General features: G+C 63.7%; 51 protein-coding genes and 2 tRNA genes (2 of these 53 only partly in view). 19 read left to right on the forward strand and 34 right to left on the reverse strand.

Annotation, left to right across the window (positions count from 1 at the left end; genetic code table 11):
- The 8 genes from ACRYLT_RS15110 to ACRYLT_RS15145 form a co-directional block, all read left to right on the forward strand.
- Window positions 1-144, forward strand: partial view of a response regulator transcription factor gene (locus ACRYLT_RS15110; RefSeq protein ID WP_482664907.1) — the 3' end only. It extends 564 nt beyond the left edge of the window; only the last 144 of its 708 coding nucleotides appear in the window; its start codon lies beyond the left edge, outside the window; the stop codon is at window positions 142-144.
- Window positions 131-1,681 carry a sensor histidine kinase gene (locus ACRYLT_RS15115; protein ID WP_482664908.1) on the forward strand — a complete coding sequence of 517 codons (1,551 nt, stop codon included), beginning with the start codon at window positions 131-133 and terminating at the stop codon, window positions 1,679-1,681. Before ACRYLT_RS15110 ends, ACRYLT_RS15115 begins: the two co-directional genes overlap by 14 nt.
- The gene (locus ACRYLT_RS15120) at window positions 1,681-2,121 is read left to right on the forward strand and encodes an HPr kinase/phosphorylase (protein ID WP_482664909.1); all 441 of its coding nucleotides are present in this window, start codon (window positions 1,681-1,683) and stop codon (window positions 2,119-2,121) included. The genes ACRYLT_RS15115 and ACRYLT_RS15120 overlap by 1 nt, the downstream gene beginning before the upstream one ends.
- A gap of 8 nt (window positions 2,122-2,129) precedes the next feature.
- Entirely contained in the window at window positions 2,130-3,077 is a 948-nt protein-coding gene (rapZ, locus tag ACRYLT_RS15125) for an RNase adapter RapZ (protein ID WP_482665462.1), read from the forward strand.
- 4 nt (window positions 3,078-3,081) lie between these two features.
- Window positions 3,082-3,489 carry a PTS sugar transporter subunit IIA gene (locus ACRYLT_RS15130; protein WP_482664910.1) on the forward strand — a complete coding sequence of 136 codons (408 nt, stop codon included), beginning with the start codon at window positions 3,082-3,084 and terminating at the stop codon, window positions 3,487-3,489.
- Window position 3,490: 1 nt separating this feature from the next.
- Entirely contained in the window at window positions 3,491-3,760 is a 270-nt protein-coding gene (locus ACRYLT_RS15135; protein ID WP_482664911.1) for an HPr family phosphocarrier protein, read from the forward strand.
- A 4-nt stretch (window positions 3,761-3,764) separates the two neighbouring features.
- Window positions 3,765-4,568 carry a TrmH family RNA methyltransferase gene (locus ACRYLT_RS15140; protein ID WP_482664912.1) on the forward strand — a complete coding sequence of 268 codons (804 nt, stop codon included), beginning with the start codon at window positions 3,765-3,767 and terminating at the stop codon, window positions 4,566-4,568.
- A gap of 125 nt (window positions 4,569-4,693) precedes the next feature.
- Window positions 4,694-5,101 carry a hypothetical protein gene (locus tag ACRYLT_RS15145; protein ID WP_482664913.1) on the forward strand — a complete coding sequence of 136 codons (408 nt, stop codon included), beginning with the start codon at window positions 4,694-4,696 and terminating at the stop codon, window positions 5,099-5,101.
- A gap of 14 nt (window positions 5,102-5,115) precedes the next feature.
- On the opposite strand, the gene ACRYLT_RS15150 is transcribed toward ACRYLT_RS15145, so the two are convergent.
- The gene (locus ACRYLT_RS15150; RefSeq protein WP_482664914.1) at window positions 5,116-6,498 is read right to left on the reverse strand and encodes a DNA recombination protein RmuC; all 1,383 of its coding nucleotides are present in this window, start codon (window positions 6,496-6,498) and stop codon (window positions 5,116-5,118) included.
- A 99-nt stretch (window positions 6,499-6,597) separates the two neighbouring features.
- Here ACRYLT_RS15150 and ACRYLT_RS15155 point away from each other — a divergent pair, with 99 nt between their 5' ends.
- Entirely contained in the window at window positions 6,598-7,053 is a 456-nt protein-coding gene (locus tag ACRYLT_RS15155; protein ID WP_482664915.1) for a hypothetical protein, read from the forward strand.
- Window positions 7,054-7,084: 31 nt separating this feature from the next.
- Window positions 7,085-7,528, forward strand: coding sequence for a GFA family protein (locus ACRYLT_RS15160; RefSeq protein WP_482664916.1), 444 nt, complete (start codon window positions 7,085-7,087; stop codon window positions 7,526-7,528).
- Between the two features lie 2 nt (window positions 7,529-7,530).
- Here the strand turns inward: ACRYLT_RS15160 and ACRYLT_RS15165 are convergent, their stop codons facing one another.
- The 4 genes from ACRYLT_RS15165 to ACRYLT_RS15180 all read right to left on the reverse strand — a co-directional run bounded on the left by ACRYLT_RS15165 (window position 7,531) and on the right by ACRYLT_RS15180 (window position 12,409).
- Window positions 7,531-7,869 carry a thioredoxin family protein gene (locus tag ACRYLT_RS15165; protein WP_482664917.1) on the reverse strand — a complete coding sequence of 113 codons (339 nt, stop codon included), beginning with the start codon at window positions 7,867-7,869 and terminating at the stop codon, window positions 7,531-7,533.
- Between the two features lie 18 nt (window positions 7,870-7,887).
- Window positions 7,888-8,208 carry a thioredoxin gene (trxA, locus tag ACRYLT_RS15170; protein ID WP_482664918.1) on the reverse strand — a complete coding sequence of 107 codons (321 nt, stop codon included), beginning with the start codon at window positions 8,206-8,208 and terminating at the stop codon, window positions 7,888-7,890.
- Window positions 8,209-8,259: 51 nt separating this feature from the next.
- A complete protein-coding gene (gene addA / locus ACRYLT_RS15175; protein ID WP_482664919.1) occupies window positions 8,260-11,655 on the reverse strand; it encodes a double-strand break repair helicase AddA in 3,396 nt (1,131 codons plus the stop codon).
- 202 nt (window positions 11,656-11,857) lie between these two features.
- Window positions 11,858-12,409 (reverse strand): methylated-DNA--[protein]-cysteine S-methyltransferase, encoded by a 552-nt coding sequence (locus tag ACRYLT_RS15180; protein ID WP_482664920.1) that lies wholly within the window; start codon window positions 12,407-12,409, stop codon window positions 11,858-11,860.
- 103 nt (window positions 12,410-12,512) lie between these two features.
- Between ACRYLT_RS15180 and ACRYLT_RS15185 the strand changes: the two genes are divergently transcribed.
- Window positions 12,513-12,740, forward strand: a complete 228-nt coding sequence (locus ACRYLT_RS15185) for a hypothetical protein (protein ID WP_482664921.1) — start codon at window positions 12,513-12,515, stop codon at window positions 12,738-12,740.
- On the opposite strand, the gene ACRYLT_RS15190 is transcribed toward ACRYLT_RS15185, so the two are convergent.
- On the reverse strand, window positions 12,737-13,714 hold the full coding sequence (locus tag ACRYLT_RS15190; RefSeq protein WP_482664922.1) for a PilZ domain-containing protein: 978 nt from the start codon (window positions 13,712-13,714) through the stop codon (window positions 12,737-12,739). The genes ACRYLT_RS15185 and ACRYLT_RS15190 overlap by 4 nt on opposite strands.
- Window positions 13,715-14,073: 359 nt before the next feature.
- Between ACRYLT_RS15190 and ACRYLT_RS15195 the strand changes: the two genes are divergently transcribed.
- The 3 genes from ACRYLT_RS15195 to ACRYLT_RS15205 all read left to right on the forward strand — a co-directional run bounded on the left by ACRYLT_RS15195 (window position 14,074) and on the right by ACRYLT_RS15205 (window position 17,555).
- Window positions 14,074-14,484 carry a hypothetical protein gene (locus ACRYLT_RS15195; protein ID WP_482664923.1) on the forward strand — a complete coding sequence of 137 codons (411 nt, stop codon included), beginning with the start codon at window positions 14,074-14,076 and terminating at the stop codon, window positions 14,482-14,484.
- Between the two features lie 171 nt (window positions 14,485-14,655).
- A complete protein-coding gene (locus ACRYLT_RS15200) occupies window positions 14,656-15,501 on the forward strand; it encodes a hypothetical protein (protein WP_482664924.1) in 846 nt (281 codons plus the stop codon).
- A gap of 107 nt (window positions 15,502-15,608) precedes the next feature.
- On the forward strand, window positions 15,609-17,555 hold the full coding sequence (locus ACRYLT_RS15205) for a S9 family peptidase (protein WP_482664925.1): 1,947 nt from the start codon (window positions 15,609-15,611) through the stop codon (window positions 17,553-17,555).
- A 64-nt stretch (window positions 17,556-17,619) separates the two neighbouring features.
- Here the strand turns inward: ACRYLT_RS15205 and addB are convergent, their stop codons facing one another.
- The 8 genes from addB to lon form a co-directional block, all read right to left on the reverse strand.
- Window positions 17,620-20,634 (reverse strand): double-strand break repair protein AddB, encoded by a 3,015-nt coding sequence (addB, locus tag ACRYLT_RS15210; RefSeq protein WP_482664926.1) that lies wholly within the window; start codon window positions 20,632-20,634, stop codon window positions 17,620-17,622.
- Window positions 20,631-21,329 (reverse strand): ABC transporter ATP-binding protein, encoded by a 699-nt coding sequence (locus ACRYLT_RS15215; protein WP_482664927.1) that lies wholly within the window; start codon window positions 21,327-21,329, stop codon window positions 20,631-20,633. The genes addB and ACRYLT_RS15215 overlap by 4 nt, the downstream gene beginning before the upstream one ends.
- On the reverse strand, window positions 21,322-22,572 hold the full coding sequence (locus ACRYLT_RS15220) for a lipoprotein-releasing ABC transporter permease subunit (RefSeq protein WP_482664928.1): 1,251 nt from the start codon (window positions 22,570-22,572) through the stop codon (window positions 21,322-21,324). The genes ACRYLT_RS15215 and ACRYLT_RS15220 overlap by 8 nt, the downstream gene beginning before the upstream one ends.
- Window positions 22,569-23,873 (reverse strand): proline--tRNA ligase, encoded by a 1,305-nt coding sequence (gene proS / locus ACRYLT_RS15225; protein WP_482664929.1) that lies wholly within the window; start codon window positions 23,871-23,873, stop codon window positions 22,569-22,571. The genes ACRYLT_RS15220 and proS overlap by 4 nt, the downstream gene beginning before the upstream one ends.
- Before the next feature lie 473 nt (window positions 23,874-24,346).
- Window positions 24,347-24,637 (reverse strand): usg protein, encoded by a 291-nt coding sequence (locus tag ACRYLT_RS15230; RefSeq protein WP_482664930.1) that lies wholly within the window; start codon window positions 24,635-24,637, stop codon window positions 24,347-24,349.
- A 138-nt stretch (window positions 24,638-24,775) separates the two neighbouring features.
- Window positions 24,776-24,850 (reverse strand) — tRNA-Val (locus ACRYLT_RS15235).
- 112 nt (window positions 24,851-24,962) lie between these two features.
- Entirely contained in the window at window positions 24,963-25,238 is a 276-nt protein-coding gene (locus ACRYLT_RS15240; RefSeq protein WP_482664931.1) for an HU family DNA-binding protein, read from the reverse strand.
- Between the two features lie 128 nt (window positions 25,239-25,366).
- Window positions 25,367-27,775: an endopeptidase La gene (gene lon, locus ACRYLT_RS15245; protein WP_482664932.1), complete on the reverse strand. Its 2,409-nt coding sequence runs from the start codon at window positions 27,773-27,775 to the stop codon at window positions 25,367-25,369.
- 164 nt (window positions 27,776-27,939) lie between these two features.
- Between lon and ACRYLT_RS15250 the strand changes: the two genes are divergently transcribed.
- The gene (locus tag ACRYLT_RS15250; protein ID WP_482664933.1) at window positions 27,940-28,476 is read left to right on the forward strand and encodes a hypothetical protein; all 537 of its coding nucleotides are present in this window, start codon (window positions 27,940-27,942) and stop codon (window positions 28,474-28,476) included.
- A complete protein-coding gene (locus tag ACRYLT_RS15255; RefSeq protein ID WP_482664934.1) occupies window positions 28,463-29,242 on the forward strand; it encodes a COG3904 family protein in 780 nt (259 codons plus the stop codon). Before ACRYLT_RS15250 ends, ACRYLT_RS15255 begins: the two co-directional genes overlap by 14 nt.
- A 176-nt stretch (window positions 29,243-29,418) precedes the next feature.
- Here ACRYLT_RS15255 and clpX read toward each other — a convergent pair whose 3' ends face one another.
- The 5 genes from clpX to ACRYLT_RS15280 form a co-directional block, all read right to left on the reverse strand.
- Window positions 29,419-30,675, reverse strand: a complete 1,257-nt coding sequence (clpX, locus tag ACRYLT_RS15260) for an ATP-dependent Clp protease ATP-binding subunit ClpX (protein ID WP_482664935.1) — start codon at window positions 30,673-30,675, stop codon at window positions 29,419-29,421.
- Window positions 30,676-31,107: 432 nt separating this feature from the next.
- Window positions 31,108-31,746 (reverse strand): ATP-dependent Clp endopeptidase proteolytic subunit ClpP, encoded by a 639-nt coding sequence (gene clpP, locus ACRYLT_RS15265; protein ID WP_482664936.1) that lies wholly within the window; start codon window positions 31,744-31,746, stop codon window positions 31,108-31,110.
- 196 nt (window positions 31,747-31,942) lie between these two features.
- Entirely contained in the window at window positions 31,943-32,443 is a 501-nt protein-coding gene (locus ACRYLT_RS15270) for a hypothetical protein (protein ID WP_482664937.1), read from the reverse strand.
- A 169-nt stretch (window positions 32,444-32,612) separates the two neighbouring features.
- Window positions 32,613-32,957: a hypothetical protein gene (locus tag ACRYLT_RS15275; RefSeq protein ID WP_482664938.1), complete on the reverse strand. Its 345-nt coding sequence runs from the start codon at window positions 32,955-32,957 to the stop codon at window positions 32,613-32,615.
- A 168-nt stretch (window positions 32,958-33,125) separates the two neighbouring features.
- Window positions 33,126-33,374 carry a glutaredoxin domain-containing protein gene (locus ACRYLT_RS15280; protein WP_482664939.1) on the reverse strand — a complete coding sequence of 83 codons (249 nt, stop codon included), beginning with the start codon at window positions 33,372-33,374 and terminating at the stop codon, window positions 33,126-33,128.
- A gap of 203 nt (window positions 33,375-33,577) precedes the next feature.
- On the opposite strand from ACRYLT_RS15280, the gene ACRYLT_RS15285 reads away from it, so the two are divergent.
- Both ACRYLT_RS15285 and sigJ read left to right on the forward strand, forming a co-directional pair.
- Complete coding sequence (locus ACRYLT_RS15285; protein WP_482664940.1) at window positions 33,578-34,042, forward strand: carboxymuconolactone decarboxylase family protein; 465 nt, start codon at window positions 33,578-33,580, stop codon at window positions 34,040-34,042.
- Window positions 34,020-34,940, forward strand: a complete 921-nt coding sequence (gene sigJ / locus ACRYLT_RS15290) for an RNA polymerase sigma factor SigJ (RefSeq protein WP_482664941.1) — start codon at window positions 34,020-34,022, stop codon at window positions 34,938-34,940. Before ACRYLT_RS15285 ends, sigJ begins: the two co-directional genes overlap by 23 nt.
- On the opposite strand, the gene ACRYLT_RS15295 is transcribed toward sigJ, so the two are convergent.
- The 4 genes from ACRYLT_RS15295 to ACRYLT_RS15310 all read right to left on the reverse strand — a co-directional run bounded on the left by ACRYLT_RS15295 (window position 34,937) and on the right by ACRYLT_RS15310 (window position 38,159).
- The gene (locus ACRYLT_RS15295; protein ID WP_482664942.1) at window positions 34,937-35,884 is read right to left on the reverse strand and encodes a glycosyltransferase family 2 protein; all 948 of its coding nucleotides are present in this window, start codon (window positions 35,882-35,884) and stop codon (window positions 34,937-34,939) included. The genes sigJ and ACRYLT_RS15295 overlap by 4 nt on opposite strands.
- A 122-nt stretch (window positions 35,885-36,006) precedes the next feature.
- Window positions 36,007-37,542: a trigger factor gene (gene tig, locus ACRYLT_RS15300; protein WP_482664943.1), complete on the reverse strand. Its 1,536-nt coding sequence runs from the start codon at window positions 37,540-37,542 to the stop codon at window positions 36,007-36,009.
- A gap of 54 nt (window positions 37,543-37,596) precedes the next feature.
- Window positions 37,597-37,679: transfer RNA gene (locus tag ACRYLT_RS15305), tRNA-Leu, on the reverse strand.
- A gap of 87 nt (window positions 37,680-37,766) precedes the next feature.
- On the reverse strand, window positions 37,767-38,159 hold the full coding sequence (locus ACRYLT_RS15310; protein WP_482664944.1) for a hypothetical protein: 393 nt from the start codon (window positions 38,157-38,159) through the stop codon (window positions 37,767-37,769).
- Between the two features lie 49 nt (window positions 38,160-38,208).
- On the opposite strand from ACRYLT_RS15310, the gene ACRYLT_RS15315 reads away from it, so the two are divergent.
- Window positions 38,209-39,828, forward strand: coding sequence for a M28 family metallopeptidase (locus tag ACRYLT_RS15315; RefSeq protein WP_482664945.1), 1,620 nt, complete (start codon window positions 38,209-38,211; stop codon window positions 39,826-39,828).
- Here the strand turns inward: ACRYLT_RS15315 and ACRYLT_RS15320 are convergent.
- The 11 genes from ACRYLT_RS15320 to ACRYLT_RS15370 form a co-directional block, all read right to left on the reverse strand.
- Window positions 39,825-40,904 (reverse strand): polysaccharide deacetylase family protein, encoded by a 1,080-nt coding sequence (locus ACRYLT_RS15320; RefSeq protein ID WP_482664946.1) that lies wholly within the window; start codon window positions 40,902-40,904, stop codon window positions 39,825-39,827. The two genes, ACRYLT_RS15315 and ACRYLT_RS15320, sit on opposite strands and share 4 nt — an antisense overlap.
- On the reverse strand, window positions 40,901-41,758 hold the full coding sequence (locus ACRYLT_RS15325) for a cupin-like domain-containing protein (protein WP_482664947.1): 858 nt from the start codon (window positions 41,756-41,758) through the stop codon (window positions 40,901-40,903). The genes ACRYLT_RS15320 and ACRYLT_RS15325 overlap by 4 nt, the downstream gene beginning before the upstream one ends.
- Entirely contained in the window at window positions 41,755-42,939 is a 1,185-nt protein-coding gene (locus ACRYLT_RS15330; protein ID WP_482664948.1) for a GNAT family N-acetyltransferase, read from the reverse strand. Before ACRYLT_RS15330 ends, ACRYLT_RS15325 begins: the two co-directional genes overlap by 4 nt.
- 51 nt (window positions 42,940-42,990) lie before the next feature.
- Window positions 42,991-44,574 (reverse strand): long-chain fatty acid--CoA ligase, encoded by a 1,584-nt coding sequence (locus ACRYLT_RS15335; protein WP_482664949.1) that lies wholly within the window; start codon window positions 44,572-44,574, stop codon window positions 42,991-42,993.
- A 41-nt stretch (window positions 44,575-44,615) separates the two neighbouring features.
- Entirely contained in the window at window positions 44,616-48,092 is a 3,477-nt protein-coding gene (gene dnaE / locus ACRYLT_RS15340; protein ID WP_482664950.1) for a DNA polymerase III subunit alpha, read from the reverse strand.
- A 69-nt stretch (window positions 48,093-48,161) separates the two neighbouring features.
- Window positions 48,162-49,070, reverse strand: a complete 909-nt coding sequence (locus tag ACRYLT_RS15345) for a lysozyme inhibitor LprI family protein (RefSeq protein WP_482664951.1) — start codon at window positions 49,068-49,070, stop codon at window positions 48,162-48,164.
- A gap of 103 nt (window positions 49,071-49,173) precedes the next feature.
- Window positions 49,174-49,938, reverse strand: a complete 765-nt coding sequence (locus ACRYLT_RS15350; RefSeq protein WP_482664952.1) for a nucleotidyltransferase family protein — start codon at window positions 49,936-49,938, stop codon at window positions 49,174-49,176.
- The gene (locus ACRYLT_RS15355) at window positions 49,935-50,924 is read right to left on the reverse strand and encodes an aminoglycoside phosphotransferase family protein (RefSeq protein ID WP_482664953.1); all 990 of its coding nucleotides are present in this window, start codon (window positions 50,922-50,924) and stop codon (window positions 49,935-49,937) included. Before ACRYLT_RS15355 ends, ACRYLT_RS15350 begins: the two co-directional genes overlap by 4 nt.
- Window positions 50,921-51,424 carry a tRNA (adenosine(37)-N6)-threonylcarbamoyltransferase complex ATPase subunit type 1 TsaE gene (gene tsaE / locus ACRYLT_RS15360; protein WP_482664954.1) on the reverse strand — a complete coding sequence of 168 codons (504 nt, stop codon included), beginning with the start codon at window positions 51,422-51,424 and terminating at the stop codon, window positions 50,921-50,923. The genes ACRYLT_RS15355 and tsaE overlap by 4 nt, the downstream gene beginning before the upstream one ends.
- The gene (locus ACRYLT_RS15365) at window positions 51,421-53,814 is read right to left on the reverse strand and encodes a sensor histidine kinase (protein WP_482664955.1); all 2,394 of its coding nucleotides are present in this window, start codon (window positions 53,812-53,814) and stop codon (window positions 51,421-51,423) included. Before ACRYLT_RS15365 ends, tsaE begins: the two co-directional genes overlap by 4 nt.
- 103 nt (window positions 53,815-53,917) lie before the next feature.
- On the reverse strand, window positions 53,918-56,893 hold the 3' portion of the coding sequence (locus tag ACRYLT_RS15370) for a TonB-dependent receptor domain-containing protein (RefSeq protein WP_482664956.1). 117 nt of this gene lie beyond the right edge of the window; only the last 2,976 of its 3,093 coding nucleotides appear in the window; its start codon lies beyond the right edge, outside the window; its stop codon occupies window positions 53,918-53,920.

A 56,893-nucleotide genomic window follows, 5' to 3' on the forward strand; every position in this document is an offset into this window, starting at 1 on the left:
GCCTATCAGGACGACATCTATGTCGACGACCGAACCATCGACAGTCATATCAAGCGAATGCGTCGCAAGTTCCGGGCGGTCGACGACAGCTTCAAGGCGATCGAGACCCTCTACGGTGTCGGATACCGCTTTGCTGAGGAATGAGGAAGGCGACCTCAGCCTAAGCTGGTCGAGGCGGCTGTCGATCCGGCAGCGGATCCTGGCCGTGAACATCTTCGCCGTCGCCATCTTCGCCGGCAGCCTGTTCTATCTCGACGGATTCAGAACCCGGCTCACCGAGGACGAAGTGACGCAGTCTGGTTCGGAGGCGGTCATGGTGGCTCATGCGCTGGCCGTGGCCCCGCTCGACGAACGCCAGTCGCTGCTGATCCAACTCGGCCGCGATTCTGCGGCTCGGCTTCGCGTTTATGGGCGCAATGGAAGCAAGCGCGCGGATAGCTGGGAAGGGGCAGGCCCAACCTATGAGCTTCGCGATCCCGCTCAGGAGCCCTGGTATCGCGGCATCGCGCGGGCGCTCGACAACGGCTTCGACGCCCTCGTCGGCGCTCCGAGCGCCCCTCGCTTCGTTCCGCCCGCCATCGACGATTTGCGGGCATGGCCGGAGGCCCAGCGAGCGCTTGCCAGCGGCCAGGTCGCTACCGAGCTGCGGCGAGCCCCGGAAGGTACGCCCTACATTTCCGCCGCAGCGCCGATCCCGGGTGCCGAGAATGGGGTCCTGCTGCTGACGGTCAATGCCCGGGAAATCAGGCGCGTTGTTCGCGCTGAGCGGTTCACACTGGCACTGATCCTGGTGGCGACGATCATTCTGTCGGTCCTGCTGTCGCGCTTTCTTGCGCGGACCATCGCCAATCCTCTGCGCAAGCTGGCGTTGGCAGCACACCGGGTTCGACTCGGGCGAGCCCGCGAAGTGGACGTCCCGGTACTCCCTGCCCGTCGCGACGAGATCGGCCTGCTCGCCAGGGCCCTGCACGACATGACCCAGAGTCTTCGGCAGCGGATCGACGCAACCGAAGCCTTCGCTGCCGACGTGACCCACGAGCTCAAGAATCCGCTGGCCTCGCTCCGTTCCGCCGTGGACACGCTTGAGCGGGTGAACGACCCCGAACTCCGCCGTCAGCTGCTCGATGTCGTCCGCGACGATGTTGCCAGACTGGATCGCCTGGTCGTGGACATCGCCGAGACCTCCAGGCTCGACGCCGAACTTTCGCGGGCTCGCTTCGAGCCAGTCGATCTCGGCAAACTCATCGAATCCATGATCGCCACCTGGGAAGGGCGGAACGAAGTTGCGGTGCAGATCGCCTTCGCCCGGCCAAGGGCAGGAACGGCCGTCATCATGGGCGATGAGTCCCGCCTCGCGCGCCTCATCGACAATATCGTCGACAATGCCGTCTCTTTTTCGCCGCCGGGCGGCCTTGTCGAAATCCGGGCGACACAGGCCGGTGGCGAGGTGATGGTGAGCGTGGAGGATGAAGGACCAGGAGTTCCGAAGGAATCGCGAAAGGCCATCTTCAACCGATTCCACAGCGTCAGATCGGACGAAGATTTCGGCCGCCATTCCGGATTGGGCCTCTCGATCGCCCAGGCGATCGTCAGTGGCCATGGCGGCAGGATCGAAGTCGAAGACAGGCATGACGGGCGATCGGGCGCTCGTTTCGTCATCCGTTTCCCAGGAGTCCAGTGATGAACACACCGCCGCTGTCATCGGAAACCGTTCATACCAGTTGCGTGGCCATCGCCGGTCGAGCCGTTCTGATCGGCGGGCGCTCCGGACGTGGGAAGTCGGACCTTGCCCTTCGCCTGATCGATCGAGGCGCCCATCTCGTCAGCGACGATTATACGCTCGTCCGCCGATCCGGAGACCAGTTGCTCGCTTCCTCCCCGCCCACGATCGCAGGAAAGATCGAGCTCCGCGGCGTCGGCATTGTCGAACTTCCCGCCGACAGCGACGTCCCGGTCGCCCTCTACGTCGATCTTGATTTGGAGCCCGAGCGCCTTCCGAACGGCCGGGAGAAGCGGATATTTGCCGGCATCTCCGTTCCCGTCGTGGGACTCAGCGCGCTTGAGCCGACTGCCCCCCTCAAGGTAGAGGCGGCCCTGAAACTCTACGGACTTCCCACCTAGTGGCCCGAATCTCCACGCCGAAGCGGATACTGCTCGTCACTGGCCTATCCGGTGCCGGAAAGTCGACCGTGCTCAAGACCCTGGAGGATCTGGGCTGGGAAAGCGTCGACAACCTCCCGCTGTCGCTGCTCAACCGGCTTCTCTCGACTCCGCCCTCGGCTGGAATGGAGCAGGAGCGATCCCTTGCGATTGGCCTCGACAGCCGCACGCGCGGCTTCGACGCCGAAAAGATCGTCAGGCAGATCAAGCAGTTGGGGCGCGACCACGATTATAGCGTGGAAACACTCTATCTTGAGTGCGACAGCCAGGAACTGCTTCGGCGCTATTCCGAAACGCGGCGGCGTCATCCGCTAGCGCCGGACCGGCCCGCAACCGACGGGATTGCCGAAGAGCGCGAGATGATGATCCCGCTCAAGCGGTGGTCGGATCATGTCATCGACACGACCGACACCGATTCGAATCTGCTTCGCCAGCAGATCCGCAGCCGCTTCGGCGGCGACTCCCATGACGCCCCTACCCTTACGGTCATGTCCTTCGGCTTCGCCAGAGGACTTCCCCGGAATGCGGATCTCGTCTTCGACATGCGCTTCCTTCGCAACCCTCATTGGGAGAAGGACCTTCGCGCTCTCACCGGTCTCGACCGAGGAGTCTGCGACTATATTGCTGCAGACGTGGCCTATGATGAGGCGGTTGCCCGGATTGAGGATCTGCTGATCGCCCTCCTCCCGCGATACCGGGCAGAGGGAAAATCCTATGTGTCCATCGCCTTCGGCTGTACCGGGGGAAGACACCGGTCGGTTCACGTCGCCGAACGCGTCGCTGCACGGTTGCGTGAAGCGGGATTTTCGCCCACGATAGAGCATCGCGACCTCGCCACGCCGCCGCGGGACGGCATCGAGCGATCCGCAGGGGCATCAGTTTCGTCAGCGACAGGGGCGGACGACTTTTCAAGGTGAATAGATGATTGGTTTGGTGCTGGTGACACATGGCCGACTCGCGGCCGAATTCGTCGTCGCCATGGAGCATGTGGTCGGCCCGCAGGAGCGGATCGAGCCGATCTGTATCGGGCCGGACGATGACATGGAGGCCAGGCGGGACGATATCGCCAGGGCCATTGCCAAGGTCGACGACGGCAGCGGCGTAATCGTCCTGACCGACCTGTTCGGGGGGACTCCGTCCAATCTCGCGATCTCGCTGATGAAGACGGAGCGGATCGAGGTCATTGCCGGCGTCAACCTGCCGATGCTGATCCGGCTCGAGGGCGCGCGCAAGACCATGGAGGTCAAGGCCGCGGTCGCCGCGGCGCGCGAGGCCGGCCGCAAATATATCTCGGTGGCCTCGGAAATCCTTGGAGAGGCGGCGGCCTGACGTGGTGAGCCGAACCGTCGAGTTGCGCAACAAGCGCGGTCTGCATGCACGAGCCAGCGCCAAGTTCGTGACCCTTGCCTCCCAGGTGGATGCTCAGATCGAGGTTGAGAAGGACGGCAGCAAAGTCTGCGGTACGTCGATCATGGGCCTGATGATGCTCGGCGCTGCCTGCGGCGACAGCATCACCATCCATGCCAGCGGGTTTGGCGCGGAACAGGCGGTCGAGAAGCTTGCCGAACTCGTCGAGGCCAAGTTCCACGAGGATCAATGAGGCGGTGGCGCGGCAGATCACGGCCTTCTCCAACCCGCTCGTCAAGCAGGCGCGCAGCCTGAGAGAGAAGAAGCACCGGCGCCGCGAGGGTCTCTTTCTTGCGGAGGGGCTGCGAATCCTGACCGAGGCGCGCGAGGCGGGCCGGATGCCGGAAATCCTGTTCTTCAGCGGCGACTCCAGGCACCCGCTGCTGACGACGCTGATCGATGCGACGGAGTCGAGCGGCGGCGAGGCGGTGGAGACAACCGGAGACATACTCCACAAGATCTCCGGCAAGGAAAATCCGCAGACCGTGATCGGAGTTTATCGCGCCTTCGACACCAGCCTGCAGGCGCTCGACCGGTCGGCCGGGCCGATCTGGATCGTGGCTCAATCTCTCCGCGATCCAGGAAATCTTGGCACCATTCTTCGAACTGGCGATGCGGTCGGTGCCGGTGGCCTGATTCTGATCGATGATTGCGCCGATCCCTTCTCGGTGGAAGCGGTGCGCGCTTCGATGGGCGCCCTTTTCACGCAGCGGATCGCCCAGGCCGACTGGCACGACTTTCTCTCCTGGCTTCGCTCCGGGACGGGCCAGCTGGTCGGAACGTCGCTTCGGGCAAGCGTCGATTATCGGCTTCCAACATATCAGGCGCCCACCTTCATTCTCGTCGGCAACGAGTCGCAGGGCCTCCCTCCCGACTATGAGACGACTTGCGACCTGCGCGTGAAGATTCCGATGCTTGGCAAGGCCGACAGCCTCAACGCCGCGGTCGCCACAGCCGTGATCGCCTATGAGGTGCTCCGCCAGCGATCCCCTGTGGATTGACGTCGACGAGGTCGCCCCAAGGTTTGGGCGCAGATTGCGTCCTTAGTGGCCTACCACGACGACACGCCAGGAGAGCTTCGTTGCGCAGCCGATCGAATTGGAACCACCAAATCGCTGAAGCGCTGATGCGCCTCATGAAACGCGTTCGAGTCACCATGCCCCGCTGGCCCGCTTATGTGATGGGCGCCTTTGCAGCCGCCTGCGCTTATCCGGCCGTTACGACCCCGCACCCCCAGGCCGAAAGCTACCGTGCGCTCGGGCAGGAGCCGGGCTGGACCCTGGCCATCGGCCAGGGCCGGATCGACTATCTTGGCGACTATGGCGAAACTCGGATCAGCGTTCCGCGACCCGAATCACGGCCAGGCTTCAACGGTCGCCGCTACCAGACCGAACGATTGACGGTCGACATCACCTACAGCCGGTGCAACGATTCGATGAGCGGCCATGGTTACGAACATCAGGTGATGGTGATCGCCGAGAACTCGACGGTACGCGGCTGCGGCGGCGCCCGGCGGCCGGACTGGGACGTCTGAGCACCGCCCACCGATCAGGCGGATCCCGCGGCGTCCCCGACCAGCTTCGTTAGCGGCCGCGGCGAAGATTCGATCATCGGCATGGGTTCGATCTCCTTGGCGCCGCTCGAAACGTCCAGAGCTTCGAATCTCTTGGCCTGGGTCATGACCTGACTTTCAAGGCTTCCGACAAAGGCGTTGTAGGACCCCGTCGCGAGTTCGAGATTGCGTCCAAGCCGTGCGACATGTCCTCCCATGGTCGCAAGCCGCGAGTGAAGCTCCTTGCCGAGCCTCGCGATCTCGGCCGCCTCCTCGGCCAGCCGCTCCTGCCGCCACACGCTCGCAACCGTTCGGGCGATGGCAACAAGATTGGTGGGTGTCGCAAGAAGGACGCGCCGCTCGAACGACCATTCCCAAAGTCGATCATCCTGCTCCAGGGCGGCAGTGAGGAAGTGCTCGCCGGGAATGTAGAGGATCACATAATCGGCCGAGTCGCCGAACTGCTCCCAATAATTTTTCGAACCGAGTTGCTGGGCATGGTTGCGAATGGCCGCAGCATGGGCCTTCAGATGTGCCAAGCGAGCCGCTTCGTCCACCTCCTCGCTCGCGTCGAGATAGGCATTCAACGAGCATTTGGCGTCGATGATCAGCTTCCGACCACCGGGCAGACGCACGACCACGTCCGGACGCAGACGCCCATCCGCCGTGTCGACCGATACTTCCGATCGAAAGTCGGCGTGGGCCGAAAGCCCAGCCTGCTCGAGAACGTTGCGAAGAGACTGCTCGCCCCAGCGGCCACGCGCCTTGGGGCTGGCGCGGAGGGCGTTGACCAGACGCGCCGTCTCGTCCCGGACCTGGGTATGCCCGGCATGAAGCAGCTTCACCGCCTCGCGAAGCGACTCGTAGCTGCCGACCCGCTCCTTCTCGACCTGCTTCAGCTCGTCCTCGTAGCGCTTCAGAGTCGCTTCGACCGGCTGCAACAAAGCCTTCAACTGCTGCTCGCTCTTCTCACTTGCCTGGTTGAACCGAGCATCGGCGCGCTCGAGAAACTGCTTCTGCGCCTCGCTCAACAGCTTGGCACCGACCTCATGGAACTGGGCGGTGAGCGCCTCCTTGGCTTCCACCAGCTCCTTCATCCGAGCTTCGAAATTGCGGGCGTCTGCCTGCCGCTCAGCCAGCTGCCGAAGCGCCTGATCTCGCTCGCCTAACGCTTCCGCCAAGGCGGTCCGGAGCTGCTCGGCCGCTTTGGATCGCTCCTCGGCCGCGGCGTGGGCCCTTTCCGCCTCGCCACATCGCGTGCGCAATCGCTCGCACTCGGCGCTGAGAGGCTGTGCCTGCCGGACTGCCGCCATCCAGCCAAGCGCCAGCCCGACGATCAAGGCACCGATCGCGACAACGATCGCAACGAGCGGATCCATTCATCAACTCCCACGGAACGAAGCGCGAACCTAGATGATGCGCAACCGTCGCTCAAGCGGAGTTGGGGAACGGTGTCCGTTTCGGTGCGCTATAGGGGCATGAAGGACGCTTTCCTGCTGCTTGCCGCCGTCGCCTGCTCCTTCCTGGCCGGATGCCAGCGCGAAACCTCGGATCCCGCCTCTGCCAATGCGGCGAATGCCACGTCGGAAGCGCTGCCGAACGCCGACATCGACGCGTCGCTGGAAGCGCTGGGACCGACCAATGCTTCCAATGCAGTGCCGCGCTTCGTGGGACGATGGGCGGTGGATCAGGCCTCCTGCGCCAGCTCGGCCTGGGAGTTCACCGAATCACGCCTGGCGACTCCCGCCGGGTCGGTCTGCCAGTTCGAGACGGTTAGAGAGGTCGCCGGCGGCTATGACATAGATGCCCAGTGCACGGCGGAAGCTCCCGAGCGTGAGGACCTGCTCCAGCTTCGCTTTTCCGAATCGAACGACGGGATGTCGTTCCAATCCGAAACCATCGCCGACGCCGGGCTCGAGGCCTGCCCACGTTGATCCTGGCTGTCCTTCAGTCAAGCAATCGAGCATGTCGGCAAGACTGATTGGCGGCTGCGGCTGCGGAGCCGTGCGGTTCGAGCTCAGGAGCGAACCGTTCGACGCGGGCTGGTGCCACTGTTCTACCTGCCGGCGTCTCTCCGGAGCCCCAGCATGTGCGTTCGCCACTGTTCCGGTCGAAGATTTCGTGATCAAGCAGGGAGAGGAACGGCTCGGAACCTTTCGATCCTCGAGCTTCGGTCACCGCCGCTTCTGCCGGGACTGCGGCGCTCAACTGACGATCCAGGTCGATCATCAACCGGAAACGGTCGACTTTCCGATCGGATCGCTTGACGATCCGGATTCGGTCCCGCCGGGATTTCACATCTTCCATTCCAACAAGGTGGCATGGTTCGAGACTGCGGACGATCTGCCTCGGCACAGTCGCTTCCGTCCGAACACCAGAGGGCTCAGCGGCACCGAGCCGCCGGAATAGGTTCAGGACTCATCCAGATGGGCCTGTAACGCCGCTTCGATCTTGCGGAGGGGCATATAGCCCTCAAGCCGAACAACCGCTTCGCTCGCCTCGAACAGGATACAGGTGGGGAGGCTGTCGACGCCGTAGCGGTTCGCCGTTTCGGGATTTCCCTCCACGTCGAGGCTCGCCACCGTCAGCCGCGCCTTCTGTCGCGCCGCCAGTGCGCGCAAGCCGGGCTTCAGCAGGCGGCACGGACCGCACCATGACGCGCCGAACGCCACAAGGGTCGGCCGTCCCGAGGCGAGGACGTCCCGATCGAAATTGGAGTCCGAAAGTATCCGGACGAACCCCGCTCCCACCTGCGTGCTTCTCGGTTGTTAGAGAACGCCTTCCAGCCAGCCCTGAATCCGGCTCTTCGGCTCGGCGCCGACTTTCGTGGCTGCTGGCTGTCCGTTCTTGAACAGGATCATGGTCGGGATGCCTCGAACCCCGAACTTGGTCGGCGCTTCGGGATTCTCGTCGATGTTGAGCTTGACGATTTCGACCCGGTCGCCGAGTTCCTCGCTCAGTTCCTCGAGCGCCGGAGCGATCATCCGGCAAGGTCCACACCATTCCGCCCAGAAATCGACGAGGACCGGCTTTGACGCGCTCAGAACTTCCTGATCGAAACTGGTGTCGGTGACGCTTCTGGTGGCCATGATAATCTCCTGAGAGGCTTTGCCGCCATGTAGGGTGCGCGAAGCGACGGCTCAACCACCCGCGGAACGATGTTGGTCGAGCAACTCCTCGGGGAGCGTGTGGAGCGTCGGACCCGCCGTATAGATCAGCGCGGCGTCGATCCGGCGCCCCGGGAAGATGGTCTGCAATGCCGATCGATACGCCGCCATCTGGCGCAGATGCGCAGCCGGAATATCCCGGATATTGGCCGGAGCGTTGCGACCGGTCTTGAAGTCCGCGACCAGAACCCGATCGTCACCAATCAGGAGACGATCGACCGTTCCGGAGACGACCACGCCTCCGCCGATGACCGCGGCAATCGGAGCCTCGGCGACCGAGCCGGGCCCGAACAAATCCGCGACCGCCGGATCATCGATAACCCGGCACGCGTCGGCGATCAGGGCCCGGCGATACTCCGAGTCATCGACGCCAGCCGAACTTTCGAGCCAGCGATCAGCAAGCCGCTCGCGCTGATCTTCGGGCACTCCCGGAAGGCGCTCGAACAGCTGATGAAGCAGCCGCCCTCGCTCGGCCGCCCGCCGCTGCTCCGGCCCCGGAGGAGGATAAGGTACATCGTCCTCGGCGATCGCCGAGGGAGCCAGAGGCCTTGGAGGCCGCTCCTCGACCGGAGCCGGTCGGGCCAGCCAATCGGGAATCTCGAACTGTCGTTCTGCCGACTTGACGGCGACCTTCCCGGATCGTTCGAGATCGCCGAACCGCATTTCCCGGCCCCAGCAACGGGATTCGCTCCAATCGCAACCGAGGCCCGACAGTGCCGCCTCGACCGCCTTGTACCAGCTGGCCTGCGGCGGACCGCTGCGGTCGCGAAGGCCGAGCGCCCCACCAACATAGAGCCTCTCCTCGGCCCGGGTCAGGGCCACGTAGAGCAAGCGCCAATGCTCTTCCCGATCGAGCTGGTCCTGATAGGCGATTCTGGAACTGAGCGGCTCCGCCATTTCCTCCTTGCGCGGACGGAATGCCGGCACTTCCACATCGCCGACCGGCAAGGCGGCAAGTCGCGCATTGGGACCACGCCGGTCCGGATCCGCGCAAGCATCGGCAAGGATGAGTACCGGCGACTGCAGGCCCTTGGAGCCGTGGACCGTCATCACCCGCACCGAGTCCCGCGGACCGGAAGGATCGCGGACGATCTCCACGTCGCCGCGAGCGAACCAGTCGAGAAACGCCTGAAGCGAGGCTGTTCCGTTGCTTTCGAACCGAAGGGCGGAGGAGAGCAGTTCCTCGATCGGATCCCGTGCCTCGGAGCCGAGCCGCTCCAGCAGTTTGCGACGCCCTTGCAGAGGTCCCGAAAGCAGGTGTTCGAAGAAAGCGTGGGGAGTCGCGAAATCCGCCAGCGCCAGGATCTCCTGCAGTCCGGAGATCGTCTCGGCAGGTGCAATGGAGGTTCGGCGGAGCTGCATCCACAAGGGTCCGGGGCGATCGGCGGCGACCGAATGAAGCTGATCCTGGGACCAGCCGAAGATCGGTGAGACGAGCAGACTTGCGAGGTTCAGATCATCGAGTGGCTGAACGGCAAAGCGCGCGGCGGCGAGCAGGTCCTGGACAGCCAGAGGCGCGGAAAGGAGCAGCCGGTCGACGCCGGCGACCGGAACGCCTTCGGCATGAAGCCGAGCGACGAGAAGCGAGGCGAGATCGCCGCGACGGCGGACGAGGACTAGGATGTCCTCCGGCCGGAGCGGCCGGTCGCGGCAGGCAAGATGAAAGGGATTGTCGAGCCATTCCCTGATCTGGCCGGCAAGTCGGGCAGCGTAGCGACGGGCGGCATCACTGATCCATCCTTCCTCACCGGCCTCCTCGGACCCGTCATCGCCGAACGGCTGCCAAAGCGTCACCGACCCCGATCGGCCAGGATCGAAGCTTTCGTGCGGGTTCGGAGGGCGGGGAAGGCCCAGGGCTTGGTAGCCGAGGTCGGCGAGGACCCGATCGACCACGGCAAGGATCTGGGGCGATGACCGGAAGCTGCGGTCGACCGAAAGGTCGAGAAAGCTGTGCTGCGCCGCTTCAGCTTCGCGGGCGAACCAGGCCCGGGCGATATCGAAGCTTTCCGGGTCCGTGCCCTGGAATCCGAAGATCGCCTGCTTGTAGTCGCCGACCGTGAAGAGCGTTCGGTGGCGCGCGCGAGCCCCTTCGCCAGCGAAGAACTCAAGGCTGAGCGCTCGAACAATGTTCCATTGGCGCTCGTTCGTGTCCTGGGCCTCGTCGACAAGAATGTGGTCGGTCTGCTGGTCAAGCTTGTAGCGCACCCAGTCACCCATTCCGGGCGTGAGCAACAGCCGCTCCGTCCATCGAATCAGATCGTCGAAATCCACCGCTCCGGCGGCGCTCTTCGACTCGCCATAAGCCGCCGCGAAGCTCTGGCCGGCGCGCAGCCCAGCCGCCAGCGTCGAGACCATCCCGGCCACTGCCCGGATCCGCAGGAGCCGGCTGCAGCATTCGAAGGCCGATCGGGCCAGGTCGGCATAATCAGCGTCCTGTGGGGCTTGTCCCTTCCCGAAGCTTCGGAGCTCGCCCCCCGCGGTTGCCCAGACGGCATGCAGAGTCTCCAGCAGCGCCGCCCTTTCCGGCGGGTCCGCCGCAAGCCAGCGCCTGCAGATATCGGCGCGATCGACACCGCTCTTGGTGGCCCATTGGCCGTTCAGCAGAGCGATCCGGGTCAAGCCCTGAACGTCGAACATCTCGTCGCAGCACTGGCGAGCAATCGCGTCCTCGACTTCGCCCAGCGGCAGGTCGAAGGCGTGGCGCAGCCGGGCTTCGATCCCCTCACGGGAGCCCAGCGCCGCAAGCGCATCCGGAGCTCGAGCGCAGGCCATGAGAAAGGCCTCGGCACCGCCCTCCCCCAGACGCAGGCTCAGCGCCTGAACATCTCGAACCAGCGAGTGATCGCCCTGTTCTTCGGCACGGACCAGCAAGTCGGCCAGCGTCGACCGAGCGAGCATCTTCTCTTCGCGTTCCTCGAGCGGACGAAAGCCCGGTATCAGTCCCGCCTCGGCCGGAAAGGATGCGAGCAGCGCCTGAGCGAAGGCGTGGATCGTCTGTATCCGTAAGCCGCCTCCGGTGGATTCGAGTACTCGAGCGAAGAGCGTTCGGGCGCGCTCGCGCATCTCCGCTCCCGGATCCTCGGCAAGGGCCAGCAGCTCACGCCCCAGATCGACGTCCTTCAGCCTCACCCAGTGCGCCAGTCGAGCATGGATGCGCTCAGCCATCTCCGCCGCTCCGGCCTTGGTGAAAGTCAGGCAGAGGATCGACGCCGGATCGACCCCCGCGAGCAGCAGACGCAGGACACGGGCGGTGAGCACATGAGTCTTGCCGGTCCCGGCGGACGCCGACAGCGCCGCGTGGTTGGTCGGGGACGAAGCGCGTAGCTGGTCGCCCTGAAGGATGGCGAGGGGACTCAGGCGAAGGGACATCCGCCCCTTGCTACACAGTGCGGGTGGGATTCGAAACCGCGCCCCTCGAAGCCCGCCACCAACTCAGAAAATCAACGCTCCGGCAACGAATGCCGCGGCCGCGATCATCCAGTCACGCGTCTGCATGCCCTTGATGAAATCCATCGCATCCTCCTCTGACGGAACCAGGTGTTCTATCGATATAATACACAACTGGTCCGCTTCAAGCTTGAGGAGGTGAGAAAAGCGGCAGCGAGTCGACGGCGAGCGCGCCCTCGATCTCGAGCAGTCTGAGCTTGGTGGCGGTACCGCCCGGTGCCGAGAAGCCGCCCATCCGACCGTCCGCGGCCGTGATCCGATGACAAGGCACCACGATCGGCCACGGATTGCGGCCGAGCGCCTGGCCGACGGCCCGCGCCCGTTCGGGGACGCCCAGTCGAGTCGCGACCTCGCCGTAGGTGCGAGTGCGCCCGGCCGGGATCGCCTGGGCAACGGCGTAAACAGCGGATTCGAACTCGCTCACGATCGAAAGGTCCAGAACGACATTCGAAAAGTCGCGAACGCTGCCGCTCAAGTGCATCTTCAGATGCTCGATCAACTCGGCGACGGCTGGCGGCGGTGAAAGAGGTTGCAGAGTCGATGAACGACGGCTCAGTCGGGCGACGAGCCGCTGCTCGTCATCAGGAAGCTGAACGCCGAGAAGGCCGTTGCCCCCCCAGGCAACACCACAGGTGCCGATCTGCGTTCCGAACAAGGTGAATCCGCCAGTGTCCATCGGTCCAGTCTAGAAGTTCGGGCGTTCGCCGTCTCCCCCGCACGGCTGTTCACTTTGCCCGTGGATCGGGTAAGGGCGGCGAGAGCACGGAAGGAACGGAAACATGTCCCGCGAACCCAGCTATCCCGAAGACGCGCCGGTCGGCGAAGGCACCGAAGCCGCCCCCGAGGCGAAGGAAGGGGAGTCCGAGGCCAAGGCCGAACCCAGGCGCTCCCGGCATCTTGTCACCGGAGCCGCCATCGGCATCGGCTCTGCGGCACTCGTCGCTGCCCTCCTCTACGCAAACCGATCGCGCAAGAACGACAACAAGAACGACAAGAAGTCGTCCTAGGAACAGCCGCGCGGCAATTCGGACGCCGCCGTTGCGAGGATCCGCTCCAGCACCGCCGGGTGGAGCGGCTGGGTGAATTCGCAGGTGAAGCGATAGCCGTCGATCGCGATGATCCGTGCCGGCCACCCCTCAAGTCCGGGCAGAACGATCCACAGCAGTGTGCCGAGACGCAGCGGGGCGAAGGACTCGAATTCGACGGTCCGGGTGGTGAGAGCCGCCACTTCGATCGACCAGCGCCTCATGCCTTCCCGAACACGTGCCGGAAGGTTGAGCTGCACGCTGCTTGGAGCTGGACCCGCAGGGCTCTCCGGCGCCTCTGCCGGCGGCGGCGGAGCGAAGTCGGGCGGCGGCGCATCGCGACGCACCCGAAGCCAGGGCATCAACTCCTGCCAACTGAGCTCAGGCTGGAAGGCGATCCCAACAGTGCTTCCGCGTTTCCATCGAACCACGGCCTCGATGGGCCGCAGGCCGTCCGGGGTGATCGTGACCCGTTGCTCGGGCTTGAGTGGAAGAGTCGTTTCGATCTTCGCGCCGCCCTGCGCGATATCCCGGGTGGTGACCAGTTCGGTTCGCGATCCCGTCTCGAGCAACGCCGGACAGGCAATCTCGACCCGCGGCATTCTACGCCGCTCGCCCGGCTGGCTCGCGAGATTGCGGGCCAGGATCGGAAGGACATCGATCGTTGCCTCGAACCGCAGCCCGACTTCCGAGCCGCTCCGCCATAGCACGGATCCATGAAGGAGCTGACCATCCTCCAGTTCCAGTTCGAGCCGCTCACCCTCCCCGACCGGCATGTCGACGTGAAGGACGGCACCGCCGGCACTGATCTTCCGGATCGAGCAAATCTGCCGGATCGATCCAAACACGACCGATCCCGGCTGGAGAACCGAGGGATCTGCCTCCTCCAGCATTTCGTCGATCACCGGCACGTCGCCGGACAGCGAATAGACCGTGTCTAACAGACCTGCCTCCAAAGCCCGGGCCGAGTTTCCCGCCCTTTTCGGTCCGCAAGTCTTTACGTTCCCCTAACCGAATTCTGTTTCGCGCGCGGAGCCGCCTTGAAACGCCGCGTTTTGCCGCGCTTCGGGCGATCGCATATTGGGAACGGCGAGATCCTGGTTGAGGTCAGGGCTGTTGACGACGGCCCGAACGTTCTGGCCGTTACAATGCCAGTGCCGATCTTCCAGCCCGGTGCACGCCTCCGAGAGGCCGCTAGGATATCCGTCGAACCCTTTCTCCGGATGCGAAGTTTGCGCCCCGGATCGTTAACCATCAGTGATAATCATGTTAGGTTGACACTCTCCGGCCGATGCCGAGTTCCGAAGGAGAGGTCATGAACAGGCTGTTTGCCCTTGCAATTGGTGCCCCGATGGTCCTGATCGGGGCCGCCTATCCCGAAACAATCAGACATTCCGAATCGTCGCTCATCGAACAGCAGGCGCCGACAAGCTATCGACCGTGCCGACCCGGACGGGGCGACGACCGCTGTATCCAGCTCTACGAACCTGGCGTCCGGGCGGCCTATGCCCGCTGGCAGCGCGAGCGCGTCCATCAGTCACCAAGCCGTGTCGCCATCGCCGCTCCGGTCGAGAAAGCGGCTTCGCCGCGACGGCATCGCCACGACGTGGCCAGCAACCTCGAGCGCTGCATCGATGAGGCCCATGGAAGCCCCGCCCGGAGCGAGGCGATTCAGAGCGAGCCGCCCCTCCGTCGCGAAGGCGAACCGGAAGCGCTGGGGATGTGACCGAACCGACGGCCGGAACTTAGCGGCTGGTCGAGAATTCTTGTCGGGACTGCCGCCGGAGAGGCGGCGGACCGTTCATGCTGAACATGAAGGATGAACGAGCGTGGGGGCGTCCGACCCGGTCCTTCGCATGCCTTGGGCAAGCGGAACCGGAGTAAGAAGGAGGCTCAGATGAAAGCTTTGCTAGTTGCAGCGACGGCGCTGACCATGACGGGATCGGCCCTCGCCTATCAGACCGACACGACCACCGGCACAATGCCGACGACCAGTGGCGCAATGCCGACGACCGCCGGCAGCACCGTCACCGTGGACCCGACCATGGCGCTGACCCCACCGGCCAGCTGGACTCCAGAGCAGAGGGCGCTGTGGCAGCAGCACATGGCCTATATTCCGCCGTCCTGGACCAGCGCCCAGCGCTCGGCCTTCGAGGCCATGATGGCGGTTCCGCCCGCGCAATGGACTGCCGAGCAGCGGGCGCTCTGGAACTCGCGCCTGGCGGCGCTGCCTTCGACCTGGACCGCCGAGCAGCGGTCGGCGTATCAGCAGCAGCTCGCGATGTATCAGACGCCCTGGATGGCGCCGCATCATCACACTGCCTCTTCGGACCGCATTCATGAGCCGAGCAACGCCAATCCGGAGCGGGATGCCCGCGGCATCGCCGTGATCTCCGCTCCGGCCGTGGTTCCCGCCGGCTACAATGGAGTGCCCGCCACGGCCATGGGCGGTCCGCAGCTCGACGCTTCCGGCAACGAGCTAGCAGACCCCTCCTATCCGCCATGCAGTGCCACCGTGACCGACAATTGCATCCAGCTGTACGAGCGAGGCGTTCGGGCGTCGCTGGCCAGCTGGAACCGCTCTGCCGGTGGACTGACCGCCACTAGCGGCATGGGAGGCCCTTACGAGGAGGGCAATGACAACACGCGCGAAGACGACGCGCTCGACATCGACAATCGTTCGGACGGCTCGATCGACGTCGATGGCGATCTTGACGGCGACGGCGACAACGACATCGAATGACCTGAGGCCTCCCTCCTCCCCCGTCAAGGAGGAGGGAGGCTCTTCTCCTTGACCTGCTGCGGCGTCGCTCCGAAAGAAGGAAGACAATCCTTCGATCGGGAGTTCCGATGCGCCGCTTCCTTCTCTCCTGCTGTTTTCTGCTGACCGCCTCCCCGATTGCCGCCCAGACGCCGGCTCCCGATGTGCGCCAGATCGGCACCGCCCGCCTCGAGAATGTTCCGGAGATCCCTGCCGAAGTCCGAGCGGCAGTCCAGCGTTACCAGAACTATCGCGAAGCGCGCTTCCAGGACTGGCTGAGCAATGGCGCGATCCTCATCACGACGCGCTTTGGTGCAACCACCCAGATCCACCTTGTCGATGCACCAGAAGACGCCCGACAGCAGCTGACCTTCCACGACGAGCCGGTCGCGGCCGCCTGGGCGATCCCCAATTCGCCAGCGTTCGTCTACAGCCGTGACACAGGCGGCGACGAGTGGTTTCAGCTTTATTCGCGTAACGTGACCGGAGGTGTCACGCGCCAGCTATCGGAACCGGGCACTCGTAATCAGGCCCCCGTCTTCAGCAAGGACGGCCGCATCATGGCCTGGTCCCGGGCAAGTCGCGGATCGGCCGACTATGCCATCATGATCGCCAACCCGCGCGACCCATCGACCCGGCGGGTCGCCTGGCAGGGAAGCGGTGCCGTCGTCCCTGCCGACATTTCCGACGATGGCCGCCATATCCTCCTCAGCCGAAGCCTCTCCAACCGAGAGAACCGGCTGCTCCTGCTCGACCTGAACTCAGGCGAGGCTCGCGAGCTCGCCTGGTCTGTCTCGACCCCCGCCCGTTATGAAGAGCCGCGATTCGCCCGCGGAGGCCGGTCGATCCTCGCCATCAGCGACGCCGAAAGCGATGTGCCTCGACTCGTCGAAATCGAGGTCGAAAGCGGTCGCCGCACTTACGTCACTCCGGAAATGCGGTGGGGCATCGAGGATTACGACCTTTCGGATGATGGCCGCCTGCTCGCTTACTCGGTCAATGAAGAAGGCTATTCTCGAGTTGCGCTGCTGGACTTCGTCACTCGTCGAGCGATTCCGCAGCCGCGGACGCCGCAGCAGGGCGTGCTGACCGGCCTCGATTTCTCGCCCAATGGCGAGCAGCTCGCAATCGGACTTTCGACCGCCACTTCCGCAGGCGACGTGTACACCTTCAACCTCGCCGACGGCGGCGCGCTCCAGCGCTGGACCCGGTCCGAGCTTGGCGACCTGGATCCTGCGCAGCTTGCCGAACCCGAATTGATCCGCTTTGAGAGCTTCGACGGACTTTCGGTGCCGGCCTTCGTTTACCGCCCCAAAAGTGTCCCGGCGGATGCTCGAACCCCGGTAATCATCGATATCCATGGTGGTCCGGAGTCGCAGAGCCGCCCGCAATGGAATCCCGGCGCGCAATATTTCGCCGACATTCTCGGCGCGACCGTGATCCTTCCCAATGTCCGCGGCAGCGAAGGATACGGGACCCGCTATCTCAACCTCGACAATGCCGAGAAGCGCGAGGATTCGGTTCGCGACATCGGTGCACTGCTCGACTGGATCGCCCGACAGCCCAATCTCGATCCGACCAGGGTGGCCGTCTACGGCCAGTCCTATGGCGGCTACATGTCGCTGGCTTCGATGGTACATTATAGTGATCGCCTGGTCGGCGGGGTCGAACGTTATGGGATCAGCGACTTTGCGACCTTCCTGCGCAACACCGAGGCTTATCGGCGAGACAATCGCCGCGCCGAATATGGGGACGAACGACTCCCGGCCATGCAGGCCGTGTTCGAACGAATCGCCCCGATGAACAACGTGCGTCGGATCACAAGGCCGATGCTCGTCATGCAGGGAGCCAACGATCCACGCGTGCCGCAGTCCGAATCCGACCAGATCGTCCGAGAGCTCCGGGCGAATGGCGTCGAGGCCTGGTACGTCCTCTTCGCCGACGAAGGCCACGGCTTCCTGAAGAAGCACAACAACGACTTGCGACGCGAAGTCGAAACGGTTTTCCTTAGACGGCTCTTCGAAGAGCGGCGATAGGCCCTGAGAACTGAAGGGAGGCTCAGCGCACGATCCCGGACCGCGTCAGCCCAGGAACCATCGATCATTCGCGCCCATACCATTCGTCCAGGCGCATTAACTGATCATATTCTCCATAAGGGGAGTGTTCCGGATGGAGCTTGGCAATGAAGGGCTGCGAACCCGTCAGCCACGCTTCGGCGGCGGCGATGAAGTTTCGGGCCGCGAGTCTCGTGAAATCCGACGGTTCCAGCCCGCTTCGGCCACCCACCGGGCTGGCGACATAGCCCAGCCTACCGCCCCTTCGTGCAAGGGACCAATATTCGAAGCAGGAAGCGGCACCCTCGATCCCTTCGAACCCGCCGCGCTCGGCAATCAGCCCAAGCAGTCCCAGCTGAAGCGAATAGCCGTGAGCCACGGCTTTCGGCGAAGGCGGCTGGCCGGTCTTGTAGTCCACGATGGCCAGGGTGCCGTCGGCGCAGCGGTCAATCCGGTCTGCCTTGCCGCTCAGCTCCACACCTCCGATCTCGACTTTCCCCCACGCTTCCGCCTTCAGCGGCAGCCGGTCTTTCTCGCGATTCCTATCGACTTCGGCGGCAATGAAGTCGATCGCTTCGAGCAGCCTGGGCTGCCAAAGCGCTCGCATCAGCGGGTGCGCCTCGGCGCCGGCCAACAAGGCTTCGGCGCGTGGGCGGAGCCTCGCGGGATTGCAATCGTCCTCCTTCATCCAGGCTTCCAGCACCGAGTGAACGGCAGTTCCACGCCAGGCCGCAGTCGGATCGGCATCCACCGGGTCGATCGCTGCCAGCCCGAGAATTCGTCGCGCGTAGAAGGCGTAAGGATCGGCCTTCAGTCGATCTACCTCGGTGACGGATATTATCCTTGGTCGGATGGAAGGTGCCGGCGCAGGCCGTGGCGTCGGAGCGTGGATCGAAGGACGATCGAGGGATTGGGCCCACTTTCGCAGCTGCGGCGACCGGGTGAGGCCGCCCGTCATCGCCTCCAGGCGCAACCAGAAGCGCGAGGCGATGGCGGGCGATCGCTCGTCGCGTCGAGCCCGGGTGATGAGAACCTGACGGGCACCAAGGAAGCTTGCGAAATCGTGCGCCGACAAGCCGATCCGCCGCTCGAGCGAGGGCAGTCCCAGTTCGGCGCGAAGGCGGGGCGCCAACCACGGATCGGGAGCGGGAAGGGCTGGCCAGATGCCCTCGTTGAGTCCGCCCAGGACCATCAGGTCCGCCTGCTGGAGCCGCGCCTCGAGCAAGCCCCAGATGAAGATGCGCGGATGCTGTCCATAAGGCGGGCGAACCGCGATACTCGACATGAGCCGTTCGAGGATCGCCGGCACCTCCGCCGCCTTGATCTGCTCCGGTCCCTCGGCCGAGGCCGCTTCCAGTCCGCCGAACAGCTCGGCGGCGGCCTGGCCTGCCGCACCGGTCCAGGGACTGTCTCCAGCCAGAACGGAGGCAGCGTTCCGGAGTGCCGCAAGATAGTCGGACAGGTTCCCCGCAGACTCGAAGCCGGTTTCGAGCGGCGACAGCAGCTCCGCCGCCTTTCGCCACCACTGGGCCGCTTCGGTCCGCAAGTCCCGGTCGCGGCCGCGCCGGTCGGCGAGATGGACGGCGATGCCCGCAAGGCCGGCCGGAGGTCGCGGCCCGCGCAGGCAAAGGTCGAGCATCCGCACGCCGTCGAGCCATTTCAGCCGTGCGTTCAGTCGGCGCTCTCCAGCCGTCCCGCCCACACCGGCGGGGGCGGTCGTCGGCACCGGGATCTCGTCAGGCGCAACCAGCGGATGCTTCAGCAGGGCCAGCAAAGGTACCGGGGCGAAGCGCTCGGCGGCAGCCGAAGCGAGGGCGAGCAGAAGCGTTCCGGGAGGGGTTTGCGAGAGCGGACGACCCGCGCTGTCGTCGGCCTCGATGTCCCAGCGCCGGAGATGAGCGGAGACCCGACGCGCCAATCCGCGATCAGGAGTCACCAGGGCGGCGGTGCGGCCCGGTTCCTCGATGACCTGGCGCAAGGCGATTGCGATCGCCTGGGCTTCTTCTGCCGGATCGGCCAGTTCAAGCGCCCGAACGCCGGTCAACCGACGCTCCCGCGGCGGCAAGGCCTGCCACTTTCTGGTGAAGGCCGGAGGTGCCATAGCATGCGCGATGGCGCGGCTCCTGTCGGCCGGAGCATCTCGGCCGCCGCCCCAGCGCCAGTGCCGCACCTCACCGCGGCCGACCGACATCCGCTCGAGGAGCAGCTTGAGGTGGAATTGCGGGTGGGTCTCGATGCCCCGAGGCCGACGCTCCGTCGATCCATCTTCGTGAAGCGGCCCAAGCGCCTGCCATTCCTCCATCGGCATTTCGAGATCCACGCCCGGGAGGACAACCAGCCCGTCGGCCAGGCGTGACACGGCCCGAAGCAAGCGCGCGACGGCCGGTGCGGTCATGGTGACGCCCGCCGCGCACACGAAGCCCGACGGGGGGCTTCGCCGCCAACGCTCGCCCAAGGCGTCGAGCAACCGGTTGCGCCGATCGCTGAGGTCGATCCGCCCGCGTGACCTCAGCAAGGCCGGCCACTCGGAGAGGATCAGCTGGAGCTGGGCAAGCGACTTCTGCCAATGGATCGACAGATCCGGCAGATCGGCCGCGAAGGCGGTGAGACGAGCCGGATCGACCTCTTCGATCAGAAGCTGATCGAGGGTCCTGGCGAGGTCTTCCGCCAGCCGGATCGCCTCAGCCGAATCGACGGCGAGATGTCGCTGAACGAGCCGGGCGAGCAGCATCAGTCGCTCGATCGGTTCAATCGCGCGAGGGATGAGCCCTCCCTCGGCACCGACTCCGGATGCGTCAAGCGGCTCCAGAATGCCGCCGATCCGCTCATCCAGTTCGGGATCACCGATCGGCACCAGGCGCGGAAGAAGCAACCCGCCGCCTGACCGGCGAAGGAAGGCGTCCTGGAGCGCTCGCGCAGCGCGATTATTGGAGACGAGAACGATTCCGCTGGCCAGGCCGGCGGGAGCGCGGCCGTAACGGGCGATCAAGCCAGCCGCGAGAGCATCGGCGAAGGCGCGGTGAGAAGGGATGGTGAAGACGGCGGGAGGCCGCTGCGTCACTCCAGCTTTCCCTCGTGGAGGCGCAAGACCCGGTCCATCTTGGCAGCGATCCGCTCATTGTGGGTTGCGACGAGGGCAGCGCTGCCTTCCTCCCGAACCAGTCGGAGGAACTCGGCGAAGACCCGGTCGGCCGTATGCTCGTCCAGATTGCCGGTAGGCTCGTCGGCGAGCACAAGTGCAGGCCGGTTGGCGAGCGCTCGTGCCACCGCCACCCGCTGCTGCTCGCCCCCCGAAAGCTTGCTTGGGCGATGGGTGAGCCGCTGCGACAGGCCGAGGGCGCCGAGCAGCGATTCGGCACGCGTCTGGGCGGTCAGGCGGTCCGCTCCCCGGACAAGCTGCGGTATCACGACATTCTCGATCGCGGTGAAATCCGGAAGCAGGTGGTGGAACTGGTAGACGAAACCGAGCGTGTCCCGTCGGACTCGGGTCCGACCGCCATCGTCGAGATCCGCGACCTCCTCGCCAGCAATCCGGATCGAACCGACGAAGCCGCCCTCGAGAAGTCCCACCGCCTGAAGCAGGGTCGACTTGCCTGAGCCCGAAGGTCCAAGCAATGCGACGATTTCGCCTTTGTGTATCTCGAGGTCGATTCCGCGCAAGACGTCGATGCGCACGCCGGCCTGTTCGAAGCTTCGCTCGAGCCCCCTGACTTCAACGACTCGGCCCTCTCCGATCCCTTCATTCGCCTCATTCATAACGGAGCACCTGTACCGGGTCGGTGCTGGCCGCCTTCCATGCCGGGTAGAGCGTGGCGAGGAAACTCAGGATGAGCGCCATCAGCACGATCGCGGTGACCTCGAGCGGATCCGTCTTGGCCGGCAGTTCGGTAAGGAAGCGGACCGACGGATCCCAAAGGTTCTGACCGGTGATCCACTGGACGAACCCGACCACTGCCTGGCGATAAAAGAGGAACACCGCTCCGAGGATCATCCCGGCGACGATGCCGAGCACACCGATCGTCACCCCAACAGTCATGAACACCTTCATGAGGCCGGACCTGGTCGCGCCCATCGTCCGCAAGATGGCAATGTCTCTCGTCTTGGCGCGCACCAGCATGATCAGCGAGGACAGGATGTTGAAGACGGCCACAAGGACGATGATCGACAGGACGATGAACATCGCCACGCGTTCGACCTGCAAGGCCTCGAACAAGGCGGAATTCATCGACCGCCAATCCCTGACCATCGCCTGGCCACTGACCGAGCGGACAAGCGGAGCCAGTATTTCGTCCACCCGATCCGCATCGGCTGTTTCCACCTCGATCATTCCCACCGCATCGCCCATCATCAGGAAATTCTGGGCTTCCTCGATCGGCATCACCACGAACGCCTTGTCGAAATCGTAGAGGCCGACTTCGAAGATTGCCGCGACGTTGAAGTCGACGATCCGCGGCACCGTGCCGAACGGCGTCGTCCTTCCCATGGGAGAGATGATCGTGATCGTGCTCCCAACGCTGAGCCCGAGAATTTCGGCGAGCCTGGAGCCGATCGCCACATTGTTGCTGCCAGGCTGCAGGTCTCTCAAAGAACCCGCCAGAACGCCTTCGTTCATGGTTGGATTGGTGACGATGTCCTCGCGCGGTACGCCGCGAAGCAGGATCGCCTCCACCCGGCCTTCGCTGCTCGCCATCAGCGGCTGTTCGATCAGAGCGGAAGCCGAGGTCACGCCCGGAGTCCGGCGGGCCTCCTCAAGGACCGGACGCCAATTTTCGAGGCGATTGCCATAGCCCTGAACCACGGCGTGGCCATTGAGTCCGACGACCTTGTCGAACAACTCGGCACGGAAGCCGTTCATGACGCTCATCACGATGATGAGCGCCGCCACTCCAAGCATGACCGCCACGAGGCTGATCCCGGCCACGAGGAAGATGAAGCCCTCGCCCTTTCCCGGAAGCAGATAGCGCCGGGCGATCATCCGCTCGTAGCGGGACAGGATCATGCGCTCAGCCTCGACATGGCGCTTTCGAGGCTCAGTTCCTCACGCTCGCCCGTTGATCGGCGCTTCAGTTCGACCACGCCCTTCTCGAGGCCCTTCGGCCCCACGATGAGCTGCCAAGGAAGGCCGATCAGGTCCATTGTCGCGAACTTGGCGCCACCGCGCTCGTCGCGATCGTCGTAGAGCGTTTCCACGCCTGCCTGCTGGAGCCGGCCGTAGAGTTCGTCGGCGGCGGTGGTGACGTTGCCATCGTCCGCTCGCATGTTGACGAGGCCGACCCGAAAAGGCGCGACGCTTTCCGGCCAGATTATTCCCGCCTCGTCATGGCTTGCTTCGATGATTGCACCCATCAGCCGCGACACGCCCACGCCATAACTCCCCATCTGCGGGTGGACCTGGCGCCCGTCGGGGCTCTGCACCGTCAGGCCCATGCTTGCGCTGTACTTGCTGCCAAAGGCGAAGATATGTCCGACCTCGATTCCACGGCGGCTCCGCAATCGCTCCTCCGGAACCGGACAATCGGCCACTTTGGCATGTTCCTCCTCTTCCATCGCGTACAGCCCGGTCAGCCGGGCGATGGTCGAACTGTCGGCGGAAAGCAGTTCCTCCCGGGACACCTCTTCCAGCGCCGAGTCGTAGAAGAGCGCGCTCTCGCCGGTGTCGGCAAGGATATGGAATTCGTGCGACAGTTCGCCGCCGATCGGCCCCGTCGGCGCCCGCACTGGGACGGCCTGAAGCCCCAATCGAGCGAAGGTTCGCAGATAAGCGACGAACATCGCTTCATAGCTGGCCCTCAGCCCCGCCTCGTCCAGATCGAAACTGTAGGCGTCCTTCATCAGGAACTCGCGGCCGCGCATGATCCCGAAACGGGGACGAACTTCGTCCCGGAACTTCCATTGAATGTGATAGAGTGTGCGCGGAAGGTCACGATAGGATTTTACCGCCCCAAGGAAGATTTGAGTGATCATTTCCTCGTTGGTGGGTCCGTAAAGCATTTCACGCTCGTGACGGTCGAGAAAGCGCAGCATTTCCGGACCATAGGCATCGTAACGGCCGGACTGCCGCCACAGATCGGCCGACTGGATCGTGGGCATAAGCAGCTCGACCGCACCCGCTCTGTCCTGTTCCTCACGGACAATCTGCTCGATCTTCTTGAGCACTCGAAAGCCGAGGGGCAACCAAGCGTAGATGCCGGCCGCGGTCTGGCGAATGAGACCGGCGCGCAGCATCAGCTTATGGCTGACAATCTGGGCGTCGGCGGGCGTCTCCTTGCTGACGGGAAGGAAATATCGGGAAAGGCGCATAAGCGGGCTGGATCCGGACTGGCTGTGACGTCCGGACCTCTAGGGTGTGTACCTGCCCCTCGCAATGCCCGGATCGGCCGAACCAAGGGGGTGCGGCCAGCGGGTAGCCGCTCCCGTCTTTACCTCTGGAACCGCTTCTGGTCGAATGGCGAATTGCGTAAATGCACCTTCGCTCGGCCAATGCAGGCCGTCGAGCGCTGTGGCCGGGCTGCCACAGAGCCGCCGCAAAGTTGAACGAAGGCCACTTCTGCGGTGACAACAGGGGCGGCGCCCAATACCGTAAATGCCACGCAACCATGGACATTGGCCTGGTTCGGGGAGGCTTCGACCCCGCTTGTGCTTTGCGAGGTAGGACAAGCGCGCGGGTGGAGCGTCACAAAAGGGGGTAGACGGTTTCGACCGTCTTACGGGTGCCCGAGCGGAAACGCTCGGGCACTTGTCCTTTGAGGGGTGTTTCGCTCGGCTTGCGCCCGTCAGTTGATCGTGATGATGCCGTCGACGGCGCGCCACTCGGTCGGGCCGATCAGGTGCTTATGGGCCACCCGCACCGAATGGAGGGCCGCTTCGACTTCCCGCCGCCAATGGTCGAGGAAATCCCGCAAGGCGGGAAACTGTGGAGCAACGTCATAATGCTGCCAGACGAAGAGCTGCAGGAGCGTGGGATGGTCGGGCATGTAGTAGCTGATCTCGACCGTGGAGAGGCCATAGCCCTGAAGCTGTCGGCCGAAGTCTGAGTCGACGCCACGAAATCCGAAGTCACCCACGTTACATGCTCCTTTCCGCTCCCTTACAACGCTCCCAAGGCAGAACCGGTTTCGTTCTACCTGCGTCATGGTTAACGCATGGGAAATGGCTTCGCCAAGGGCGAGCGATGAGCTTCGAACGGAAAGGATGGAAAGGCGTGGTGGGCGCGGCAAGGATTGAACTTGCGACCCCTGCGGTGTGAACACAGTGCTCTACCACTGAGCTACGCGCCCACGCCTGATGTGAATGTCCGGTGTGGTAGACCCGAACGGAAGCGACAGATGGTGCCGCCCGACGAGCGGTCAATAGCGGCGGGCAATGGGGCTGTCCAGCAGCCCCTCCCCTCTATGCGTTGACCGAGTCTTTCAGTCCCTTGCCCGCCTTGAACTTGGGCTGGGTGGACTCGCGGATCTGCATCGGCTCGCCGGTACGAGGATTGCGCCCCGTCGACGCCTTGCGGCGCGAACAGGAGAAAGTCCCGAATCCCACCAGGCGAACCTCGTCGCCGCGCTTCAACGCGTCGCTGATCGTATCGAAAACCGCCTCGACCGCGCGCGAAGCGTCTCCACGGCTCAGTCCCGTCAGCTCGGCGACATGGCCGATGAGCTCCTGCTTATTCATCTGTCCCGAACCCCTGTTACCCGGTGACTCACGGCCAATGCCGTCGCCCATCTAAAAGACAGGGACGGACGCGAGTCAAAAGGAAAGAGACATCGAACCGAGGAGAAGATGTCTCTTTCCCGGGCCCCTCAATGGCGGACAGAGGCTCCCTGGCGGTCCTCGCCCTGGGCGATCTCGGTCGGCGGCAGAGCGGCGAGTTCGTCAGCCTCAGTCCACTCGATCGGCACTACCGGAGTCGCCAGCGCGTGACTCAGCACCTCATCGACGTGAGTAACGGTGACGATCTCCAGCCCTTCACGGATGTTCGCCGGGATGTCGACCAGATCCTTCTCGTTTTCGGCAGGGATGACCACCTTGGTGATCCCGCCGCGCAGTGCGGCAAGAAGCTTCTCCTTGAGACCGCCGATCGGAAGCACCCGTCCCCGCAAGGTCACTTCGCCGGTCATGGCCACATCGCGCCGCACAGGAATTCCCGTCAGGGTTGAAAGGATCGCCGTCACCATTCCGATCCCGGCGGAGGGGCCGTCCTTCGGCACGGCGCCTTCCGGCAGGTGGACGTGGATGTCCTTGCGCGAGAAGACGCTCGGCTTCACGCCATAGCTGGGCGAGCGCGCCTTGACGAAAGAGAAGGCGGCCTGGACGGACTCCTGCATGACTTCACCGAGCTTGCCGGTGGTCTTGATCTGCCCCTTTCCAGGAACCGTGACGGCCTCGATCGAAAGCAGCTCCCCGCCGACTTCCGTCCAGGCAAGTCCGGTGACTGCGCCAATCTGATCCTCCTCTTCGCTCACGCCATGGCGGAACTTCCTGACTCCGACGAAGCTTCCGAGATTTTCGGTCGTGATCTCGATGCGTTCCGCCTTGCCTTCCAGGATCTGGCGGAGCGCCTTGCGGGCGATCTTGGCGATCTCCCGCTCCAGGGTCCGAACCCCCGCTTCACGGGTGTAGTAGCGGATGAGGTCGCGTAGACCCTGTTCCGTCACGGTCAATTCGCCTTCCTTGAGCCCGTGCGACTCGATCTGCTTCGGGATCAAGTGGCGCTTGGCGATCTCGACCTTCTCGTCCTCCGTATAGCCTTCGAGCCGGATGATCTCCATTCGATCCAGCAAAGGCTGAGGCATGTCCATCGAGTTGGCCGTGGTGACGAACATCACGTCAGAAAGGTCGTAATCGACCTCGAGATAATGGTCCTGGAACTTTGAATTCTGCTCCGGGTCGAGCACTTCGAGCAGAGCCGAAGCGGGATCGCCGCGGAAGTCCTGGCCGAGCTTGTCGATCTCGTCGAGGAGGAAGAGCGGATTGGAGGTGCCCGCCTTCTTCACATTGGTGATCACCTTGCCCGGAAGCGAGCCGATGTAAGTGCGCCGATGGCCGCGGATCTCGGCCTCGTCGCGGACGCCGCCGAGAGACTGGCGAACGAACTCGCGCCCGGTCGCTCGCGCGATCGATCGGCCAAGCGAAGTTTTTCCTACGCCGGGAGGGCCGACGAGACAGAGAATCGGGCCCTTCAACTTGTTGGTGCGCGCCTGAACCGCGAGATATTCGACGATCCGCTCCTTGACCTTCTCAAGGCCATAATGATCCTCGTCGAGGATTCGCTCGGCTTCGCGAATGTCATGCTTGAGCTTGGACTTCTTGCCCCAGGGGAGGCCAAGCAGAACGTCCAGATAGTTGCGCGACACCGTCGCTTCCGCCGACATCGGCGCCATCGCCCGAAGCTTCTTCAGCTCCGACTGCGCCTTGGCGCGCGCTTCCTTCGAAAGCTTCGTGCGCTCGATCTTGCGGGCAAGCTCGGCGAGTTCGTCGCCCTCCCCGTCTTCGCCGGCATTGCCGAGTTCGCGCTGAATCGCCTTCAATTGCTCGTTGAGGTAATATTCGCGCTGAGTCTTCTCCATCTGCCGCTTGACGCGGCTGCGAATCTTCTTCTCGACCTGAAGGACTCCGAGCTCGCCTTCCATGAAGGCGAAGGCCATCTCGAGCCGCCGCACCGGATCGAGCTCCGCAAGCAGGGCCTGCTTGTCGGAAACCTTGATGTTGATGTTTGCGGCGACAGCGTCCGCCAGCTTCGACGGTTCTTCGATCTGGCCGAGCTGGACGGCGGTCTCCGCCGGCAGCTTGCGGTTGAGCTTGGCGTAATTCTCGAACTGCTCGACGACCGAGCGCATCAGCGCCTGAACTTCCGCGCCGTCCGGCTCTTCGCCTTCGATCAACTCGACTTCTGCAGAAAGGTGGGTTCCCTCCTGCTTCAACGCGCGAAGCGCGGCTCGCTGCCGGCCTTCGACCAGCACCCGGACGGTTCCGTCGGGAAGCTTCAGCAGCTGCAGGACGGTCGCAACAACGCCCAGATCGTAAAGCGCCTCACGATCCGGATCGTCTTCGGCGGGGTCGAGCTGGGAAACGAGAAAGATGTTCTTGTCCGCCGCCATCGCGCTTTCAAGCGCCGCGACCGATTTGTCGCGGCCCACGAACAGGGGAACGATCATGTGCGGAAAGACGACGATGTCGCGCAGCGGCAGAACGGGATAGGATTCGCTCATGGATACTCCACAGATCGAGCCGAACGGCTCCTTCCCTTTATATGGGAGAGGCCGCGGCTGCATCAATGAAAGGCACGTGCGCTCTGGCGCAGATTGCTTTATAATTGACCCAAATGCCGCCTCCGTTTAGGAGCTTTTTCCGCGGGGGTTGGGGAGTTAGGTCAATGTTCAAGGCCATTCTGATTGCCGCGCCCCTGGCGCTGGCCAGCTTGTCAGTTTCACTTCCGTCTGCCGCAGCGGCGCAGACGGCGTCCCGCACCGGCGAAGAATGCCAGGCCCAGCGCGAGAGCCGGCGGCAGAGCGGCCGGGCCATCGGCGGACTGCTCGGCGGTCTCGCAGGGCGGTTCGGCGGCCGCGCCGGAAGCGTCGCCAACATGGTCAGCAGCTTCCTTCCGGTGAGCGAACTGCTGGGCGAAGCGATCGCGAGCATGCTCGATTGCGACGAACAGCAGAAAGCCGCCGGAGCTACTCAGCAGGTCGTCGAGCAGGCCGAGCGCGGCGGTGTTGGAAGCACCGTCGCCTGGGAAAGCGAGACTCGGCCGGGCGTTCGCGGCTCCTCAACCGTTACGGCGGTGGAAACCGCGTCCACGGACGGTGATTGCATGACCGTCACCGACATCGTGATTGTCGACGGGGAAGAGACTCGGGCCCCCAAGCGCATGTGCCGTCGCCCGCCCAACAACAGGTATGTTCGGGTTTAAGAAGATTTCTCGCCTTTTTGCCTCGATCGCCGCTGCCGCGGCGCTGGTTTCGGCGCAGGCAGCTGAAGCCCAGGGCCGGATCGATCCGGACAATCCCACCTGTCCACAGAATCCCAACTGGTCCAATTATCGGGAGATGCGCTTCACCGTTCAGGAAGTGAACGGCCGTCAGGTGCTGCTTGCCGAGGGGATGATCGACGACAATCTGATCCCTCGGCTCGAGGCAGCGCTTCGGAACTTCCAGGGCGACGAGATCTGGCTCCGGTCGCCCGGGGGCAATGCCAGAGTCGGCAATCAAGCGGGCCGAATCATTCGCGACAACAGCCTGATCACCCGGATTCCCAGCGGCTGGGCCTGCTTCTCCGCCTGCAATTTCATGTTCATGGGGGGCATCGCCCGCTTCGTGGACAATGGCGGACTGTTCATGGTCCACATGTTCACCCATACCGGCGACCGGGAGACGATCCGCTCCGAAGTCGCTCGTGGCGAGGACAATACGATCGGACTGATCGGCGAGATCGAGCAGCAGTCGGCGCTTCTGGCGAGCGAGGACAACGATTTCCTGATTCGGATGGGTGTCTCGCGGGCGCTTCTGACCGAGGTCATGTACCGGGTGCGCGCCGTCACCGACGAGCGCAATCGTGAGACTCGCCGCTGCCTCACCCAGGCGGAAGTGAATCGCTACAACGTGGCGACGGTGCCCTGGGAACAGCAGAATCGGGCCGCTCCCACTGCCGCACGCGGCGCTCTACCGACCGGCAAGTAAGTCCGACTTCGCTGCCGTAGCCAATGCAGCGCATCGCAACGGGCCGCTATCCACGCCCGTGGTACCCGACTCAGCCAAGTTCAGGTGCAGAGATCTTGGCTCCGGGGCCGCTTGGCTGCAGCCGAACGGAAACGAAGCTCGACGACTCGTTGAGACCTGCGGAGCGCAGGCCCAACTCAGGCCGCGTCTTCGGCCTTCTTGGCGTAGATGCGGACTGGATCCTTGCGGCCATCGACCACGTCCTTGTCGACCAGAACCTCGTCCACTCCGTCCATGCTCGGCAGGTCGAACATCGTGTCGAGCAGGATGTTCTCCATGATCGAGCGGAGGCCCCGGGCACCGGTCTTGCGCTCGATCGCCTTCTTGGCGGTCGCGACCAGCGCATCCTCGGTGTAGGTCAGCTTCACGTCCTCCATGTCGAAGAGCTTCTGATACTGTTTGACGAGGGCGTTCTTCGGCTCGCGCAGGATCTTGACCAATGCGTCGACGTCGAGATCCTCCAGCGTTGCAATCACTGGCAGTCGACCGACGAATTCGGGAATCAGCCCGAACTTCAGCAGATCCTCGGGTTCACTCTGGCGAAGGACCTGACCAACGCGGCGTTCGTCCGGTGCGGCGACATGAGCACCGAAGCCGATCGACTTGCCTTCGAGTCGATCGCCGATGATCTTCTCAAGGCCGGCAAAGGCTCCGCCGCAGATGAACAGGATATTGGTCGTGTCGACCTGCAGGAATTCCTGCTGGGGATGCTTGCGGCCCCCCTGCGGCGGAACGGATGCGGTCGTGCCTTCCATCAGCTTCAGCAGCGCCTGCTGGACGCCCTCGCCCGAAACGTCCCGAGTGATGGAGGGATTGTCGGACTTGCGACTGATCTTGTCGATTTCGTCGATATAGACGATGCCGCGCTGCGCCCGCTCGACATTGTAGTCGCTCGCCTGGAGCAGTTTCAGAATGATGTTCTCGACATCCTCGCCGACATAGCCCGCCTCGGTCAGAGTGGTCGCATCGGCCATCGTGAACGGAACGTCGAGGATTCGCGCCAGGGTCTGGGCGAGCAAAGTCTTTCCGCAGCCCGTCGGGCCGATCAACAGGATGTTCGACTTGGCGAGTTCGACCTCGCCCCCCTTGGCGCCGTGGGCGAGGCGCTTGTAGTGGTTGTGCACCGCCACCGACAGGACGCGCTTGGCGTGATCCTGGCCGATGACATAGTCGTCGAGCACCTTGCAGATCTCGGCCGGCGTAGGAACGCCGTCGCGCGTCTTGACCAGCGCCGACTTCGTTTCCTCGCGGATGATGTCGTTGCACAGCTCAACGCACTCGTCGCAGATGAAGACGGTGGGGCCCGCGATGAGCTTTCGAACCTCGTGCTGCGACTTGCCGCAGAAGGAGCAGTAGAGGGTGCTCTTGCTGTCGCCGCCGCTCAGTTTCGTCATATTCCAGTCCTTCGGGCCGCCGCGACCGGCCTCAACCTTTCAAGGCGGCCATCCTGACGGCAATTTACCACAACCACAATGGCCTAATCCTTAATGCGCCCGGCTTCCCGCGGCTCCGTGAAGGACGGGAGTGCACCTCCGCGGCTTTTGTTCCATCGCACAAGGGGGTTCGACCTTTGCCTACCGCTATGTGGCGATGCCGCGCGTCCATGGCAAGGCGTTGAAAGAGCTTGCTGACCCGGTCTCTGGCAAGCAAGCGTTCGTGGTCCGACGAGCGCCGAATCGACCAGCCGACCGGGGGAGCCGAAGCGAAACTGCCGAATTCCTCTTGCGCGGTGCTCCCGCACGTTCGCTCCGTCGGAGTTCAGGCGGCTCTCGCAAACGGCTCAACCCGCCTCGAACAGTGCCCCGCACTGTTCGCTCCATCGGAGTTCAGGCGGCTCTCGCCGTTTCCTCGTCGGTGGGGACCGGGCGCTTTTCGAAGACTTCGTCGACCAGTCCGAAGGTCTTGGCCTCCTCGGCGGAGAAGAACTTGTCCCGCTCGACATTGCGCTCGATCTCCTCGAGCGGCTGTCCGGTATACTTCGCCATCAACTCGTTCATCCGATGACGGATGCGCAATATCTCCTTGGCCTGGATCTCGATATCCGTCGCCATGCCCTGAGCACCGCCCGACGGCTGGTGGATCATGATCCGAGCGTTGGTCAGGGCGACGCGCATGCCAGGCTCGCCGGCGCAGAGCAGGAACGCGCCCATCGAGGCTGCCTGACCGATGCAGACCGTGCCGACGCGCGGCCGGATGTACTGCATCGTGTCGTGCATCGCCATGCCCGCCGTGACGACCCCGCCCGGCGAGTTGATGTACATGTAGATGTCCTTCTTCGGATTCTCCGATTCCAGATAGAGCAGCTGCGCCGTCACCAGCGTCGCCATATGGTCCTCGACCGGGCCGGTCACGAAGACGATCCGCTCCCTCAGAAGCCGGGAATAGATGTCAAAGCTGCGCTCGCCGCGATTCGATTGCTCGATGACGATGGGGACGAGGCCGTTGATGATGTCTTCGTGGTCCATGGGAAGTCCTGTGCGCTTGGATCGTGCGAGCTACATCGGAGGATCGGTGCGAAGGTTCAAGCCCCGCCCTTTCCGTTCCCGACGCCCCGAACTCGGCCGAATCCCGTTGCCGAACGAGCGGATCCGGTACGGGCGGTCGGATCCTGCACCCCTGTCCGAGGATTGGCGGCGATTGAAACCGACGGCTTTTGGCGACCTACTTGCCGCCGCTGGCTGGCGCGGAATCCTCGCCGCAGCGCCAGTTGAAGTTGGCGCCTTCTGTCCGTTCCGCGCTGCACGGGACCCGGACTTCGCTTCCCGAACCGTCCCGCACCACCGCATGGCCGGTCATATGGTCGTCATCCTGCGCTCGCTGCATGTCGACGTCGACGACTTCCGCCTGGTTGGCGAGGCTGGTTCGGATTGCCGTCTCCATCTCCTGAAGAGTGGCCTCGTCGATCGCCGGCGAGCAGCGCCAATTGAAGTTGGAGCCTTCGCTGCGCTGAGCGGTACAGGTGAGCCTGCCCTCGCGACCGGAATTCTCGCGAATGAGCGCGTAGCCGGTCATGTTGTTCTCGTCGGAGACGGTAAGGTCGACTTCCTGGACCTCACCCTGATTAGCAAGCCCTTCGCGGATCGCATTTTCGAGCTGCTCTTCCTCGCTCGCACAACCTGCAAGCCCCACCAGCACTGCCAGAGTGATCGAAATCTTCTTCATCGATGCCCCCATCGCTCTGAATAGGACTCCTCTTGCCCGGTACGCCGGAAATGGCAAGACGCTTTGCCGGCGGCGCCGGCGAGGGCACGAGGCCAGCCCCATCGTCGAGCCCATGCTAGTGAATCGAAACAAGCGGCGCCGAACCGTTCTTGCGGGTTCATTCCGGTCTTCAGCGGCGGTCGAGCAGGCGTTCCAGAGTCGTTGGCTGCATTCCTCTGGCAAGCTGCACCCCGATGGTAAGGTTGCGCACCCACTTCACCCGAGCGGCGTAGAAGTGAGATTTCTTCAGCTCCAGAAAGACGAGAGAGCCGACCGCGACCGGCATGTCGGTAATCCCGCACGCCCCCCACCTGGACAAGTTGCGAAGGTGGATGATTCCCAGCGAGCGGCGCTGCCGCACGATCAGCTTCAGTCCGCCGCAATCATGCCGCGCTTCGCCACGACGGTTCGGGCGCTTTGCCTGATCCTCCTCGGTCGGCGATTCGGGCGTTATCGTCCAGCCTCTGAACTTCATACTCGGCCTCTCGAAGACCTCTATGTCACCAGTGGGTTAGCGAAGGCTTACCGGCTTCGCGCCGGCGACGCGCATCGGGGGCGGAAAGATGCGTTTCGAACTTGCGCATTGCTCTTTCGTTGAAGCGGCAAATCAGGGGCGGCGGTCGATCAATTCGACCCAGACAACTCACCCGACCGAAAGATAGCGCTCAAGCTCGTCGCTTCCTCCGATTCGCTCGCCCGCAATGAAGATCTGAGGCGTGACGGCGACACCCTGCTCGGCCTTGAAGGCGTCCACCTCGTCACGGCTGCTCAGAATATGCTCCTCGATTTCGAACCCGGCTTCTTCGAGCAACTTCCTTGCCCGGACGCCGAACGGACAGACATGGTCCGGAAGGACCATCCTGTAGAGGATCGCGCTTCGCGCTTCGGTCATTGCAGGCTCCTTCCCGAGGAAGAGCACAGAGCGAATGGAAGCAGCGGAGGTTCCGCTGACGCGGCGCCTGAAGTTGCGGCAGATCCGCCGGATCGGTGCTCGGTCGTGCCGGAGTCGGACGCGCTCGACTCTTCGAAGCTTCCGGACTGTCACATCTCGCCAGGCAGTGTCGTCTAGGGGACAGAGAAGAAGGAGATCCGCGAATGACACCGAGACTGAATCCTCATGAGGTCGCCCCCGAAATGATCCGACCGATGATCGCGCTCGAGATGGCCATCCGTCAGTCTGGCCTTGAATTCAGCCTCATCGAACTGGTGAAGATGAGAGCGTCACAGATCAACGGCTGCGCCTATTGCCTGCATATGCACAGCCGCGATGCGCGCTCGGCCGGAGAGAGCGAGGAAAGGCTCTACCTGCTGAATGCGTGGAGGGAATCTCCGCTTTACTCGGCTCGCGAACGGGCTGCACTGGCTTGGACGGAGGCTCTGACGCTGGTTGCCGAAACTCATGCGCCCGATGAGGCCTATCGGGAACTCGACCTCCACTTCACCGACGCGGAGAAAGTCAAACTCACCCTTCTGATCACCACGATCAATGCCTGGAACAGGATTGCGATCGGGTTTCGCTCGCTCCATCCCGTTGACGATGCAAGCCAAGCCGCAGCTTGAAGTGGAGCCGACCGCCATCGACTGGGAGGACGCGTTCGTCGAGAACCGTCCCTACCTGCTCGGCCTCGCCTATCGCATGCTGGGTTCCATGGCCGAAGCGGAGGACATCATCCAGGAAGCGTGGATCCGCTGGAGCAAGACATCCGGGGACGGGATAGCCAGTCCCCGGGCCTTCCTTCGGAAGGTCACGACTCGGCTTTGTCTCGACCATCTCAAGTCGGCCCGGCTTCGACGGGAGGAATATGTCGGCTCCTGGCTACCGGAGCCCGTCCCCGATCATGTGTTGGCGGAGGTTGCGGAGCCGATCCTGGCCGACGACCTGACCCTGGGTCTGCTGCTCGCGCTCGAACGACTGACTCCGCCCGAGCGCGCCGCTTTCCTTCTCCATGACCTGTTCGACGTTTCCTTTTCCGAGATTGCGACAATCCTCAACAAGTCGGAGGCCTCCTGCCGTCAGCTCGCAAGCCGTGCGCGGAAACAGATCCAGCAAAGCCGCAAGCGCTTCGCCGTCGACGCTGAGGCGGCCGACCGACTCACCACGGCCTTTCTGAAGGCGGTGCGGGACGGCGACGTCGAAACCCTGAAAGCCATCCTGGCGGAAGACGTCGTCGTCTACAGCGATGGCGGCGGAAAGCGCCTGGCGGCGCTGAACGAGTTGAAGGGCCTGGAGCGCGCCGTTCGCTTCTTCCTCGGCATATACCGCAAGCGCGGCGGCGCTCCGTTCGAGCTCCTTTACCGGGGCCGGATCAACGCCGCGCCGGGCTTCATTACGCTCGAGCGCGACGGACTCCCCCAAGTCATCTCGATCGAAACAGCAGGCAACCGGATCGCCGCTATCTACATCGTGCGCAATCCTGAAAAGCTCCGACTCGTGCCGGTCGCCACCGACCGGAACTAGGGGTCGCCGCCAACCGCAGGCAAGCTGAGATAGTGCAGCCGCCTCACCTCCCGCCGGCCCCTCACAACGGTGTCGAGGATGAGGCCGGCGAAGAAGCTCAGTGCTGCAAGGATCATCAGGCCGGTCGCGAGGATCGCGGTCGGAAAGCGGGGAACCAGACCCGTTTCGAGATAGGTGAGGACGATGGGAATCGACAGAATGACGGCCAGAGCGGCCAGAAACAGGCTGAAACTGCCGTAGAAGAGGACCGGCCGCTCGATCCGATAGAGATGCACGATGGACTTCAGGATCTTCCAGCCGTCGCGCCAGGTGGAAAGCTTGGATTGAGAGCCTTCCGGACGGGCGCCATAGCGAGTCTCGACCTCCGCCACGGGCATGGCGAGTTCGAGCGCATGAACGCTGATCTCGGTTTCCGTCTCGAATCCGCGCGACAGTGCAGGAAAGCTCTTGGCGAAACGTCGCGAAAAGACTCGGTAGCCTGAAAAGATATCGCTGAACGTCCGCCCGAAAAGACTGGCGAGCAGCGCGGTGAACAGGCGATTGCCGAGCACGTGTCCCGGCCGATAGGACTGGCTCGCCGCCTCGGAAACTCGGGCGCCGACGACCATGTCGAGCTGCTCGTCGACCAATCGCGCGATCATTGCCGGAGCGGCCGACGGGTCGTAGGTGGCGTCGCCATCGGCCATCACATAGATGTCGGCTTCGACGTCTGCGAACATCCGCCGGACGACGTGGCCCTTCCCCTGCATTCTTTCGAAGCGGACGAAAGCGCCCGCGCGGGCCGCAACCTCACGAGTCCGATCGGTGCTGTTGTTGTCGTAGACGTAGATGTCCGCGGAAGGCAGCGCCGCGCGGAAGCCCGCAACCGTGGCCTCGACCGCGGCTTCTTCATTGTAGCAGGGGAGAAGGACGGCGATCCGCAGGCCGCGCGCAGCTTCTGTCATAATCCCCCACTCCGTTCGGCCCGTCGAAGCCCCGTCACCTTAGGGACAAGAGCCGGGTCTCGACAATGATCAAAGCGCGGCTTGCCGAGGGCAAGGCCGCACCTGACCTTCGCGGGAACGTACTAGGCCTGCTTCGCCGACTTCTTGGCGACTGGCTTCTTTGCGGCAGCCTTCTTCGCAGGTTTTTCCGGAGCCGGCTCGCTCGACGCCGTGTCGCCGGCACCTTCAGGCTCACCCGAAGCAGCCTTTTTCGACTTGGTCGCCTTCTTCGCCTTCGGCTTCTCGCCATGCTCGTGATGATCGTGGCCGCAGCCGGGGCCATGGACATGACCCTCCTCGGCCTCGATCGCCGCCTGCAACTCCTCTCGGGTCACCTTCCGTTCGCTGATCTCGGCTCGCTCGAACAGCAAGTCGACCACCTTGTCCTCGAACAAGGGCGCCCGAAGCTGCGCGGCAGCCATCGGCTCGTTCCGGATATATTCGACGAAGCGCTGACGATCCTCCGGCCGATACTGCTGAGCGGCCTGTCCGATCAGCTGGTTCATTTCCTGCTGGCTGACCTCGACTCCGTTCTTCTGACCGATCTCCGACAGAAGCAGGCCGAGGCGGACCCGGCGCTCGGCGATGCGTCGGTAATCGTCCCGCTCCTTTTCCATTTCCGCCCGTGCAGCTTCCGGGTCGGACTCGTGGCTCGCTTCATGTTCCAGCTGCCGCCAAATCTGATCGAACTCGGCATCCACCATCGACTGCGGGACCGGGAAATCGTGTCGCTCGGCGAGCTGATCGAGCAGCTGCCGCTTCATGTGCGTGCGGGTGAGCCCGTTCAGCTCCTGCTCGACCTGGCCCTTCAGCAGATCGCGAAGCTGACCGATGCCCTCAAGACCCATTGACTGGGCGAAGGCGTCGTCGGCCTTCATTTCTCGAGCGGTCTGGACCTCGTTCACCGTGACTTCGAAGGTCGCCTCGCGGCCCTTCAGATAATCGACTGGGTAATCTTCCGGGAAGGTGACGTTGATCGTCCGCTGCTCGTTCGCCTTGGCGCCGACGAGCTGGTCCTCGAAGCCCGGGATCAGGCGTCCGGAGCCGAGTTCGACGGACATTCCTTCGCCCTTGCCGCCTTCGAACAATTCTCCGTCAACTTTTCCTTCGAAGTCGACGATAACCAGATCGCCCTTTTCGGCAGCATGGCTGACGGGCGCGGGATCGAAGCTCTTCTGGCCCGCCGCGAGCCGGTCGACCGCCTCGTCGAGCATCTTCTCGTCCGGGTCGACGCTGAGCCGCTCCAGTTTGAGGCCCTCGATCTGCGGTTCGGGAACGTCCGGAAGCGTCTCGACCTCTACCTTGACGACCGCATCCTTGCCGTCGCCGCCTTCTTCGAGTTCGACATTGGGCTGCATCGCCGGTCGGATACGCTGTTCCGTCATCAGCTTTTGCACGCCTTCCTGAACGGCGCTCTGCAGCGCCTGCTGCTCGAGCGCCGGGCCATGCATCTTGCGGACGAGGTTGGCAGGGACCTTCCCCGGACGGAAGCCAGGCATGCGCACCTGCGGCGCAATCGACTTCAGCTCCTCATCGACCCGCGCATCGATGTCCTTGGCGGGGATGGTGATTCGATAGGCGCGCTTCAGGCCCTCGTTCAACGTCTCGACAGTCTGCATCTTGAACCTTCATGTCAGCGATTGGCCGGCCCTGGCGCCCCTGGGGCAAGGAGCTGGTGCGGGCGGAGGGACTCGAACCCCCACGGTTGCCCACTGGAACCTAAATCCAGCGCGTCTACCAGTTCCGCCACGCCCGCCGGACCACGGCAAGGCGGCGTCTATACCAGCGATGTGATGAAGGGCAAGCGAACTCGCCGCACGGGACGAGGCGTTGATCGCGGGCATCAAGCCGCGTCGAGATACTCCTCGATCGCCGGGCGCCCGCGCTGGCGAAACAGGCCGGTGCCGACCGTCAGAGTCTCCGCCAGCGGCAACGCCGTGCCGCAAAAGCCGCATTCTGCCGACAGGCGACCGATATACCAGTGGGAACGGCCGCAGCCGGGGCAGTGATTCACCTGATTCTCGCGGTAGATCACATGGTAGCCGCGCCGCGAGGGATCGTGCGGATAAGCCTTGCCGTCTTTGCCGAACAACTGAACCAGCATCGTCTTAACTCCCTTCGTCGCCTTCAACGCTGCGACGAGTCGTTTGTTTCCATAGATGAGCTGAATAGAGGCTGACTGTTTCGGCGCTGTTCCTTCCTGGGCCGTGCAAGGTTTCAATTGTTGCAGCCCCAATCGATGTGCCTTAGGCCAGTCACACACCCGGGGTGGAAGGGATCGTCCGATGAAGTTCAAGGCTCTGCTCGCCGGCTTGGCGTCTGTTTCGTTGGCCGCTGCCGCCATTGCGCAAACCCCCACCTCGTCCGAACAATTCTCTCCGGACGCATTTCGGGCCCATGTCGTTTTCCTTGCCGACGACCTGCTGGAAGGACGGGCGGCCGGGAGCCGTGGCTACGACATCGCGGCACGGTACGTCGCTGCTCAGTTCGAAGCTCTGGGCCTTCGCCCGGCGGCGAATGGAAGCTGGTTCCAGCCGGTCGATTTTGTCCGTTACAGTCTTGGCGGAACTCCTCGGCTCACCGTCAATGGCCAGACCTACACGCACGGGGAGGAAGCCTTGTTCCGGCCGATGCCCAGCACCGAGCCGGTCGCGGTCGAGGCTCCTCTGGTTTTCGCCGGCTACGGCCTGGACATGCCTAACCAAGGCTTCAACGATTATTCCGGACTCGACGTGCGGGGCAAGATCGTGGTCGTGCTCACCGGCACGCCGCGAGGTACGCCGAGCGACGTCGCGGCTCATCTCGCCTCCGAAAAGCGGCGAATGGCCGCCGCGAGAGGTGCGGTCGGGCTGATCATGATCCGTCGACGCGACGAAATCGAACGTACACCCTGGACCCGCTATCGCGGCTATGCGAGCGACAGCGGCACGACCTGGCTCGATCGGGACGGGCGGCCTTTCGGCGAGTCCGAGCTGCGCTTCGCCGCAACCGTCGACGTTCCAGTGGCTGAAGCCCTGTTCGCGGACAGCCAACGCACCCTCGACGACGTGTTGAACGACGCGCAGAACGGCCGGCCCACTGGTTTCGCCCTTCGGCAGAGCGTCCGAGTCGAGCAACCGGGCAGCACCCACGATTCCTTCACCAGTGCCAACGTCGTCGCTCTTCTCCCGGGAACCGATCCCGCCGTCGCGGACGAACATGTTTTGTTGATGGCGCACCTCGACGGTCTCGGAATGGACGGCGAGGGCGAAGGCGACCGAATCCGCAACGGGGCGATGGACAACGCCACCGGAGTCTCCACTTTGATCGAAGTGGCACGTCGGATGTCTCAGCCGGGCAATCGCCCCCGGAGACCTGTCCTGCTGGCGGCCGTCACCGCGGAGGAGGTGGGACTGCTCGGAGCCGAATATCTGGCTCGCCATCCGGTAGTGGACGGACGCGTCGTTTCGGTGGTCAATCTCGACATGCCGATCCTGACCTATGACTTTCAGGACGTGATCGCGTTCGGTGCGGAGCATTCCACCCTCGGCCCGATCGTCGAACGCGCGGCGGCCCGGATCGGAATCGGCCTCACCCCGGATCCCCTGCCGCAGGAAGGCCTGTTCACACGATCCGACCATTACAAGTTCGTCCGCGAAGGCGTTCCGGCCGTGTTCCTGATGACGGGGTTCGCCGGCGAAGGCCGGGAGCGATTCACGGGCTTCCTGTCCAACCAGTATCACAGCCCTCAGGATGACCTGACCCTACCCTTCAACTGGGCCGCGGGCGCGAAATTCGCTCAGCTCAACTATCTGATCGCCAGCGAGATCGCCAATGCTCCGGAAAGCCCGCGCTGGTATGCTGACAGCTTCTTCGGGAGAGCGTTTGGCGGTCAGCAACCAAAGGCCACGCGATCGGCCCCCTAGGCTGCGGCATCCGTCGCCGGCCAGCATGCCCGAACCTCGTCAAGAGTCGTGAAGCGGCCGCCAAGGCGTTCACGAAAGAAGGTCAGCACCTGCTCGATCGCAGCGAGAAACACCTCCAGGTCAGCCTTCGTCCGAACATAGGGGGTATGACCCGGCTCAAGGCTTGGGCTGTGGTAGACGAGCGTGAAGAGGCGCTGACCGCGCAAGGCGAGAGCCTCGATCAGTCGGCATTGTTCGTCCGCGGAAACGCCTTCTGGAGTGAGCCGCGAGCGCGCGACCAGATTGGTCCGCGCGAGCAGGCCGGGCACCCTGAGCCTGGCAGCGAACTTGCTGTCGAACAGCCGCTGGAGAGGCGGCCCGGCAGCGGCCAATCGGCCGAAGAAGCCAATCGTCAGCGGCACTTCCAGCACGCGCCCGTCCCGATCGAGCCAATGCGGCTCGGGCGGAGTCCCGCGGAAATCCGGACCATCTTCGGACGAGAGATCGGTGTAGGGCAGCTTGCTGCAATCGACGGTATAGCCGAGGTCGGCGATCACCTTTGCGGTGTTATGGCCGAAACCGTGACGTCCGGCCTTGAAGATGGTCGGCCGCTCGCCGAACGCGCTTTCGATCGCCGCGGTGATCGCCTCCACCTTTGCGCGTTCAAGCTCCGGCGACAGGTTGCAATGATAGGAGTTCCGCCGGTTCACCTCCTCCAGGTGAGGCGGCGTCACCCAAGGGTGAAGGTGGGCGCCGATGACGGCTTTGCCGCTTTCCTTGAGCCGGCGGAGGAAGCGGACCGAGTTCGGATCCGTCGCAACGGGATAGTCGATCACATAGGTCGGCACGACGCCGAAGCGGTCATAGATTTCATGCGCCCTGGCTTGGGCCGGTATGGCCCGCGTCGAGGTCGCTTCCCGGGAGAAGGGCATCGACCAGTCGAACTCCTCCTCCGTATCGACGACGACCGCGAGCTGCGGCCCTTGATCGACCGAGAAGCGAGGGAGCGACGAACGCGAACTCGCTCCGGCAACTCGCCCAGCCTCTTGCCCACGCGGCCGAAGCGGATCCCCTTCCCATCGGCAATCGGCGCTCACGGCGATCCCAGTCGGGTTGCGCGCCGCGCCTTGTCGATCATTCGATAGCCGAACGACTTGATGTGGTTCTGGTGCGGGAAGCGCTTCGGCGAAGCCGGACTGAGGCCTGCCCGGCGAAGCAGCGCGTTCATCTGCCGGGCATAGGCTTCGCGATAGCTCCAGTCGGAGCGCCAGGTGATCGAGAAGGATACCGATACTTCGGGACCATTCTGTACCCAGTGGGGGGCCTTGACCGGCACATAGACCGCGCTGCCGGGCCGAAGCTCGAAGGGCTCCCCCCGATCCGCGAACTCGTCGTTCCAGGGAAGATTGCGATGGCCACCCGCGTGGAAGGTCTCATGCGCTTCGCCGCTCGCAAGGACCTCGTCGGCAGCGGGGAAAATCGTCATGGTCTTGCGGCCGCGAATCTGAAGCAGGATGTTGTGCTCCGGATCGAAGTGGAAAGGCGTGACGGCGCCCGGCGAGGAGATGAATATGAACGCTTCCTGCTTCAGCATCGCGCCGGTCACCAAACCTACATCCGACTCGATTTCGGCGAGCGCCCCGCGGAGCAGCTCGCGATATTGCGGGTCCTGCTCGACGAATTTGAGGACCATCCACGATCCGCATTCCTCGATCTGACGGATCGTCTCTTCCACGGACAGGCCGTTTGCCGGAGTCTTCGCCGGGTCCAGGCCCACCGGAACGGCGCCGAGATTATATTCGGCATCGACGGCTCGAATCCGTCGAGCCAACTCGGCCAGAGCTTCGAGTTGAAGCAGGGGATGGTCACAGAGCTGATGATCCAGCAGAACCGGCTGCTCGGGGTAGGCCGCTGCCAGCGTTCGTCGCGCTTCTTCGCCAAAGGCCATCATTTCCTTCTCCTGCGAATCTCCGCCGAAGCCATCTCGAGCGCCCGACAGGCAGCGTAGACGGCGCCCCGTGCCATTCCCTTCAAGCGGACGGTCACCCGAACAACCTCTCGGCGGCCCGACCAGAGGCTGTCGATCATCGGATGGTTGTCCATGGCGCAGCTGTCGATCCAGCTTACCTCTTCCCTTGCCAGGATTTGCAGGTTCTCCAGCTGGATGAGCACACCCGGCGAAAAACGCGCATAATCTTCATCGAAAGTGGTCTTGAAGGAGAAGCCCCCAGGGGGACTGAGCAGGTTCACCAGCATGGCGATCGGCTGTTCGCCGAGATCGAGTCTGAGGAAGTCGAGGCGCCCGGTCTCCCACGCTCCAGCAAGAACGTCCCTGAAGAAGCTTTCTGACTGCGGCGTGCAGGCGAGCGCCGTTCCCGCCCTGCCCTTCCAGCCGGTCCTTTCCAGCGCAAGATAGGAGTCGCACCAGACCCTCAGTTCGCGGGCATCGACCAGGCGGCGCACCGAAACTGGCCCGACTTCCTCAAGGCGATTCCGCAGTCTCCTGATCTCCTTGCGTTTCTTCGGCCGAACCGAAGCTTCGTAATAGCTTTGCGGGTCGAGATCGCTGGCCAGCATCGCTCGCTGCCGGCGATGGACAATCGCACAGTCGCGGCCGCGCGCAGCCGCTGCCGAGGCAAGGCCGAGATGGACCGGCGCATTTGCCACGAGCCCGTGCACATGAAGGAAGTTCGGAGCCCAGTCGGCTTCGTCCAGAACGCCGAGCACGGCTGACCAGAAGGTCTTCTCCTCGCCGGCCCGGACCATCGGCGTGCCCAGGAACATGTGGTCGTGGATCCAGTTCTGGACATAGCGAACGGGGGTTCGGCCATAGCCGCGTTCAACCGAAACCGGCAGCACTCCGATGAGCTGGCCGAGTCGTCGGACTTCGACCAGGCGCACATCGCCGCCGAAGGCGCGGAGCGACGGCGCAACGAACCAGGGTTCGGCAAAGACGTTCGGCTCGGAAGCGGACGCGGTGAGCGCCGCCCATTCCCGGTTCAGGCTCTCGACGGCGGCGGAGGCAGACTGGACGATCGCCTCGACCTCTCCCGCGCGGGCGCTCGGCGCCGGCCGCGGGTCTGCCGCGGGCCCGCACTCGACAGGCATCATCATCTGTCCGGCCGGACGCATGACGCTCCGATAGCCGCGAGAGGTAAAGGAAAGGTGGTCTGCGAGCGGCGCTCAGGCCGTCTGCAACCGATAGTTTCGATATTGTTCGCGAAGGGCAGTCTTGAGCAACTTGCCGGTAGCGGTATGCGGCAGCTGGTCGACGAAGATGATCTCGTCCGGAAGCCACCATTTCGCGACGTGTCGGGAGAGATGGCTCCGAATGTCTTCGGCGCCGACTTCCACCCCCTCCTTGCGCACGACCAGAAGCAACGGCCGCTCGTCCCATTTCGGATGATAGACACCGATCGCAGCGGCCTCGGCGACGCCCGGGCAGCCGACGGCGCAGTTCTCGAGCTCCACGGAGCTGATCCATTCTCCCCCGGACTTGATGACGTCCTTGGCCCGGTCGGTGATCTGCAGCGTTCCGTCGGGGTGAAGCGCGGCCACGTCGCCCGTGTCGAACCAACCCTCGGAATCGATGCTCGGCTTCTCCTCCTTGAAATATTGCCTGATGATCCAGGGACCCCGGATCTGCAGCCGTCCCGAGCTGATTCCGTCGCGAGGCAATATGTTACCGGAGTCGTCGACGGTGCGAAGCTCGACTCCGAACGGGGAGCGGCCCTGCTTGGTCGTCTGCTCGACCTTCTCCTCGAAACTGAGCTCGTCCCAATCGTGAGAAGGCGCACCCATGGTGCCGATCGGCGAGGTTTCCGTCATTCCCCAGGCATGGTTGACGCGGATCCCCATCTTCATCAGTCGCTCAATCATCGCTCGAGGCGCCGCCGAGCCACCGATCGTCACGATCTCGAGATGTTCCGGCTTCTGGCCCGTGGCGTCCATATACTGGAACATGCCGAACCAGACGGTCGGCACGCCGGCCGAGTGAGTCACTTTCTCCTCGTTCATCAGCCTGCAAAGCACATGCGGCTCATTGACGGCCGAGAAGACGAACTTGATTCCCGCGGCCGCCCCGGCAAAGGGCAGTCCCCATCCGGCCGCATGGAACATCGGAACGACCGGCAACGCGACCGACTGAGCCGACAGGTTGAAAATGGCCGGCTGGATCTCCGCAAGCGCGTGGATCAGAGTGGACCGGTGCTCATAGAGCACGCCTTTCGGATTGCCGGTGGTTCCGCTCGTGTAGCAGAGCATGCAGGGCTCCCGTTCCGGACCCTCCACCCACGCATATTCGCCATTTTCGCCATCGATCAGGGCCTCGAACTCGCCATCATCGAAACAGACATAATGCTCGATGCTGCTCCATTGCGGCTTCAGCCGATCGACGATCGGCTGGAAGACTCGATCGTAGAGCAAGACCTTGTCCTCGGCGTGATTGGCAATGAAGATGAGCTGCTCGTCAAAGAGGCGGGGATTGATGGTGTGGATGATGCCGCCCATGCCGATCACGCCATACCAGGCTGCGAGATGGCGGCTGTGGTTCATCGCCAGAGTGGCGACTCGGTCCCTCCGCTGGACGCCGATCCTCTCGAGGGCCTGGGCGAGTTTTCGCGCGTCGCGCGCCACCCCGGCCCAGTCGGTCCGGCTAACGGAGCCGTCGGCCCAGTAGCTCACGATCTCACGGCTGCCATGTTCACGCTCGGCATGTTCGATGAGGCGTGGCACGCGCAGCTCGAAATCCTGCATTCCGCCGAACATCACCCTCTCCCGCCTGATATCTTCAAGGGAAGTGTATCTGGTCAGGAAACGAGCGCAAGCCGGGGAGCTTCTGCAACCGACAAGCGAGCGGCAGTGACCCCTTCAAGTCGTTCGATCCGCGCGGCCAGCTCGGCATCGACAAGGTAGTCACGCCCGAGCACCAGTTCCGCTTCACCATCTTCGATGGTGGCGAGCAGCCGCAGCTGGCCGTTCCCGCCGCGAGCCGAGCCGACCAGTTCCGCCAGTCGCCGAACCGCATCCGGCCCTTCTACCTCAACCTCAAGTTCCAACCGGCTGCGCCTGGACAAAGTCTCGAAACTCTGGATCGATCGGATCGTGACCCGCGGCGTTTCTTCACCCGGACGTCGATCGAGCTCGACCGTCAGCAGGGCGCAGGCGCCGGCCTTGGCCGCATTGCCGACCTGCTCGGCAACGTCCTCGTCAAAGACCGTCGCGTCGAACTGGCCCGACGAATCGGACAGGGTAGCCATCATGTAGCGCCGCCCACGAGCGGAGGTGCGCCAGCGGACATCTTCGACAAGCGCCGCCATAACGGCGCCGGTTCGAGCGCCGTCTGACGGCGGCGCCTGGGATGCAATCTGCGCGAAGGTGCGGGCGCCGTGCGCTTCCGCCAGATGGCGGTGACTGTCGACCGGGTGTGCCGAGAAATAGAAGCCGAAGCTTTCCTTCTCCTGCGCCATGCGCTGCGCCAGCGTCCAGCTCTCGGCGCCCGGCATTCGGATCGGCACGACATTGGCGGCGCCTTCGCCGAACAGCCCCCCCTGACCGCTGTCGCGCGCGTGAGCCGCGCTGGCCGCGGCAGCCAGGATCGTCTCGGCGGCCGCAAATACCGTCGGCCGTTCGGCAATGTCGTCGAACGCGCCGCCACCAGCGAGGCTTTCGATCTGGCGCCGGTTCACAAGCCTCGGGTCAATCCTTGCGGCGAAATCGTCGAGGCCGCTGAAGGGTCCTCCTGACTTTCTCTCCTCCACCAGTTGCTCCATGGCCTTCTCACCAACGCCCTTGAGCGCTCCCAAGGCGTAGCGGACGGCGTGCCCGTCCCCATGAGCTTCCACCGAGAACTCCGCTTCGCTGGCATTGATCGACGGAGGCAGGCACTGGTGCCCGGCTCGCCGCAAGTCGTCGATGAAGACGGCAAGCTTGTCGGTCTGGTGCATGTCGAAACACATGGAGGCGGCGTAGAACTCGACCGGATAATGGGCTTTGAGCCAGGCCGTCTGATAAGCGACCAGAGCGTAAGCCGCGGCGTGACTCTTGTTGAAACCGTATCCGGCAAACTTGTCGATCAAGTCGAACAGCTCGTTGGCTTTGACCGGATCGATGCCGTTGGCGGCGCACCCCTGGACGAAACGCGAGCGCTGCGCATCCATTTCCGACTTGATCTTCTTGCCCATCGCTCGCCGGAGCAGGTCGGCTTCGCCGAGGCTGTAGCCCGCCAGGACCTTGGCGGCTTCCATTACCTGCTCCTGGTAAACGAAGATACCGTACGTCTCCTTGAGGACGTCCTCGAGCATCGGGTGCGGATACTCGATCGGCTCACGTCCGTTCTTGCGAGCGCCGAACGTGGGAATATTGTCCATGGGTCCCGGCCGATAAAGCGAGACAAGCGCGATGATATCGCCGAAGCTGGTCGGCTTCACCGCCGCGAGCGTGCGTCGCATCCCCTCCGATTCCAGCTGGAACACACCCACCGTGTCGCCCCGCTGGAGCAGTTGATAGACGGCTTCATCATCCCAGGGCAGACGATCGAGGTCGACGTTGATCCCTCGGCGCCCGAGCATCTCCAGCGCCTTGCGAAGGACGGAAAGAGTCTTGAGGCCGAGGAAATCGAACTTCACCAGTCCCGCCGCCTCGACATATTTCATGTCGAACTGCGTAACCGGCATGTCGGACCGCGGATCCCGGTAGAGCGGCACGAGCTGATCGAGAGGACGGTCGCCGATCACGACGCCGGCGGCGTGGGTGGAGCTGTGCCGAGGCAGCCCTTCCAGCTTCATCGCCAAGTCAAACAGCCGGCGAACGTCGGGATCGCCCTTATATTCGGCAGCCAGCTCGGGAACCCCGTTCAACGCGCGCTCCAGGGTCCACGGGTCGGTCGGGTGATTGGGAACCAGCTTGGCCAGCCGATCGACCTGACCGTAGGGCATCTGCAGCACTCGGCCGGTATCCTTCAGCACCGCCCTCGCCTTAAGCTTTCCGAAGGTGATGATCTGGGCCACCTTGTCCTGGCCCCATCGTTCCTGGACGTATCGGATCACCTCGCCCCGGCGGGTTTCGCAGAAGTCGATGTCGAAGTCGGGCATCGACACGCGCTCGGGATTGAGGAACCGCTCGAAGAGAAGTCCGAGGCGGATCGGGTCGAGGTCGGTGATCGTCAGGGCCCAGGCCACGACCGAGCCGGCGCCCGAACCGCGGCCCGGCCCGACGGGAATGCCCTGATCCTTTGCCCATTTGATGAAGTCGGCGACGATGAGGAAATAGCCGGGAAATCCCATCCCGGCGATCACGTCGAGTTCGTAGTCGAGCCGGTCGAGATAGGTCTTGCGCTCTTCGTCACCAAGATCACCGTAGCGATCGAGACGCCTCTGAAGGCCCAGATGGGCGTCCCGGCGCAACTGCGCGGCCTCCTCCTCGACGTCACCGGCGCTGCGCGGAAGAATGGGCTTGCGCTTGGGCGCGCCGAAGGCACAGCGGCGGGCAATCACGGACGTGTTGGCGATCGCCTCCGGCAGGTCGGCAAAGAGCTCGCGCATCTCCGCCGGCGGCTTGAGCCAGGCTTCCGGCGAGGAACGGTTCCGGTCGTCACGATCGATCTGGCTGGATTGGGCGATGCAGAGCATCGCGTCGTGCGCACGATGATATTCCGGCTCAACATAGGCGGCCGGATTAGTCGCGACGAGCGGCAGATCCTGCGCATAGGCGATGTCGATCAATATCGGCTCTGCCTGCATTTCGACCGGATCTCCACGGCGGCTCAATTCCACATAGAGCCGGTTCGGGAACAGTGACCGGAGGCGGTCGAGGATATCGGCCGCCCTCTCCTCCTGCCCCTCCGAGATCAGCCGGGCGAGTGCACCCTCCGCTCCGGCCGTGAGCGCGATGAGACCGTCGGTGCGACCCTCGAGCTTCGCGAAAGTGACATGCGCCTCTTCGTGCAGCGGCCGATCAAGATGGGCCGACGAGACGAGTGCACACAGATTGCGATAGCCGCGCTCGTCCTGCGCATAAAGCGCCAGCCAGTCGATGACCGGGGATTTCCCTCCCGCCCAGTCCGGCCTGGCGATCCCCAGAAGGGTTCCGATCACTGGCTGGACGCCCTCGCCGAGGCAGGCATCGGTGAATGGCATCACCGCATAAAGTCCATTGCGATCGGTCAAGGCGGCCGCAGGAAGGTCGAGCTTCTTCGCCCGCTTGGCCACTGCCTTCGGATCGATCGCCCCTTCGAGCATCGTATAGCAGGAGAAGATCCGGAGGGGGACGTAGGGCGCCGAGGACATGATCACTTCTATGAGCACTCGCCGCCGCGAGTGGAACCGCAAAGGCTCCACTTTTCCACAGGAAAGGGATCATTCTCCCGAAGCGATCCGCCGGATTTCGGCTATTCGCCGTTCATAAGCTTCCGCGACGCAGGCTTGGCCGTCACAGCGCTCGCGCCGGGCAAGAAAGGCATCGCGACTGCGCCGGAGACGTCGTCGCGTTTCCGCATCGGCCTCGGCCATGCGCGCATAGTAAATAGACGCCATCCGGCGATCGCGGGCGGCCAGGCTCGGTTCCGAACAGACCATCCGTTCGGTGCGGGTGCGCGCGTGACGGCAGTTGAAGCTTGGGCGGGCGGAACCGACCGAAGATGCCGGATCGGCTTCGCGCCGTTCCTTCGGTTGCGCTGCCTCAGTATCGGACGGAGAGGCTGCCCTCGCACTTGCCGAGGCGGCGACCGGCTCCGACTCGGCCGGCACGCCCTCCGCCGGGGTAGCCCGGTTTGCCGGAACATTCGGCTGAGCCTGAGCGGATCGGAGGCCGCCTACCGTCGCCAGGCGGTAAAGGATCGGCTCGGCGCCGATCATCTGGTAGACGAGACCACTCCCATCGGCCGCGGATTGAGCGGCATATTGGATTTCGGCCACGAGGCGCCGCTCTCCATCGAACGCATTCTCGGCGCCGGGCGGAAGTTCGAGAATGAAGCGCCCTTCGCAGACGGTGACGTTCAGGGCTTCGTCCCGAGACTTGACGACGGGCTCCTCCATCCGAACCACCGAAGCGGTAGCCACGCTGTCGAGCAAATCCGTATCGCCCCCCCGGATCCGCGCCGCCTCGTCGAAAGCGAGCTCCTTCAGTCGGTCGTAAGTCGCTTCCGAGGCACAGGCGCGCCTCAGCCGTTCAGCCTTCTCGGCTTGGAGTTGCGCTTCGGACTTCGCGTCGGGCGGCTCCTTTTTGCGCATCCAGTCGCAACCGCCGAGAAACAGCCCTGCAGCCATGAAGGCCACCAAGGTCAAACCAGGAGGAGAGCGATTCATCACAAGGGCGGCCGCACATTACAAGGACCGCCCTCCAACGCAGCAGGCGGCGCATCTTTCCGGCTCAACCTTGTCTCAGAATCTCCTCGGTCCTTCGGATACTTTCCGGACGCCCGATATCGAACCACAAACCCTGGTGAACGGTACCGAAGCAGCGGCCGGCCTCGATCGCACGGTCCCACAACAGGTTGGTCGAGAACGGCCCGCTCGGCAAGTCGCCGTCGAGCAGCCGCTTCGAGACGATCTGGATCCCGGTATAGACGAATGGGGCGACGCCCCGCGGCTTGCGGCGGCTGAGGGCTCCGATCGCATTCATGTGGAAATCGCCGCGCCCGAAGTGGCAGTTGGCCCGGGCGAGCGGCACCAGGAGCAGCAACGCATCCATCTGCTCCTCGTCCCAATTGTCCGCCAACAGCTTCAAGGCGTCCACGGGCCCGTCGATCCAGAGATTGTCCGAGTTGACGACCAGGAAGGGATCGCATTCGATCAGTGGAAGGGCCTTGACCAACCCGCCCCCGGTCTCGAGCAGCTCGGAGCGTTCGTCCGAAATGACGATTTCAAGTCCGTTCGATCGGTTCCTGAGGTGAGCCTCGATGGCATCGGCGAGATAGTGGACGTTCACCACCGCTTTCCTCACGCCGGCGGCGGTCAGTCGAGCCAAAGCATGATCGATGAGCGGCTTGCCGGCCACTTCGACGAGCGGCTTGGGCCGAGTGGCGGTCAATGGCCGCATTCTCTTTCCGAGGCCAGCGGCCAAGACCATCGCGACTTCGGGCACGGTCGCTCCAGGGTTGGGACGAAGCGCCAGCGGCTTTCGGTACCGGCTCATGCCGCCATGAACTCCCATGCCGGGGCGCGCTTGTCCGCCGGCACATTGGCATCGAACCATGCCCTGACCGGAGCGAGGGCGGGATGCTCCAGATCACGTTCCAGCAAGCCCCACATGCGCGGCTGGAACTTCGTGTAGTTCGGCTTCCCGTCCCGCTTCCAAAGGCGGGTGAAGACGCCCAGGATCCGCGTATTGCGCTGCGCCGCAAGCGACCAGTAAGCACGTTCGAAAGTTGGCGGAGAGCGGGTCGCCGTGATGTAGCGTTCGAGCATCGCGGCTTCGACCGCGGGATCGACATCGCGGCGAGCGTCCTCGAGCACCGAGGCCAGATCGTAGGCCGGATGACCCGCCAAGGCATCCTGGAAGTCGAGCACGCCAAACTGGCGCACCCCCTCCCGGTCAGGAACCAGCATGATATTCTCGGAATGATAGTCGCGAAGAACCGTGACCGGGCCGAAGCCGTCTGAATCGACCGGCGCCAGCACGTCGGTCCATGCATCTCGATAGCCGCGGCCGTCGACCTCCAGGTCAAGCGCTGGACAATACCAGTCGACGAACAGAGCCAGTTCGCTCAACCATTCGTCCAGATCATGGCGGCGCAGGCCCGGCATCGGTGGCAGTGCGTGGAGGTGCACCAGGAGATCGGTGGCCTGTTCGTAAAGCGCTCGCTCCCGTTCGGGCGAGGAATCGAGGGTTTCGCGCAGCCGCCGATCGCCGAAATCGTCGAGCAGGAGAAGCCCGCATTCATAGTCTGCCGCAAGGATTCGCGGAGCCGAAAGGCCGGCATGGGCGAGCCATTCCGCGACGGCCACGAAGGGTCGCGGATCCTCGTGCGGTGGCGGCGCATCCATCAGCACCGCGGTCTCCGTTCCTCGATGGACCCGGAAGTAGCGACGGAACGACGCATCCCCGGCCAAGGGCCGAATCTCCGCCCCTCCCCAACCGTGCGCGGCAAGGAAAGCGGTTGCATTAGCAGGAGGAATCATCGGGGAGGCCATCGCGCCCCCCAAGCGTCCGGCACCTGCGCTGTCAAGGCACGGCCACCCCCATCCAGCGGCACCAGTTGTAGCTTCAGCGATTCCGGCCAGAGGAAGGGAAGCCGCTCGGGCCATTCGATCAACAATATGCCGGTCTCCCTCGCTTCGTCGAGGCCCAGCTCCTCCAGTTCAACTTCGTCTTCGATCCGGTACAGATCGACATGCCAGATCGGGAGTCGGGTCTCCGGCGGCTCGTAGCCAAGCACGATCGGAAAGGTCGGGCTGGCAACCTCGCCGACATGGCCCAAGCCGTTGAGAATACCACGGGCCAGGGTCGTCTTGCCCACGCCCAGAGTTCCGAACAAGGCGATCACGTCGCCCGGTTCAAGGCGTTCCGACAAGGCGCGCCCGAACGCCTGAGTTTCCTCCGCGCTGGCGAAAATGACGGGTGTGCCGGCCGATCTGCCCGTTCCCCGGCTGTCGCGGTCGAGACCCCGCCTGATCGTCATTCCGCGACGCGCTGTGCAGGATAGGCCGCCTGCTGCTCAATCGTTCGAGGAAGGACCATTGTCACAGTGGTGCCTTGTCCCACCCGAGACTGCAGAGCGATCGAACCGCCGTGAGCTTCGATGAACTGCTTGGCCAGTGGCAAGCCAAGGCCGACCGCAGCAGCACCGTCGCCGCGGGCGTCTACGGTCCGATGGAAGCGGTCGAAAACCTTCGCCTGGTCGGCAGGCGCAATCCCTCGGCCATTGTCGGAGACGATGATCCGGGCGTTCCTGCGATCGCCTCGCGCGTGGATCAGCACCCGACCACCGGCGTCCGTATAGGTGATGCTGTTTCGAACGATATTCTCCAGGGCCTGGCCGAGCCGGCGCGTGTCGCCCGTCACCACTCCGACGGAAGGATCGATCTTCGTCACCAGCTCGATCGACTTCTTCTCCGCCGAGGGTAGCGCGCCTGCGGCCACATCTCGGCAGAGGGCAGCAAGTTCGACCTCGTCTTCAGCGAGCAGCAGGCTGCCCGTGTCGCTCTGAGTAAGATCGAGGACGTTGTCGATCAGCGCACCCAGTCGAGCAACGCTTTCCAGTATCGCCTTCACATAGTCGCTGGCGGAGGGCGGGAGCGCTCCGGCATAGCCTTGCGCCAGCATTTCGGCGAAGCCGCCAATCGTCGTCAGCGGCGTGCGCAGTTCGTAGCTCATGTTGGAGACGAAGGCGGTCTTCAGCCGATCGGCCTCCTCAAGAGCCTCGTTACGATCACGAAGCGCCGCTTCGACCTTCCGGCTGTCGCTGATGTCGAGCATGGTGAACAGCGCGTTGCCGTCCGGCAAGGGCACCGCCGCGAACTCGAATTCTCGCCCGTCGACGAGCGAAACTCGCCCGCCGCGCTGCTTGCGCTCCTGAGTCGCGCTCCGAACCAGCTCCCGCACCAGGGCCGCATGGCTCGGTCGCTTCAATCGAGCGGCAAGGTGCGGCGTCAGGGAATCGACCCGCGGATGGGCGGCAAGCTGCTCCTCCTCAAAGCCCCAAAGCTCCTTGAAGCGATTGTTCCAGAGATTCAGTCGTCCGTCGGACGCGAACACGCCGACGGCCTCGAACAGATTGTCGAAGGTGGCGCTTCGAACGCGCAGCAAGGTGTCCCGGGCCGAGGCAAGCTGGATCTGCTCCGTGCGGTCCTCGAAGATGAGGAGCAGGCCGCCGTCGGGAAGCGGTTGAGCGACGACTCGAAGATGCTTGCCGCCGGGAAGCAGCCAATCCTCCTCGTCCGCAGCAAGTCCGCTCGTGAACCAGCGGCGGTGATCGGCCTTCCATTCCGGATAGTCGCGAACCTCGGGAAGGTTGCCGGCTTCGCGCATCGCGTCGACAACCCGGTCGAACTCGGGACGGTCGGCAAGGAAGTCGCCCGGAAGGGAAAAGAGCCGGGCAAACGGCTGGTTGAAGAAGGTGAGGCTTCGGTCGCGCCCGAACTGCGCAACGCCGGCGGACAGTCTGTCGAGCATGTCCCTTTGAGCACGAACGAAGCGGCCCAGCTCCGCGCGGGCTTCCTCCTGATCCTCGACATCGATGGCGTAGCCGGCGACTCCGCTGGTACCGAGCGGCACTTCGACGATATGCATCATTCGCCGCTCCCCGGCGATCGTCACCGGCAGGGTGCGGTGGGCCGGCTGCTGCGATTCACGAATCTCGGCCACGTCCCGAAGCGGATCGCGCCCGTCGGCTTCGTCGACAAGTTCGATCCCGTGCCGAACCACGGCGGCGGCGTCTTCCGCCTCGACCGCCCGCACGTAGGCGGTGTTGACCATCGCCAGCTGCAGGTCCGGTCCGCGATGCCACATTGGAAAAGGTGCGACTTCGATCACTCGCGACAGCGCTTCGAGTGCCTTTGAGCGGCGTTCCAGCCGTGCCCGCAACTGGGCGACCTGACCCTCGGCGTCGGTGACATCGATAAACCAAAGCAGAGCCGAACGTCGGCCGAACGCTGCCGGAGCCGGACCTCCCTCTACTCGAAAGATTCGAGAGGCACCGCGGAGACCGACCGTCAGGTTGAAGCTGGCGCTGGCGCGCGCCTCAGCAAGGCGTCGATTGAGCTCGGCTGCAGCTTCCTCTCCGAACAGCCCTGCCGAACCAACGAATTCGGACCAGCGATCGGGAAGAGCGTCAAGGCCGAATCCGCCCGCAAGGCGCGGCGATCCTTGAAGACCGCCTTGTGCGTCGACCAGAAGCGGCATCGCCGGTCCTGACTCCAGCAAGGCCGCACTACGGTCCCGCTCCTGGAGCACGGCAGCGGCCTGAGCGGACAAGCTGCGCGCACGCACTGTCGCCCACAATGCGGCAGCGAGCCAGGCCCCGCTTGCAATAGCCAGCGCCAGCAGAGCTATGGAGGAAAGCGTTACCACGACGTCGTTCTAAGCGCGCATCGCTGGGCGGGAAAGGCGTCTCCGAACGAGCAACAAAAAGGGCGGGCCCGAAAGCCCGCCCCCAGAGTTCGCTGGAGCTTGTTTAGAAGTCGACGTTCACGCCGAAGTAGAAGCGGCGGCCGAAAGTCTCCCACGGCTCACCGCCCGCCGTGCCAAGCTGCCCAAAGGGCGGCAGTCGATCGGCAATGTTGTCGACACCGCCATAGAAGGTGAAGTCCTCATTGACCCGGAACCCGAGACGGATGTTGTGGTAGAACACGTCAGGAGTCCACCGCTCGTCTGCAGGAAGCGCGTCAGGGTTCGTCGCCGGCCGTCCCTGGAAGGGGAACAGCGTCTCGTAGGCCGTGTTGGCGTTGATCTGCCGCCCGATATAGTTGAGACTATAAGTAAGCTCGTACCGGTCGAACACATAGTTGACGTTGAGATTGCCTGCCCAGCTCGGGTCGCCGATCTCGCTCCGGAATCGGTTCCCGAACGTGGGATCGGAGGGGTCGAGATAGGCCGTGTTCTCGAGCACCCGAGTGGCAACGCCCCGCAGGTTCAAGCGGTGTCCATTGCCGAACGTGTGGCGATAGCTGATCTCGAAGTCGATACCTCGCGCGTCGAAGGCGGCGAAGTTTACCGGCCCGGCAATCGTCGCAACCGGCTGCGCAAAGGTGCCGTCCGGATTGCGGAAGACGAGAGCGCAGTACGGATTGTCGATCCCGCCCGGATCATCATAGCACTGATTGATGATCGTCTGAGCGGTAAGCGTAGAGATCAGGTCGTCGATAGCGATGTCGTAATAATCGATCGTGATGGCCAGGCCGGGCACCCAGCGCGGCTGGATGATCGCGCCGATCGTCAAGCTCTTGCCCTTCTCTTCGGTCAACGTGTCGTTGCCGCCCGAAAGGAAGGAGGTGCTCTCCGAACGAGCAGGCTGGTTGACGAAGCCTGGCGGGATGCCTGCCGCGGTGCAGTTCGCATCGCGGTTCGGCCGCGTCGGGTTGTTGCGGTTCAGCACATCGCAAGGATCCGCGATGAAGGCGAAATTCTGCGATTGCGGCGAGAACAGGTCACCGAGGGTTGGCGCGCGCACCGACGTGGAATAATTCGCTCGGAAGCGAATGTCCCGAACGGGCGCCCAGGTTCCACCGACATTGTAAGCGTAGACGGTTCCCGTGTTGCCCGCCTCGTAGTGGGATACCCGACCCGCAGCTTCCAAGGTGAGTTCCTGAGCGAACGGAAGATCGCTCAGGATCGGCAGACGGATCTCGCCGAATGCCTCATAAACCTCGTCTGCAGGCGGGTTGAATTCCTGGATGGCGTTGAGGAAGGTCTCGCCCGCCTCAACTTCAGGACTCCACTTCGAGAAGGCCGTTTCCCGGCGATACTCCGCACCGATCGCAAAGCCGATAGGTCCGCCCGGCAGTTCGAACACCTGCGAGGAGTCTCCCGACATGAACGCGAGCAGCTGGAACTGCGAAGCACGCTGACGGCGAGTACTTGTGGTATTGACATAATCGAGCGCCGCCTGGCTCGGAGCGCCGATACCGAAGGGGTTCAGCGGAACGCAGCCGGCAGCGCGGGCGTCAGGATCAGCGCACACGATCTGACCGTCGATAACCGTCGCGTCGAGGGAATTGAGGAATTCCGAAATCAGCAGGTTGTTCAGGGAATTCACCCGAGTTCGAACCCTGCCGTAATTGGCCGATACTTCGTAGTGCCAATCTTCATTGAAGTCCCCCTCGAAGCCGGCAACTATCCGGTAAGTGTCTCGCCGTCCCTCTTCGCCGCGACCCCCAAAATCGATATTGAAACGGCTGAGCGGGAAGGCGCCCGCCGGAGCGCTGAGGCAACGACCGATGCTCTGCAGAGTGGCCAGTGTCTGCGCCGAAACAAAGGGGTTGCTGCAGGCGACGCCGAGGTTCTGGAAGAAGCTCGGCTGCCCCTCCTGGGTCGTTTCAACTCGGCTGAACTTCGCCTCAACAAACGGCCGGAAGGCCTCGGAAACATCGAAATGAGCCAGAAGGTTGGCATTGTAGCGCTCAATTCCGACCGCGAGCTGGCCAGTGTTGCGCAAGCTCGAACCATTCAGGGTCTGGGCATTACCTGATCCGAAACGCCGAAAATCCACGCCGACCACCGGATCCTCGACGAGATTGCCCTGAGGATTGAAGTAGAACAAACGCGGCAGCCCGTTAGGATAGCAGCGGGCTGCGAATGCAGCTCCGGTGAGGGTGGCGCAGCTACCAGCGATCGGAACCTGACCCGAATCGTAGATGTTGGCATTGCGAACGCCGCAGAAGCGTTCGTTGTCAGGCACACCATCATCATTGGTCGGACCGTCATCGGTCGTGTTTTCCGCCAGATTGTACTGGCAGCGACCCGAGTAGGCCCCGGTGATCTCGTCCCGATCGGTGAAGTAGAGCGGATCCTGCTTCGCATATTCGAGCGCGATCGCGATGTTGCCACGATCGGCAGCGAAGTTGCGGCCCGCCGTAAACGACAAGAAATGGCGGTTGGCGTCACCACGCTCGGAGATGCCCATTTGGCCACGGGCGCGCATGCCATCGAAGTCTCGGCGCATGACGAAGTTGACGACGCCGGCGATAGCATCCGAGCCGTAGATCGCTGAATTGCCGCCGGTGACGATGTCAACCCGCTCAACAAGATCGATCGGAATGGTGTTCACGTCGACGTCGCGGGTTCCAACCGATCCCGTGACGTGACGGCGGTTATTCACGAGGGTCAGGGTACGAGCCGTACCAAGCCCACGCAGATCGAGGAGGCTGAGGCCGGCCGTGCCGATGAAGCGGCCCGAGTTGCCGCTGCTGAAGGTCGATCGCAAAGACGGAAGATCGTTGAGCTGATCGCCGAGCGAAACGTCACCCGTGTCAGTCAATTCTTCGATTCCAACCGAGGTGATCGGAACGTTCGATTCGAGATTAGGGCGACGGATACGAGACCCCGTCACCTGAATGGTCTGGGTGGCGTCGGCCTCCGCTTCCTGACCCGACTCGAGTTCGACTTCGCCAGCGAGACAGGCGTCGCGCTCGGCGCCCGCCGGAAGATTCTC

This window comes from Sphingosinicella sp. SM1-17, from assembly GCF_056821765.1.

Bases quoted from the DNA above. Each gene is read 5' to 3' on its own strand.
- ACRYLT_RS15120 (WP_482664909.1), top strand. From the start codon at position 1,681: ATGAACACACCGCCGCTGTCATCGGAAACCGTTCATACCAGTTGCGTG.
- ACRYLT_RS15130 (WP_482664910.1), top strand. From the start codon at position 3,082: ATGATTGGTTTGGTGCTGGTGACACATGGCCGACTCGCGGCCGAATTC.
- ACRYLT_RS15145 (WP_482664913.1), top strand. From the start codon at position 4,694: ATGCGCCTCATGAAACGCGTTCGAGTCACCATGCCCCGCTGGCCCGCT.
- ACRYLT_RS15150 (WP_482664914.1), bottom strand. From the start codon at position 6,498: ATGGATCCGCTCGTTGCGATCGTTGTCGCGATCGGTGCCTTGATCGTC.
- ACRYLT_RS15155 (WP_482664915.1), top strand. From the start codon at position 6,598: ATGAAGGACGCTTTCCTGCTGCTTGCCGCCGTCGCCTGCTCCTTCCTG.
- ACRYLT_RS15160 (WP_482664916.1), top strand. From the start codon at position 7,085: ATGTCGGCAAGACTGATTGGCGGCTGCGGCTGCGGAGCCGTGCGGTTC.
- trxA (WP_482664918.1), bottom strand. From the start codon at position 8,208: ATGGCCACCAGAAGCGTCACCGACACCAGTTTCGATCAGGAAGTTCTG.
- addA (WP_482664919.1), bottom strand. From the start codon at position 11,655: ATGTCCCTTCGCCTGAGTCCCCTCGCCATCCTTCAGGGCGACCAGCTA.
- ACRYLT_RS15180 (WP_482664920.1), bottom strand. From the start codon at position 12,409: ATGGACACTGGCGGATTCACCTTGTTCGGAACGCAGATCGGCACCTGT.
- ACRYLT_RS15185 (WP_482664921.1), top strand. From the start codon at position 12,513: ATGTCCCGCGAACCCAGCTATCCCGAAGACGCGCCGGTCGGCGAAGGC.
- ACRYLT_RS15195 (WP_482664923.1), top strand. From the start codon at position 14,074: ATGAACAGGCTGTTTGCCCTTGCAATTGGTGCCCCGATGGTCCTGATC.
- ACRYLT_RS15200 (WP_482664924.1), top strand. From the start codon at position 14,656: ATGAAAGCTTTGCTAGTTGCAGCGACGGCGCTGACCATGACGGGATCG.
- ACRYLT_RS15205 (WP_482664925.1), top strand. From the start codon at position 15,609: ATGCGCCGCTTCCTTCTCTCCTGCTGTTTTCTGCTGACCGCCTCCCCG.
- ACRYLT_RS15215 (WP_482664927.1), bottom strand. From the start codon at position 21,329: ATGAATGAGGCGAATGAAGGGATCGGAGAGGGCCGAGTCGTTGAAGTC.
- ACRYLT_RS15220 (WP_482664928.1), bottom strand. From the start codon at position 22,572: ATGATCCTGTCCCGCTACGAGCGGATGATCGCCCGGCGCTATCTGCTT.
- proS (WP_482664929.1), bottom strand. From the start codon at position 23,873: ATGCGCCTTTCCCGATATTTCCTTCCCGTCAGCAAGGAGACGCCCGCC.
- ACRYLT_RS15240 (WP_482664931.1), bottom strand. From the start codon at position 25,238: ATGAATAAGCAGGAGCTCATCGGCCATGTCGCCGAGCTGACGGGACTG.
- lon (WP_482664932.1), bottom strand. From the start codon at position 27,775: ATGAGCGAATCCTATCCCGTTCTGCCGCTGCGCGACATCGTCGTCTTT.
- ACRYLT_RS15250 (WP_482664933.1), top strand. From the start codon at position 27,940: ATGTTCAAGGCCATTCTGATTGCCGCGCCCCTGGCGCTGGCCAGCTTG.
- ACRYLT_RS15255 (WP_482664934.1), top strand. From the start codon at position 28,463: ATGTTCGGGTTTAAGAAGATTTCTCGCCTTTTTGCCTCGATCGCCGCT.
- clpX (WP_482664935.1), bottom strand. From the start codon at position 30,675: ATGACGAAACTGAGCGGCGGCGACAGCAAGAGCACCCTCTACTGCTCC.
- clpP (WP_482664936.1), bottom strand. From the start codon at position 31,746: ATGGACCACGAAGACATCATCAACGGCCTCGTCCCCATCGTCATCGAG.
- ACRYLT_RS15270 (WP_482664937.1), bottom strand. From the start codon at position 32,443: ATGAAGAAGATTTCGATCACTCTGGCAGTGCTGGTGGGGCTTGCAGGT.
- ACRYLT_RS15275 (WP_482664938.1), bottom strand. From the start codon at position 32,957: ATGAAGTTCAGAGGCTGGACGATAACGCCCGAATCGCCGACCGAGGAG.
- ACRYLT_RS15280 (WP_482664939.1), bottom strand. From the start codon at position 33,374: ATGACCGAAGCGCGAAGCGCGATCCTCTACAGGATGGTCCTTCCGGAC.
- ACRYLT_RS15285 (WP_482664940.1), top strand. From the start codon at position 33,578: ATGACACCGAGACTGAATCCTCATGAGGTCGCCCCCGAAATGATCCGA.
- sigJ (WP_482664941.1), top strand. From the start codon at position 34,020: ATGCAAGCCAAGCCGCAGCTTGAAGTGGAGCCGACCGCCATCGACTGG.
- ACRYLT_RS15295 (WP_482664942.1), bottom strand. From the start codon at position 35,884: ATGACAGAAGCTGCGCGCGGCCTGCGGATCGCCGTCCTTCTCCCCTGC.
- tig (WP_482664943.1), bottom strand. From the start codon at position 37,542: ATGCAGACTGTCGAGACGTTGAACGAGGGCCTGAAGCGCGCCTATCGA.
- ACRYLT_RS15315 (WP_482664945.1), top strand. From the start codon at position 38,209: ATGAAGTTCAAGGCTCTGCTCGCCGGCTTGGCGTCTGTTTCGTTGGCC.
- ACRYLT_RS15325 (WP_482664947.1), bottom strand. From the start codon at position 41,758: ATGATGGCCTTTGGCGAAGAAGCGCGACGAACGCTGGCAGCGGCCTAC.
- ACRYLT_RS15330 (WP_482664948.1), bottom strand. From the start codon at position 42,939: ATGCGTCCGGCCGGACAGATGATGATGCCTGTCGAGTGCGGGCCCGCG.
- ACRYLT_RS15335 (WP_482664949.1), bottom strand. From the start codon at position 44,574: ATGTTCGGCGGAATGCAGGATTTCGAGCTGCGCGTGCCACGCCTCATC.
- dnaE (WP_482664950.1), bottom strand. From the start codon at position 48,092: ATGTCCTCGGCGCCCTACGTCCCCCTCCGGATCTTCTCCTGCTATACG.
- ACRYLT_RS15345 (WP_482664951.1), bottom strand. From the start codon at position 49,070: ATGGCTGCAGGGCTGTTTCTCGGCGGTTGCGACTGGATGCGCAAAAAG.
- ACRYLT_RS15350 (WP_482664952.1), bottom strand. From the start codon at position 49,938: ATGAGCCGGTACCGAAAGCCGCTGGCGCTTCGTCCCAACCCTGGAGCG.
- ACRYLT_RS15355 (WP_482664953.1), bottom strand. From the start codon at position 50,924: ATGATTCCTCCTGCTAATGCAACCGCTTTCCTTGCCGCGCACGGTTGG.
- tsaE (WP_482664954.1), bottom strand. From the start codon at position 51,424: ATGACGATCAGGCGGGGTCTCGACCGCGACAGCCGGGGAACGGGCAGA.